Below are 57,065 nucleotides of genomic sequence, written 5' to 3'. Positions count from 1 at the left end.
CCAGGGAAGCAGCACGTGCACCAGCAGCGGGGCGGGGCGCCCGTCGGCCTGCGCGGCGAAGAAGGCGGGAGCGAGGATGTAGACGAGGGCTCCGGCGGCGCGGGCGGTCGCGCGCGGGGTGAGCCGCGCGATCATCAGCCAGGCGCCGAGGGCGGCAGCGGGGAGCGCGACGAGGTAGAGCAGCACCATCGAGTAGCTGGGCGACCAGAAGGTCAGCGAGCCGAGCACGGCGAGGACGGCGGCGAACGGGTCCGCCGCGCCGATGAACCCCGAGCCGAGGTCGCGCCAGCCGTAGGCCGCGTTGCGCCAGAGCTCGCCGACGGTCGGCGAGAGCGTCAGCAGACCGCCGCCGCTGAGCGCGGGAGCAGCGAGGAGCGGCGTGTAGACCACCAGGCCGGCGAGCGCGGCGACGAGGACGACCCACACTCCCCCGCCCTGGAAGAAGTGCAGCGGATGGCGGTCCCGCCCGGCCTGCACGCGCACGGCGTCGTGGCGCACCGAGCGCAGCTGCCGCACCACGTCCAGCGGGATGCGGAGCGGCGCGATCGCCTTCCAGCCCACGTTCTTCGACGAGCGGAGAACGGTGCGGGCCCGCAGCACCTTCGTCCCCCCGAAGGCGACGACGAGGGCCGCCAGCAGCTCCCCTCCGACCAGCCCGGGCTGCTTGCGCAGCAGGCGCACGACCGCGCGGCCGATCGCCAGCGGGACGAGCGAGAGCCAGTGCAGGAGGAGGAGCGCGACGGGCGCGTAGGCGAGCCGGCGGTGCAGCTGCGCGGTGCGGTGCTGGCGCGCGCGGCGCCGCTCCCCGCTGTCGATGCGGCGGCCGTCGGGGCGCTGGAGCCCGATGCGGGCGGTGGTGACGCGGGCGTCCGGCACGCGGCTGACCCTGTGCCCGGCGAGCCGGGTGCGGATCGAGAAGTCGAGCGCGTCGTCGACGACCGGCAGGCCGGGGTCGAAGCCGCCGAGCTCCTCCCAGAGGGAGTGGCGCACGAGCATGCCGCCGGCGGCGACGGCCAGGACGTCGGGCGTGGAGTCGTGCTGGCCCTGGTCGAGCTCGTCCTCGACGAGGTGGACGGTCGTGCCGTGCTTGGTGATCGACTCGCCGTAGCTGCGGATGTAGCCGGAGCGCGTCCAGTCCATGATCTTGGGACCGGCGACGGCGACGGAGGGGGCGACCTCGACGGCTCCCAGCAGCGCCGCGAGGGCGCCGGGCTCGGGGGCGGAGTCCTGCGCGAGCAGCCACAGCCACTCGTCCTCTCCGGCCGGCGGCTGCATCACGCGGACAGCGCGGGCCACGGCCTGGCCGAAGGGGAGGTGCTCGGCGACCTGCACGAGCTGCGTCGGACCCCAGGACGCGAGGAGCTCGTCGGTCGTGTCCTTCGAGCCTCCGTCGACGAACACCGTCGCGTCGGGCTGACGGGTCTGCGCCCGCAGAGCCGCGAGGGTTCGTTCCAGATAGGCCGCGCCGTTGCGCGCGACGAGGACGGCGGTGACTCGTGGATACATCGCGGACCACCCTAAGCGATGCCGCCGCGCCGCCCGCCTGCGGCTCGCCGCCCCGTCGGTCGGGTCGCGGCGAGGAGGGGACTAGGCCCGGCGGCGCAGCTTCCGGCGCTCGCGCTCGGAGAGGCCGCCCCAGATGCCGAAGCGCTCGTCGTTCTCGAGCGCGTACTCGAGGCACTGCGCCCGGACCTCGCACGAGGTGCAGATCTTCTTGGCGTCGCGGGTCGAGCCGCCCTTCTCGGGGAAGAAGGCCTCGGGATCGGTCTGCGCGCACAGCGAGTCGACCTGCCAGGAGAGCGCGCCCCCCGGCGCCTCGGTCGCGGTGTCGATACCGGGTCGGACCCCGGGCACGCCCAGACGGACCGGATCGACGAACCAGTCCTCGGGGACTCCGGAGTGCTGTTCCGGAAGCGTCATGCCGTCTCCTACCCCGCCTGCGAACCGATGATCGGCGGCCGCTCCTCCCGGAGCCGCTGCCTAGGTAATTACAGCGGTGTCATTCGCTCAGGTCAAGTCGCGGACCATAAACCCTCAACCCGCCGTGGAGGGTTCACGACACACCGGCGTGTCGCGAACGTGAGATCCGATCAGGCCGTCGCGGCGCTCCGTGCGCGCCAGGCGCTCTCCACCATCTCGGCGACGGTGTGCCGCATCTCCCAGCCCAGGTCGCGGGCCGCCGTCTCGCCGGAGGCGACGATGCGGGGCGGATCGCCCGGCCGCCGCGGGGCGACCTCGGGCGTGAAGGCGATGCCGGTGCTGTCGGCGATCGCGCGCATGATCTCCCCGACGGAGGCCCCGGATCCGCTGCCCAGGTTGTAGACCGGGTCGATCGGCTCGCCGGCGGCCAGGCGGCGCGCCGCGGCGACGTGCGCGAGCGCCAGGTCGGCGACGTGGATGTAGTCGCGGACGCAGGTGCCGTCCGGTGTCGGGTAGTCGTCGCCGTTGATCCGGGGCGTGCGGCCGTCCAGCAGCGCCTCGAAGACGAGGGGGAAGAGATTGTGGGGGCTGGTGTCGTAGACGTCCGGGTAGCCGGACCCGACGACGTTGAAGTAGCGCAGGGAGGCGTGCCTGACGCCGTGCGCCCGCCCCGCGTCCGCGAGCAGCCACTCGCCGATCAGCTTCGACTCGCCGTAGGGCGACTCCGGGCTCTTGGGGGTGTCCTCGGTGACGATCTCGACGTCGACCGCGCCGTAGACGGCAGCGCTCGAGGAGAAGACGATCGAGGAGACCCCGGCGCGCTCCATCGCCGCCAGCACGCGCATGGTGCCGGTGACGTTCTGCTCGTAGGTGTGCAGAGGGCGCTGCACCGAGACTCCGGCGTACTTGAACCCGGCGACGTGGACGACGCCCTCGATGTCGTGCTCGGCGAGCACGCGGTCGAGCAGGGCCTCGTCGAGGATCGAGCCCTGGTGGAACGGGACGCCCTCGGGCACGAACGACGCGTGCCCCGAGGAGAGGTCGTCGAGGACGACGGGGTCGATGCCCTGCTCCGAGAACGCGCGCACCACGTGCGCCCCGATGTACCCGGCTCCCCCGGTGACCAGCCATGCCATGTGGATCCTCCTCGGTGCGGGCCCGCGACTCCGCGCGCCGGAAGACACCCTAGCGGCGGGGATCGACGGCGTGGATAGGCCGGATGACGACGGGACGCGATATCCTGCCGCCGTGCTCCGCTCCGTCGCCCTCCTCGCCCTGCCCGGCCTCGCGCCGTTCGAGTTCGGGGTCGTCTGCGAGGTGTTCGGGATCGACCGCGGCGCTGACGGAGGGCCCGCCCTCGACTTCCGGATCGCCACTCCCGATCCGGGCCGCGTCCGGACGAGCCTCGGATTCGACCTGCTGATCGCCGATGGTCTCGACGCGGCCCGGGACGCGGACCTGATCGCCGTCCCCGCCCACGGCCGCGGGCCCGCCGACGAGCGGGTCCTCGACCTCCTCCGCGAGGCTCACGAGCGCGGCGCGTGGATCCTCAGCGTCTGCAGCGGGGCCTTCACCCTGGCGCAGGCGGGCCTGCTCGACGGCCGGCGCGCGACCACCCACTGGATGCACGCCGCGGAGCTCGCCCGGCGCTTCCCCTCCGTCACGGTGGACCCGGAGGTCCTCTACGTGCAGGAGGGGCGCATCGTGACGAGCGCGGGCACCGCGGCCGGCATCGACGCGGCGCTGCACGTGGTGCGCGAGGAGCTGGGCGCGACGGCGGCGAGCGTCGTCGCCCGGCGGATGGTCGTGCCCCCGCAGCGCCACGGCGGGCAGGCGCAGTACCTGCGGACCCCCGTTCCCGGGGCGCGCGCGGACTCGCTGGCCGAGGTCACCGAGTGGATGCTGGAGCACCTCGACGAGGACCTCTCGATCGAGGCGCTGGCCCGTCGCGCCCTGATGGCCCCCCGCACCTTCGCGCGCCGCTTCCGGGCCGACCTCGGCACGACTCCGCTCGCCTGGCTCACCCGCCAGCGCCTCCTCCGGGCGCAGGTGCTGCTGGAGGAGACGGAGCTGACCCTCGAGGCGGTCGCCGCGCGGGTCGGCTTCGGCACGGCCGCGGTGATGCGCCACCACTTCACGCGCGTCCTGCGGACCACGCCGGCGGCCTACCGCCGCACGTTCGCCGCCTGAGCGGCCGGGTCGTTGGAGGGGTCAGACCGTCGCGACGAAGAGCGTGCCCCGTCCGGTGACGGCGAGAGCGCCCTCCGACGGGGTCACGAACACGCTGCCGCCGCGCTCGACGCGGACCGAGCCCTCGGCGCCCTCGAGCGAGAACGAGCCCTCGGTCGCGATCGCGATGGCGGGCCCGTGCAGGGCGACGCGGGCCGGCTCCTCCGACGCCGGCTGCACGACGGCGAGCACGAAGTCGGGGACGTCCGGACGGTAGACGCGCACGCCCGGCCCGGCCTCCTCGGCCGGGAGGTAGGGCACGGGCAGCGGCGAGAACTCGAGCACGCTCACCAGCTCGGGCACGTCGATGTGCTTGGGCGTGAGGCCCCCGCGCAGCACGTTGTCGGAGGCGGCCATCAGCTCCACGCCCGTGCCCGCGAGGTAGGCGTGGATGTTGCCGGCGGGCAGGTAGAGCACCTCGCCGCGGGCGAGGCGGACGCGGTTGAGCAGGAGCGAGAGCACGATGCCGGGGTCGCCCGGGTAGCTCTCGGCCAGGTCCCGGACCGTGGTCGTCTCGAGGCGGTCGTCGCCCGTGGACGCCGCGACGACCGCGGACACCAGCGCGGCGACCTCGGCGCGGTCGCCGTCGGCGAGCAGCCACGACAGGGCGCCGCGGAGGACCTCCGAGGGCTCGCCCTCGAGCGTCCGGGCGAACCGCGCGATCGCGGCCGCCTCCTCCGCCGGGGCGCGCCCGGCCAGCTCGGCGAGCAGCGCCCGGGCGTCCGCCGGCTCGCGGAAGCCGCAGAGCGCGTCGAAGCTCTCGCTGAGCGCGTAGATCAGCTCGGGCTTGTGGAACGGGTCCTTGTAGTTGCGATCGGCGGCGTCCCGCGGGATGCCGGCCTCCTCCTCCTCGACGAACCGGCGCCGGGCCCGCTCGGACGAGGGGTGGGCCTGGAGCGACAGCGGCCCGCCCGCGGCGAGGATCTTGAGCAGGAACGGCAGACGGGGAGCGCCCGAGACCGGATCGACAGACCCCTCCACTCCGGCGAGCGCCGCCTCGGGGTGCTCGCCGATCCACTCGGCGAGCGTGCCGGCGCCGACCGAGGCGGGGTCGAGGATGCGCGCGGGCGAGCCCGGGTGCGCGCCGAGCCAGAGCTCGGCCTCGGGGGCGCCGGAGGGCGCGGTGCCGAGGGCCTCCGAGATGCCGGTGAGCGAGCCCCAGGCGTAGTCGCGGGGGGTGTTGCCGATCGGGATGAACACGGGAGCGCTGGCCTTCCGTCCGAGGGGTGGGTCCGAGCCGCTCAGCCGGACGCGCCGGGGCCGCTCCGCTGCGACGCTAGCAGGATCCACAACGCGGGCCCGGGAGGAGGGCCCGCCTGTTGGTGCTCTCCGCCAGAGGACGCGGCACTCGCAGGCGCGCTTCGTACGCTGGGAGTCGCAGCACTGTCGCCGTCGGAGCGGTCGCCGTGCCGCATCCGACGAGCGAGGGAGCACAGAGCATGGACAGCACGACCTTCGAGACCCTGGGGGCCGACTTCTACGGGTTCGAGGCGGCGCTCACGCCCGCCGAGAAGGAGCTGCTGGTCGGCGTCCGCGCGTTCCTCGAGGAGCAGGTGCGGCCGATCGCCGACGAGTACTGGGAGCGCGCGGAGTTCCCGCGGCAGCTGATCCCCGCGATCCACGCCACCGGCGTCATCGGCCTCTCCTGGCCCGAGACCCGCGCGATCGAGAACTCCGCCGTGTTCCGCGGCTGGGTGGCGCTCGAGCTGGGCCGGGTGGACGCGGGCATCGCGACCTACGTGGGCGTGCAGAACGGCCTGGTGATGGGAACGGTCGGCGTCGCCGGCTCCGAGGAGCAGCGCGCCGAGTGGCTGCCGAAGCTCGCCTCGGGCGAGGTCGTCGGCGCCTTCGGGCTCACCGAGCCGCACTCCGGCTCCGACTCCGCCCAGGGCCTGCGCACCACCGCCCGCCGGGACGGCGACGACTGGATCCTCGACGGCGAGAAGCGCTGGATCGGCAACGCGACCTTCAGCGACGTGACCGTGATCTGGGCGAAGGACGCGGAGGACGGCCAGGTGAAGGGCTTCCTCGTCCCCACCTCGACGCCGGGCTACCGCGCCACCGCCATCGCGCGCAAGCAGAGCCTGCGCACGGTGCAGAACGCCGACATCGTGCTCGAGGGCGTCCGCGTCCCGGAGTCGCTGCGACTGCAGGGCGCGAACTCGTTCCGCGACACCGCGAAGGTGCTCCGGCTCACCCGTGCCGAGGTCGCCTGGCAGGCCATCGGCGTCGCGATCGGCGCCTACGACGCGGCGCTGCGCTACGCGAAGGAGCGCGTGCAGTTCGGCAAGCCGCTCGTCGGGCACCAGCTGGTGCAGGACCTCCTGGTCAAGAGCATCGGCAACATCACGGCCAGCATCGCCCTGGCGACCCGCGTGTCCGAGATGCTCGACGCCGGCGAGCAGCGCGACGAGCACTCCGCCCTCGCGAAGGTCTACGCGACGGCCCGGATGCGCGAGACCGTCGCCTGGTGCCGCGAGGTGATGGGCGGCAACGGCATCGTCCTCGACTACGGCGTCGCCCGCTTCTTCGCCGACGCGGAGGCCCTCTACTCCTACGAGGGCACCCGCGAGATGAACACGCTGATCGTCGGCCGCTCGATCACCGGCACCGCTGCGTTCGTCTGAGCCTCCCGTCCAAGCCGTCTTCCCCGAGGGGACGCCCCGGCCGGGGAGCGAGCGGCGGCGCGCCCGGCACGCCGCCGCGCCGCCCCCGCTCCCTAGACTGGTCGCCATGATCCGACGCGCCGCCCCCGCCGCTCCCCGAGCGCTCGCGGTGGCGGTGCTGGCCGTGCTGCTGGCCGGCCAGTCGCTGCGGAACCTCGCCGGATGGTGGGGCTGGGGCGTCGTCGTCGCGCTGCTCCTGGGCGCCTCGATCGCCGTGCTCGTCCGCGCCCGCCCCCGCCCGCGCTGGGCCCGCACGCCGAAGTCGCTGGTCCTCTTCCTCGGGCTCGCGGTGCTCTCGCTGCTGTGGTCCGCCTATCCGGGAGCGAGCGCGATCGGAGTCACGGCGCAGCTCGCGACGACGCTCGGCGGCGTCGTCCTCGCCGTCACGCTGAGCAGCCGGGAGCTGCTCACGGCTCTCGGACGGGCCCTGCGCCTCTCCGTCGGCCTCTCGCTCCTCTTCGAGCTCGTGATCGCGGTCGTCGTGCGGCAGCCCGTCCTGCCGTTCGGCGTCGAGCCTCCCGCCGACGGACCGACGCCCGATGCCTTCTACTGGTCGCAGGCAGCCCTCTTCACCGGCGAGCCCGTCCAGGGGATCGTCGGCAACCGCAACCTCCTCGGCTTCCTCGCCCTGCTCGGCCTGATCGTGATCGCGATCGAGCTGGCGGCCCACTCGGTCCGGCGCCGCTGGGGAGCGGTCTGGGTCGCCCTGTTCGTCGCGACCCTCCTGCTCACCCGCTCGGCCACCGTCCTGCTCTGCCTCGTCGCCGTCGTCCTCGCGGCCGCGTTCGCGCTCTGGGCTCGCCGGAGGGGCGAGTCCCGCCGCCGTCCCGTCTACCTGACCGCCGCGGGGCTGGCGGTGGCCGCCGTCGCCGGAGGCGCCGCGGGCTGGGGCGCCCTCCTCGGCCTGCTCGGCAAGAGCGAGGACGCCACGGGCCGCCTCGACATCTGGGACTCGGTGATCGCGCTCACGCTGCAGCGCCCGGTCCTCGGCTGGGGCTGGGTCAGCTACTGGGCTCCCTGGGCCGCCCCGTTCGACACCCTCGCCGAGCGCAAGGGCGTGCTCTACCTGCAGGCCCACGAAGCCTGGCTCGACGTCGCCCTCCAGCTCGGAGCGGTCGGCCTCGTCCTCTTCGCGGCGCTCGCCGTCTCGACGCTGTGGCGCTCCTGGTTCCGCGCGGTCGACCGCCCGCGGCGCGACGCGACCTCGACCCTCCCCTACACGGCCGTCAGCCTCGCTCCGCTGCTGATCGTGGTCGCCCTCCTGGCGCAGTCGCTCTTCGAGAGCCGGATCCTGATCGAGGGAGGCTGGCTGCTCCTCGTCCTCTTCGCGGTGCAGACCAAGCGGCCGGCGACCGAGACGCCCGAGGTCCTCGCCGCGACCCCGCTCCCCCTCGCCGACGCCTCCCCGAGGCGATGAGGCCCCGCCGCCCCTCGCTCCCCGCTTCCGTCGCCGACGCGACGGCGTCCCCGCAGTTCGCGGCGGCCCTCGCGCAGACCACTCTCGTCACCGTCCTCTGCGCTCCGGCGGTCCGCGGACTCCTCGGCTGGCCCGGCTACATCGCCGCCGTCGCCACGCTCACCGCCCTCGCCGCGGTCATGCTCGTCCTGCGGCGCGGGCGGCTCGACTGGGAGGGCCTGCTGCCCACGAGCATCCTGGTGTTCCTCGGCTGGATCGCGCTCAGCGTGCTGTGGAGCGACTACACCTGGGCCACGGTCTCGAGCGTCGTCTACCAGTTCGCCCTGGCGTTCCTGGCGATCGCGATCGGCCTCACGCGCGACATCATCCAGATCATCCGCTCGGTCGGCGACGTGCTGCGGGTCGTGCTGATCGCCTCGCTGGCCGTGGAGGTGCTCTCGGGGGTGCTGATCGACCAGCCGCTGCGCTTCCTCGGCGTGGAGGGCCTGCTCGCGGTCGGCGGGCCGATCCAGGGACTCGTCGGCACGCGCAACCAGCTCGGGCTGGTCTGCCTGCTGGCGATCGTGACGTTCTCGGTGGAGCTGATGACCCGCTCCGTCGCCCGCGGGCCGGCCGTCGCCTCGATCGCCCTCGCCGCGGTCACCCTCCTCTTCACGCGCTCCGCCGTGAGCGCGGGCGTGCTCGCCGTGGCCGTCGTCGTCGCCCTCGCTCTGCGCTGGGTGCGCCACGGCGACGGCACCCACCGCCGTCGGCGGCAGCTCACGGTGCTCGGCGTCGCCGCCGCGGCCTCCCTCACCGTGTGGCTCCTGCGCTACCGGGTGATCGAGCTGCTGAACGCGGGCAGCGAGTTCGAGTTCCGGCTGCGGCTCTGGCAGCAGGTCTGGCGCTTCACGGACCTCGCTCCGATCGTCGGCTGGGGCTGGGTGGGCTACTGGCGGCCCGACCTCTACCCCTTCACCGCCATCGACTACCTCTCGGGCCGCCCGCACTCGTCGAGCCTCAACGCGCTCTTCGACGTGGCCCTGCAGGTCGGCGCGGTCGGGGTGGTCGTCTTCGTCGTGCTGATCGGCCTCGCGCTCTGGCGCTCCTGGCTGATCGCCTCCGAGCGCAAGGCGGTCGTGCACGTCTGGCCGGTGCTGGTGCTGACCGTGCTGATGGTCACCGCGCTGGCCGAGAGCTCGATCCTGCTCGACGCCGGCTGGCTGCTCGTGGTGCTCTGCGCGATGCGCGCGGCTCAGGGACTGAGCTGGCGCCGGCTCCTGCACCCGCGGGACTGACCGGACTCCTCAGCGCCCGCGCCGCCGCGCCACCTGGCGGAGCACGGCGAGGTGCTCCTCCCGGCAGCGCTCCCAGCTGAAGGACCGGGCGCGCTCGACGCCGAGCGGGCCGAGCTCGCCTGTCCGCTCGATCGCCTCGAGGATCCCGTCCGCGATCGAGCGCGGCTCGAGCGGATCGACGTAGACCGCGGCGTCCCCGCAGATCTCCGGGAGCGAGCCCGCGTCGGACGCGGCGACCGGGCATCCCGACGCCATCGCCTCGATGGGAGGGAGGCCGAAGCCCTCGTAGAGGCTCGGGAACGCCAGCACCGCGGCTCGGCGGTAGAGGTCGGCGAGCTCCTCCGGAGTGACGTGGCCGCGCCACTCGACGAAGTCCGGCAGCGGGCCGAGGCGGTCCAGATCCCCTCCGGTCAGCACGAGCCGGAGGGCGTGCCCCTGCTCCCGCAGCAGGCGCACCGCCTCGAACAGGCGGGCGTGGTTCTTGTGCGGCCAGGCGCGCGCCGGGTAGAAGACGAAGTCCTCGCGTGTGCCCAGATTCGCGACGAAGCGCCGGGTGTCCACGCCGAGATGCGACACGTGGATCCGCTCCTCCGGGATGCCCAGCAGCTCGACGATCCGCCCCTTGGTGAAGGCGCTGATGGTGATGACCGCGTCGGCGCGGCGAGCGGTCGCCTCGTAGGCGAGCCGGCGGAAGACGCGCTCGACGCGGGGGAAGAGGTGCGGGAGGTCGCGGTGCTGCAGGTCGAACAGCATCTGCACGTGCCCCTGCCGCCGCGACGGCCACGGGAGCGGGACCGTGAACGGGAAGTAGAGCACCGCGTCCCGGCCGAGGCGCCGGCGCAGGCGCGGCGTGCGCAGGAGCGCCTGGAGCATCCCCACGGCCCGGCGGCGGTGGCCCGCCCCGCTGACGACCCCCTCGGCCACGACCTCGGGCACGCCCTCGCTGAAGCCGCGCGCGTTCTCGGGTACGAGCACCTGCACGGCGGGCCCCTCCTCCCCCGGCCGCGGCGCCAGGAGGCGCGTGAGCGCGCGCGCGTAGGTCTCGCCGCCGCCCATCCCGCCCGGGTCGACGGTGAGCACGGCGAGCGTGACGGGGCGGAGTTCCGGCATGGCGTCCAATCGGTCCGAAGCCCGGCCAGGATACCGGCGGGCCGCACCGCTCCCGGCGCCCTGCCGTGCCCGTGGGTAGTATGTGTCCCGCTGTCATCGACCCCGACGAATTGGACCACCACGTGCCCCGCGCTTTGATCACCGGAATCACCGGCCAGGACGGCCTCTACCTCGCCGAGCTCCTCCTCTCGAAGGGCTACGAGGTCTTCGGGCTCGTCCGCGGGCAGAACAACCCCAAGTACGAGCTGGTCCGCCGCACCGTGCCCGAGGTGACCCTGCTCACCGGCGACCTCACCGACGTGTCGAGCCTCGTGCGCGTGCTCGCCGCCGCCCAGCCCGACGAGGTCTACAACCTCGGTGCGATCTCGTTCGTCGCCTACTCGTGGGAGAACGCGTCGCTCACGACCGACGTGACCGGCAAGGGCGTGCTCAACATCCTCGAGGCGACCCGCCTCTACGCCGGCTCCGACATGTCGCGCGTGAAGTTCTACCAGGCCTCCTCCTCCGAGATGTTCGGCAAGGTCCAGCAGGTCCCGCAGAGCGAGGAGACGCTGCTCTGGCCGCGCTCGCCCTACGGCGTGGCCAAGGTCTTCGGCCACTACATGACCATCAACTACCGCGAGTCGTACGGCATGCACGCCTCCTCCGGCATCCTCTTCAACCACGAGTCGCCCCGCCGCGGACCGGAGTTCGTCACACGCAAGATCAGCCTCGCGGTCGCCCGCATCAAGCTCGGCCTCCAGGAGACGCTGGAGCTCGGGAACCTCGACGCGAAGCGCGACTGGGGCTTCGCCGGCGACTACGTCGACGCGATGTGGCGCATGCTGCAGCAGCCCGAGGGCGACGACTACGTGGTCGCGACCGGCGAGACCCACGAGATCCGCGAGTACCTCGACATCGCCTTCAACCACGTCGGCATCGAGGACTGGACTCCGTACGTGACCCAGAACCCCGCGTTCATGCGTCCCGCCGAGGTGGACCTGCTGATCGGCGACCCAGCGAAGGCGCGCGACGTCCTCGGCTGGGAGCCGAAGGTCTCGTTCCCCGAGCTCGTGGCGATGATGGTCGAGAACGACCTCGCCGAGCAGTCCGCGCTGATCAAGTAGTCATGCCTGCCGCTCTCGTCACCGGAGCGAGCGGTCAGGACGGGGGCTACCTCGTCGAGCGCCTGCTCGCCGACGGCTGGGAGGTCTCCGCGCTCGTGCGCGGGACCGACGACGCCGCTCTTCCCGCCGCCGTCCGCCCCTTCGAGGGCGATCTCCGCGACGCCTCCGGCCTCGGCCGTATCGTCGCGGAGGCGCGGCCGGACACGGTCTTCCACCTCGCCGGCCTCTCCTCCGTCGCGCTCTCGTGGAAGGAGCCCGTGCTCACGGCCGAGGTGACCGGCACCGCGGTCGCCGCGCTCCTGGAGGCCTCGCTGGCGCTCCAGGAGTCGGCGGGCCGGGAGGTCCGCTTCGTCCAGGCCTCCTCCTCCGAGATCTTCGGGGCCGCGACCGAGAACCCGCAGACCGAGCGGACCCCGATCCGCCCCGTCTCCCCTTACGGAGCCGCGAAGGCGTTCGCGCACCACCTCGTCGCGGTCTACCGCGGCCGAGGGCTCCACGCCTCGTCCGGCATCCTCTACAACCACGAGTCGCCGCGTCGGCCGCTCGGCTTCGTCACCCGCAAGATCACCGCCGGAGTCGCGGCGATCGCGACGGGCGCCGAGTCGGAGCTCTCGCTCGGCAATCTCGACGCGCGCCGCGACTGGGGCTGGGCTCCCGACTACGTGGACGCCCTCGTGCGCGCCTCGCGCGCCGAGGAGGCGGGCGACTACGTCGTGGCGACCGGAGTCGCGCACTCGGTCCGCGACTTCGTCCGTGCCGCCTTCACCGCGGCCGGCATCGACGACTGGGAGCAGCGGGTCACGATCGACCCGCGGTTCGCGCGCCCCGTGGACGCCCCCGAGATGCGCGGGGACGCCTCCCGGGCCCGCGAGGTGCTCGGCTGGGCGCCCACCGTCGGCTTCGAGGAGATCGTCGCCCGCATGGTCGAGAACGACCTCGAGCTGGCGCGCTCACGCTGACCCGCGACGCCCGCTCCGCGCCGCACCGCCGGGGCGCGGGACCGGGTACGTACAATGATCTGGCTGCCGCCACGGCAGTGCTATGGCTGGGAGACCGATGAGCAGCAGGAAATCGACGATCACGCGCGCGGCCGACCGCGTCGACGCGATCGCGCGGGAGCCGTTCCACCAGAGCGGGACGCAGCCCGGCGAGGGCCGCAAGAGCGGGTTCGTCTCGGCCCTGATCGACATCTTCAAGCACCGCGAGCTCCTCCGGCTGCTGGTCAACCGCGAGCTGAAGGCCCGGTACAAGGACTCCAGCCTCGGCTTCGTGTGGACGCTGATCCGCCCGCTCGTGATGCTGATGATCTACTACGTCGCGATCGGCCAGTTCCTCGGGGCGGCGCGCGGCATCCCCGTGTTCGCGATCTTCGTCTTCTGCGGGCTGACGCTCTGGAACCTCTTCAGCGAGATCGTCGCCACGGGGACGACCTCGATCCTCGCCAACGCGGGCCTGATCAAGAAGGTCTACCTGCCGCGCGAGATCTTCCCGGTCGCCACCATCGGCGCCGCGCTGTTCAACTTCGCCGTGCAGTTCCTCGTCCTGATCGTCGGCGCGATCGCGCTCGGCGCGCTCAACGTCAGCTGGCAGCTCCTCTTCATCCTCCCGGCGCTCGCCGTGACGCTCGTCTACGGTCTCGCCCTCGCTCTCGCACTCTCGGCCCTCAACGTCTACCTGCGCGACATCCAGTTCCTGGTCGAGGTCGGCCTGCTGATCTTCTTCTGGCTCTCCCCCATCACCTATGCGTGGTCGTTCGTGGTGGAGACCGTCCCGAACTGGCTCGAGCAGATCTACCTGCTCAATCCCATGACCAACGCCATGCTCGCCTTCCAGCGCGCCATCTGGGGACCAGGCTCGCGCGAGACCCAGGTCGAGCAGGCCGACGGATCCTTCCGGTCGGTCGCCGGCCAGCCCTGGCCCGCCGACATGGCGCTGCACCTTCTCATCGTCTTCCTGGTCGGGGTGGTGCTGGTGTGGATCGCCCACCGCATCTTCCGCCGCCTCGAGGGCAACTTCGCCCAGGAGATCTGATCGCATGACACTCGAGACAGAGGTCGCCCTTCCCGACGCGGCGCAGATGCCGACGATCATCCGCGTGCAGAACGCCTCGAAGCGCTTCGTGATCCGCAAGGACAAGAGCCTTAAGGAGCGCGTGGTCAACTTCGGGCGCGGGAAGCAGCACCGCGACGACTTCTGGGCGCTGCGGGACATCGATCTCGACATCCCGCTCGGCTCCACCGTCGGCCTGATCGGCGCGAACGGCTCCGGCAAGAGCACGCTGCTCAAGCTCATCGGCGGGATCATCCAGCCCACCACCGGCACGGTCGAGCGACGAGGCCGGCTGGCCGCGCTGCTCGAGCTCGGCGCGGGCTTCCACCCCGACCTGACCGGCCGCGAAAACGTCTTCCTCAACGGCGCCATCCTCGGCCTCTCCCGCAAGGAACTGGAGGACAAGTTCGACTCGATCGTCGACTTCTCCGAGATCGCCGACTTCATCGACACGCAGGTGAAGTTCTACTCCTCGGGCATGTACGTGCGCCTCGCGTTCGCGATCGCCATCCACACCGACCCGGACCTCCTCCTCGTCGACGAGGTCCTTGCCGTCGGCGACGAGCCCTTCCAGCGCAAGTGCATGGACCGCATCCGCGCCTTCCAGCGCGCGGGGAAGACCATCGTGCTGGTCACCCACTCGCTCGAGCAGGTGGGCGAGCTCTGCGACCGCACCGTCGTGCTCGATCACGGGAACATCATCTACGACGGCGAGACGTCGCGCGGCCTCGAAGTCCTGCGCAACGGATTCGAGTCCTCCCGTCAGGAGCGCGTCGAGCGCGAGACGGCCGAGGCCGTCGCCGAGGCCGAGGAGTCGGGCGAGGAACCCGAGCAGGTCCAGCCCGCCGAGATCGTCGCCGTCGAGCTGGACGGCGGCACGCTGGAGGAGGGCAACCGCATCCTGCGGCCCGGCGAGGACCTCGAGGTCCGGGTGACCCTGAGGCCGCTGACCACCGTCCCGCTCGAGCACTGGTTCCTCGGGATGGGCGTCGACACCCCGCTCGGACAGGTCGTCTTCGGCACTAACACGATGCGCCTGGGCTTCGAGCACCCGCCGCTCACCCGCGAGACCACGGTCGTCTTCCATCTCCCGGACACGCACTTCGGCGGAGGCACCTACGCCGTGCACGCGTCCGCGTCCACTCTCGAGGGCGGCGAGTTCACCCGGGTCCCGGTCGGAGCCCGCTTCACCGTCGAGCGCACCACCAAGCGGGTCGGCCTCGTCGACGTCGGAGCCTCCGCGACGGTCGACGGCGTCACCCTGGCGTGACGGGTGAGCGCGTCCGGCTGCTCGTCGACGCGAGTCCGCTGGCGTCCGAGCGGCTGACAGGGGTGGGCCACGTCCTCCTCGAGACCCTCCGGGCCCTCGTCCAGCCGCACGACCGGGGCGAGGTCGAGGTCGTGCTCTTCGTGCCGGCGTCCGAGACGCGCGCTGTCGGGCGCTTCGGCCTGCCGTTCCGGATCCGGGCGATCCCGCTGCCCCGGCGGCTGGTCGGTCTCCTCACGCGGATCTCGGTCCCGCTGGACCTGATCACCGGCCGCGGGGTCCACTTCTTCCCCAACTACCGCAACTGGGCGGTCACCCGCCGCTCCCGCTCGATCACCTTCGTCCACGACGCGTGCTTCGCGGTCGCCCCTCAGCTCGTGCCCGCCGCGCGCCGCGCCCTCCTCGCCTCGAGGATGCCCGGATGGCTCGCCCGCTCCGATCTCGTCGCCACGGGCACCCCGTCGGCCGCCGCCGAGATCGTCGAGCACCTCGAGGTGGACCCCGGGAAGATCGTCGTGCTGCCGACGACCGTGGACGCGTCCGTCTTCCGGCCCCGCGGAGACGAGGAGGTGGCGGCCGTGCGCACCCGGGTCGGGATCGGTCCCCGCCCCTACGTCCTCTTCGTCGGCGCCCTGGAGCCCCGCAAGAACATCGCCGCGCTCGTGCGCGCCTTCAGCGCAGCCGACCGCCCCGAGGACGCGGTGCTGCTTCTCGTCGGAGCGACCTCCTGGGACGACGAGGACGTGCGCACCGCCGTCGAGCAGGCGGGGAGGGCGGGTGCGGACGTCCGCCTCTCCCCCGTGTTCGTCGAGGACTCCGAGATGCCCGCCCTGATGACCGGTGCCGCCGCGCTCGCCCTCGTGTCCCTGCACGAGGGCTTCGGCCTCCCCGCCCTCGAGGCGGTGGCCTCGGGCACGCCCGTCGTGGTCTCCGACGTGCCCGGCATCCGGGACGCGCTCCGAGGACACGAGTCGTCCGCTCGGTTCGTGCCCCCCGGCGACGAGGAGGCCCTGCGCGAGGCGCTGGAGTCCGCCCTCGTCGCTCCCCGCCGGATCGACCCCGGCGACATCCGGCCATGGACCGACGCCGCGGACGCTCTGGTGCGCGCCGCGCGCGGCCTCGCGGACGTCTGAGGCGCCCCTCCGCGGGAAGGGACGCCTCCGAGCCGTCTAGAGGACCGAGACCCCCGAGGGCGCGACGGCCGTGACGTAGCTCCACAGGTCGTCGGCGTACTCGGTCCAGGTTCGGTTCGTCCGATCGCGGGCCTGGGCCGAGAGGCGCGCGTGCACCTCGTCGTCGGCGACGAGCGAGATCATCGCGTCGCGGATCGAGTGGTCGTCGCGCGGGTCGACGAGCAGGGCCCCACCCTGCGCGGCGATGTCCCGCATGCTGCCGAAGTCCGAGGTGATGACGGGCGTGCCGACGGCCAGGGATTCGGCAACCGGCAGCCCGAAGCCCTCGTTCAGGGACGGGAAGATCGTGCAGCGCGCACTGCGGTAGGCGCTCCAGAGCAGCTCGTCGGTGATCGCGGAGAAGGAGTCGACCGTGCGGCCCTCGTCCTGCAGTGCCCGCATCCGGCCCTGGAACTCCTCGCTGTTCCACGCGTTGCCGCCGATGAACGCGAGGGCGAAGTCGACACCCGAGCGCCAGGCGAGCTCGGCGGCGTGCAGGACGGCCAGGTGGTTCTTGCGCGGCTCGTGGCTGCCGATGCAGACGACGAGGGGCTGGCCGGGAGCGGCCCCCAGCCGGACACGGGTGCTCTCCCGATCCGCCGTCTCGCTGCCCCCCGCGGACGCGGGCAAGGGGACCGCGTCGATCTCCGGGCCCCGGTCGCCCTCGAGCATGCCCCGCCAGCCGCGGAATTCCGTCTCGGACGCGGAGGACACCGTGGCCACGCGGTCCATGTGGGAGACGGCGACCAGGGTCCGGGGGAACTGACCGCTGATGCCGCCGTGCGCCGTCTCCGCCGTCGTCAGCGGGACGCAGTCGTGCCCGATCATCGTGGTGGCGTTCCCGCTGAACTCCGTGAACGCAGCGAGCCTGGCGCTCCGCGCATCCTCGATCGCGAGCTCGGGCAGGACGTAGAGCGACTGCCAGGGCACGACGACCGGCGCGTGCGGATCGAGCCGCGCATCGGGGACGGATCCGAACAGCGCGTTCGTCCGCAGATCGTTGCCCACCTCGCGGAAGCCGGACATCGCGTCGTCCCACACGAGGAGGACGACCTCGTGCCGGCTGTTCCACTCGACGATGGTGTTCCGCACCACGCGCTGGATGCCGGTGGCGAGCCCCGTTCGAGCCGTGTGGTGGACGTCGACGAGGACGGCGTGGCGGGCGATCACGACGGAGCCGGGCGCCCGGACGGCGTCGAGCACGCGCGAGGCCGGGGTCGGCCGCAGCAGCGACTCCAGCAGGGCGGGCACTCCGTCCAGGCGGGCGGTGCGGCGGGCGTCGACGACCTGGTCCCGCACCGGCAGCTCCGCCGTGAGGACCGCCAGCAGGAGCCAGGTGTGCTCGAAGGTCGGCTGCCCCACGGCGTCGGACACCTGGCGCACCAGCACCGGCACCTCGCGGGCGGGGACGGCGGTGGGCTCGAGGGTCTCGAGCAGCAGCGTCAGGCGCTCGAGAGCGGTCGATTCACGCACGGGCGTCCTCCTCGTCCGCAGCCGGCACCGAGGGCACGAGGGCCTCCCAGAGCTCCGCGGAGTAGTCGTTCCAGGTCCGCTTGGGGCGGGCGAGCGCTTCGGCGGTGAGCTCGGCGAGACGCTCGTCGGAGTCGAGAAGCTCGCGCATCGCCGCTGTCAGCTCGTCGTCGTCGTAGGGGTCAACCGTGATGCAGCCGCCGTCGGCGGCGATCTCGGCGAGCGATCCGCGATCGGACGTGATGGAGGGCAGCCCCAGCGCCAGCGCCTCGGCGACGGGCAGGCCGTAGCCCTCGTGGGTCGACGGGAAGACGAAGAAGCGCGCGTTGCGGTAGGAGGACATCAGCACGTCGTCGCCGGCGCCGCGGATCACCTCGACCGCTCGTCCGCGACGCTGCGCCTCGCGGATAAGCACGTCGAAGACCTGCGTGGCCCAGGGATTGCCTCCGCCGATGAAGCGCAGACGGAACCTCCTCCCCTCGCGCCAGAGCATCTCCGCGGCGAACAGGATCGCCAGGTGGTTCTTGCGCGGCTCGTGGCTGCCGACGGAGAGGACCAGGGGGAGGTCGTCCTTCTCCGGGGTCGTCGCTCCCGAGAGCGGGGGCGCCTCCACCGGCAGCGGGACGGCGTGCAGCTCGGGACCCTCGAGACCCTGAGCGGGCAGCGCGGCGTTGAAGCCGGCGAACTCCTCCTCGACGGCCCCGCTGATCGCCGCGACGCGGCTCGCGTGCTTGACGACGGTGAGGTAGTTGACGAAGCGGAGGCTTTCGTGGGGCGGCACCGTGTCGGCGCTCACGACAGGGATGAAGTCGTAGCCGATCATGCTCACGGTGTTCCCGGAGTACTGCGCCAGCGCGGCCAGGGGGTCGCAGATGCCCATCGCCGGGACCTCGGGGACCACGAGGGTCGAGCGGAAGGGGACGATGAACTCGACCCGCTCGGGACGACCCGGATCCCACGGGCGCTTGCTGCTGGTCTCGAAGTCGACGACACGCTCAAGCTCGCCCGCGCCGAGGCGGCGCAGGGACATCGAGCCGTGCTCCCAGGCGGCGAGGATCGGCTCCCGGTCGCGGTGCCAGCGCTTCATGGTCTGGCGGACCACCCGCTGGATGCCGGTCGCGTGGGAGTTGCGGGCGCAGAAGTCTACGTCCACCACGACCTCCCCCGTCACGACCGAGAGGGTCGTCGAGAGATCGTGGAAGCCGGTGGACGCCCGGGTGCCGGCGACCATGAACACCCGCATCGCCTCATGGGGCTGCGCCAGCTGGAGCGAGCGTTTGAACCAGTTGAAGAGGTGCGGCACCGGGTAGACGCCGAGGAAGGCGGTGAGCGAGAGCCAGGTCAGGTCGTCGGAGTCGCGGCGCTGGACGGCCCGGGCGGTCTCGTCGAGGAAGGGGCCGGGGCCCCGGCGGGCCAGGTCGGCCGCGAGCTCCGCGTCCTCGAGGACGAACGGAGCGATCTGCTCGAGGCGCTGGAGGATGAAGGCCCGGCGCTCGTCGCGTCCCACCGTGTCGACGTCGCTCACCGGCCCTGCCCGAAGCGGCGCTGCGCGTACCGGACCGTGTGCCGGACGGCTCCCGGCAGGCCGAGCTGGCCAACGCGGATCTGGAAGGTCCTCGCCGCGCGCAGCGGCCGGGTGACCTTCCACGACAGCGTCGACTCGAAGTCGGCGACGAAGGGCGAGCCGCCGAAGCTCATGTTGGCCGCCCACTCGTCGAGCGGGTCGTTGAGGAGCTCGTCGAGGCGTTCGCGGAGCTCGGCGATGGTCTCGGCGTCGCTCGCGCCCTCGTGGGGTCGCTGGGGAGTGGTGGTCTCGTCAGGCACCCGACCAGTGTAATCGGCCCGTGCGGCCGGGCCGGATGCCCGCCCGGCCGGGTGCGGTGCGCGCTCAGCTCCCCGGGACGAAGAGGAGCCAGCGACCGGAGTCGGAGGCGACCGCGGGGACGGTGGTCCCCGTCGCCGCCTGGACGAAGGGCTGCCAGCTCAGCTGGGACTCGGTGTAGCCGGCCGTGTCGACGTAGACGGCGCACGCGCCGGTCGAGTCCACGGCCGCGTCGAACTCGGCCGGCGAGTCCACGGACGACCATACGTCCCAGCCGTAGGTCCCCGCGACGGACCCGTAGCTCCACTCGAGATCGCCGTCGTCGGTCGAGAGGTAGGGCAGCGCCTCGTCGTAGTCGTCGAGCTCTCCGATCCTCCCGCTGTCCGGGAAGCTCTTGAGCGGCAGCTGCACCACGCCGCAGCCGTCGGGCAGGAGGTCGTCGGCCGCCGTGACGAACTCTCGCATCTCCCTGTCGTCGGTGGGGTTCAGGACGACGAGGCCGGAGACCCCGACGAGCTGATCCGCCACGACGACTCCTGCGACGACGACCCCCAGGATCGCGCGGACGCCGAACCGCGCCGTCACCCTGTCCAGGACGAGGGCCACGGCGGCGAGGGCGAGCAGCAGCAGCACGATCGACAGCCGGGACCAGGCGCGGATCGTCGGGCCCGCGACGAGCGACACCACGACTCCGAGCCCGGTGACCGCGTAGAAGGCCAGCGTCCAGAGGGAGGCGGAGGCGAGCAGGCCCACCCGCGGCTGGTCCACCAGCCTGGCGAGTGCGCCCCGCTTGGGGACGGAGCCGGCGAGGAGGAGGAGCAGACCCGCTCCGAGTAGCAGGATCAGGCCGACCGATCCGATGATCGAGAAGCCCGGCGGCTCCGTGGTCTGGAGGATGCCGGTCTCGCGGGTGTAGTCGGCGAGCAGGTCCTGCGCCCCCGGGACCGCGGACGCCGCCCACGGCAGGACGAGGAGGATGAGCTTCCCCGCGTAGAACTCGGACTCGGACAGCGTCCGGCCCTCGAAGTAGGGGCGGTACCGCTCGCCGTACCCGAGCCCGAGCAGCAGGAGCTCGACGGCGACGAAGCCCCCGAGAGCAAAGACCGGCACCGCGGGCAGCAGCAGCTCGCGCCAGCCGACCCGCGCGAGGAGCCTCCCGACCGTCGCCGCCGCGAAGACCCCGCCGACCACGAGGACGGCGAAGACGTAGTAGTACCCGCCCGTCGAGGCGATCAGCAGCGCGAGGACGACTCCGGGAGCGATCCGGCGGACTCGACGGCTCGCTCTCGTCCGCGCTCGGGACGCCCAGCCGCGGAACGGATCCGTCCTCGGCCCGGCGACCATCAGCAGCAGGACCCCGATTAGGGGGATCGCCCAGTAGTTAGCCAGGAAGGCGTGACCGGAGTAGATCCGGATGAAGTGGTACGGCGCGAGGCTGAACGCCGTGGCGAAGAGCGCAGCGCCCCAGGGGCGCACGGTGAGAGCGCGGAAGAAGGCGTAGCCGGTGACCGCCACGCCGGCGAAGGTGAGCAGGTAGAACACGTTGAGCAGCAGGACGCCGTCGCGCACCACCAGGCCGAGCAGCGAGACGACGACCGCGGCGGAGAGGTCGAACTGGGCGCTGAAGAAGGCGTTCATCCCGTCGGGGAAGCCCAGCGCGTCGTTGGTCGCGAACGGGAAGACCTGGGTGGCGCTCGTGAACAGGGTGTAGTGCAGGATCTGGTCGTCCCCGCCGACCTGCCAGCGGGCGGTGAGGTCCGCAGGGCTGATGTGCAGGGCGAGGACGGCCGCCACCGTGCTGATGACGGCCGCCGCCACGGCCCAGGCCGTCTCGCGCAGCAGGGCGCCCCGTCGACGGGGACGGGCTCCGAGGTCAGTAGCCATGGATCCCGCGCTCCCTCTCGAGGCTTGTGTCGATGATCTCGTCGAGGCGCTGCTCGCCCGGGGTCCCGGCGTAGTCGTAGACGAGGACCGATCCGCAGGCGGTGATGCTCGCAGGCTCGCCGAGCGTGACCTGGGCGAAGTCCGGCCACTGCGTGTCCCGATCGATGAGGACGAAGCTGAAGTGTCTCTCGAAGCGGGTCAGATCGCTCATCCAGACCTGAATGCTGAAGTCGGTGTTGATCTGCTCGACGTCCAGGCCCGCGTAGAGGGAGAGCGGCCTGGTGGTCCAGAACGAGCCGACGCCGGCGATGTCGCGCCCGCCGACCCAGTCCGTCACGCACTGCGACTCCGGCTGCTGGAGCACACCGGCGCGGAGGGTCGACGACACGGTCCGGATGCCGAAGACCGCGAGCAGGACCACGGCGGTCCCGGCGGCGACCGCCGAGACGATCGACGCGGCGCGCCCGAGCCCGGGCAGGACCCGGGGAAGCGCGAGCACGGCGATCGGGACGAGGCAGGCGAAGACCGCGATCGGCATCAGGTACCGCGAGACGATGCTCCCCGAGACGATCTGCACCGTGAGGAGGACCAGCGCCTGGCCCAGGACGAGGACGCAGAGGAACCACGCCCGTGCCGGCCGTCGCTCGTCGCCGGTGCCCGGCTCGCGGGGACCCGTCGCGAGCGCGCGGATCCGCACCCCCACGACCACCAGGGCGGCCGCGAGGAGCAGGCCGATCGTCACCAGCTCGAGGAGCCCGGCCCGCGTCGACATGATGTCGGTCAGCTGGTCGAGCAGAGCGGTGAGCGCGGTGCCGGCCAGCGTCGTCTTGAGGTAGCTGGAGGTGCCGGTCGCGATGAGCGAGGACAGCGGGAGGCGCGCGAGGTAGCCGATGGCGGTTCCGGCGATCACGAGCGCGCCGATTCCGAGCACGCGGCGTCCGGCGAGCTGCGCCGTCAGCCAGAGCGAGCCCAGCGCGAGCACGGCCGGCGCTGTGAAGTGCAGCATCAGCAGCGGATCCGACAGCGTCGTCGCCGCGAGGAGCAGGACCATCGCGAGCCCGCTCCACACGGGCAGGCGACCTCCGGGCCTGAGCAGGTTCAGGGTGAGGGCGGCGCAGACGGCCGCGACGAGGACGGACCCTCCGTAGTAGGTCGTGAGGAGGAAGGTCGTCGCGAGGGCGCCCTCGTTGACCAGCGCCCTGGTCTCCGTCAGGCAGAGGGCCAGGAGGAGCAGGATCGACAGCACCGCGGCCGTCCGCCGCAGCCAGGCGGGCTGGTGCGCGAGGACGAGACCGCTGATCCAGCGCGCCGTCGCGTAGAGGAGGACGACGTTGAGCACTCCGTTGAGCAGCAGTGCCGCGGCCGCGTCCCCGACCAGCGACGCCAGCGCGTAGAGAGGGAGCTCCGGGAACAGGAACAGCTGGCTCGTCATGACCCACTGGTGGGGTCCTCCGCTGCCCAGCGACCTGAGGATCAGCGGCAGGGCGAGCGAGTCGCCGTCGCGGAGGAAGTACGACTGCCACTCGGTGCCGAGCAGCAACCCGATGGCGGCGAGGGTCGCGGCAGCGACGACGGCTCCCGCGAGGACCTCGGGGAGGAGGGCCCTCGCACGCAGCAGCGTCCGACCACCCCGGCTCACCGGGCTGCGCGGCCGAATCGGAGCGAGAGCACGAGCACCAGGTTCTTGCGGAGGGTGTTCGTGGGGATCTTGGACGTCCCGACCGTGCGGTCCATGAAGACGATGGGGATCTCGCGGACCGTGCGGGCGAGGTTCAGCGCCCGGTACTTGAGCACGATCTGGAAGCCGTAGCCCGAGGCGGACACCCGTGTGAAGTCGATCCTGCGGAGCAGATCCGAGGAAAAGAGGTTGAAGCCGCCCGTGTAGTCCGTGAGCCCCGACCCGAGGAAGAACCTCGTGTAGAGGTTGCCCCCGCGGCTGAGGAACTTGCGGTCGAGGGTCCAGTCGGGAGTGCTCCCGCCGGGGATGTAGCGGGACGCGACGACGAAGTCGGCTCCTTCCCGCGCCGCCTGCAGGAATTCGTCGATGTAGCGCGGGTCGTGCGAGAGGTCCGCGTCCATCTGCAGGACGTAGTCGGGAGCGTCGGGGGCGTCGACGATCCGGCCGAACGCCCAGACGTACGCGGCCCCCAGGCCGTCCTTGCTCGCGCGGCTGAGCACCCGGACGGAGAAGCTCGCGGTCTCGAGCGCCTCGCCCGCGACGCGCGCGGCGTCCGCCGTCCTGTCCGGCGAGCTGTCGTCGACGACGCAGACCTGCACGGAGAAGTCCTGGTTGCGGGTCGCGACGTCCGCGAGCAGGGGGAGCAGAGTCGCAATGTTCTCGACCTCGTTGTAGGTCGGGATCACGATGGTGAGGGAACGCATGTCAAGCCGTTTCGTCGTTCGCGAGTATCGGACCGACGTCCGGGCCCCGTGGCCCTGCGAGTATAACGATGGCCGCTCAGGTGACCGGCGAGCACGCCGGGCGGGGCGGAACGGCTCCGACGCCCGCTCAGGACGTTCCGGAAGGGATTCTCAGAGAGTCGTCACCTACCGCGAGCCCCTGATCGCGCCCTCGCAGGCTAGGGTCGGAAGGCGATCGCAGCCGGTCGCCCGAGATCTCAGGACCGACGCCTCCGCCCTCCTTGCGGCTGTACCGCGGCGAGGACGACACACAGAGGACCTACACGTGAAGAAGCTGCTCGAATCGCAGAAGGTCCGCTTCCTCATCGCGGGCTGCACCAACACGGCGATCGACTTCCTCATCCTCAACACGCTCGTGCTCCTGCTCGGTCTGCCGACCCTCGTCGCCAACGTCTTCTCCGTCCTGGTCGGCATCACGATCTCGTACGCGCTGAACCACTTCTTCGTCTTCCGCCACCCGGGCAGGGTCTCGGTCGCCACGTTCGCGAAGTTCTTCCTCGTCACCGGGTTCAGCTCGCTGGTCCTGCAGTCGGCGATCATCTACGGCTTCGAGGTCTTCTTCGACACCCGCTTCGGCAACTCGCTGCTCTTCCTCCCCAGCTCCGGCGAGAACGCCTTCCTCGCGATCAACATCGCCAAGGCCGTCGCCGTCCTCGTGGGACTGGTGTGGAACTTCTGCATGTACAAGTTCGTCGTCTTCCGCCGTCCGGCGCACGATGCTCTGCCCGCGATCGAGACGGTCTCCCCCGCCGCCGTGGCCGTCAGCACCGAGCCCGTCGACATCGTCCGCTGAGGGCCGCAGGCTCCCGGGCCCCGCTCGAGCCGCGTGCTAGCCTCGTCGAGTTCTTCCGACGGGGCACTCCTCCCGTCGACGCCGCACCACCCGGAGGCTCCCATCGCACGCTCGACGTTGCCCATCGCGGTCATCGTCGTCACCCACTTCTCGGGTGAGGTCCTCCGCGCGTGCCTCGAGTCCGTGCCGGAGGCGACGGAGCACGACGTGCGCATCGTGGTGGTCGACAACCTGACCACGGACGACTCCGTCCGCAGCGTCGTCGAGCGCCTGCCCCACGTCGAGTTCCACGAGACCGGGCAGAACCTCGGCTACGGCCGGGCCGTCAACTACGCGGTCGACCGCCTCGGGCCCGAAGTGGAGTGGATCCTGGTGACCAACCCGGACACGGTCTTCCTCCCCGGCTCGATCGACGCCCTCTACGCCGCCGCGACGGCGGACGACCGGATCGGCTCGATCGGGCCGCGGATCCTCGACTCCGACGGCACGATCTACCCCTCCGCCCGCGCTCTGCCCTCGCTCGGCACGGGCGTCGGGCACGCCGTCTTCGCCCACGTCTGGCCCGGCAACCCGTGGTCGGCGACCTACCGGCGCTCGCGCGCGGTCGAGACCCTCCGCCACGGCCGGATGGAGGCGGGCTGGCTCTCCGGCGCCTGCGTGATGGTGCGCCGCACGGCCTTCGAGGAGATCGGCGGGTTCGACGACCGCTACTTCATGTACTTCGAGGACGTCCAGCTGGGCGACTCGCTCGGACAGCGCGGGTGGACCAACGTCTACCTCGCCGACGCGGTCGTCTCCCACCTCGGCGGGCACTCCACCCGCCTGGCCTCGGCGCGGATGCTCGCGGTCCACCACCGCAGCGCCTACCTCTACCTCGCGCAGAAGTACGGGGCCTGGTACCAGGCGCCGATCCGTGCGGCGGTGCGCGCCGGGCTGGGCGCCCGGGTCGCGCTGATGCGCCTGCGCTCGAAGAGCTGATCCGCTCCGGTCGGGCGTGCCGCCTGGCCGGCGCCGGGCGGCCCGTCCGCCGGATCGGCGGTCAGGACGCGGAGTCGAGCTCCGTGTAGAAGGCCCGCGCCTCGTCCCAGGTCGGCAGCAGGCCCTGCGCCTCGGCCTCGGCCAGCGTCGGTGCGTCGGTGTCCTTCGGTGAGAGGAGCAGCTCGCCGGCCTCCTTCGGGAAGCGCAGGCCGATCTGCTCGTCGAGCGGGTCGATCCCCTTCTCCCGCGCCGGGTCGAAGGTGGCGCTCACGAGGTACGAGACCACGGCGCCCTCGGTCAGCGCCACGAAGGCGTGCGCGACGCCCTCGGCGATGTAGACGGAGCGGCGGTCGACGTCGTCGAGCAGGATCGACTCCCAGCGCCCGAAGGTCGGCGACCCGACGCGCACGTCGATCACGTAGTCGAGGACCGCGCCGGAGAAGCACGAGACGTACTTGGCCTGCGACGGCGGGATCTGCGCGAAGTGGATGCCGCGGACGGTGCCGCGCCGCGAGACGGAGGTGTTGCCCTGCCGCAGCGAGAGCGGGTGCCCGACCTTCTCGGCCAGGCGGTCGAAGCGGTAGAACTCGTAGAAGACCCCGCGATCGTCGGGGAACTGGCGCGGAGTCACTTCGTAGACGTCGGGGATGTCGAGCTCTCGGATCTGCACGGTCGCCAGTGTAACGACGGCGTGTCACAGGCCCGCGACGCCTCTCTGCGCCACCCGGCGGCGTGCCGGAGCGCCGACCGTCGGCCGACGGACCGCTCGGGCATGATGAGGAGGTGACCTTCCTCATCACGGGCGCCTCCGGCATGCTCGGCACCGACCTGCGCGCGGCCCTCGGCTCCCGCCCCAGCACCGCCCTCGGCCGCTCCGACCTCGACGTGACCGACCTCGACGCCGTGCGCGCCGCCGTCGCGGGACACGACGCCGTGGTGAACTGCGCCGCGTACACCTGCGTCGACAACGCCGAGACCGACGAGGAGGAGGCGCACCGCGTCAACGCCGTCGGAGCGCGCAACCTCGCCCTCGCCACCGCCGAGACGGGAGCCGCACTCGTGCAGGTCTCCACCGACTACGTCTTCGACGGCTCCGCGACGACCCCCTACTCCGAGGACCACCCCCGGAACCCGATCTCGGCCTACGGCCGCACGAAGGCCGAGGGCGAGCGCCTGGTGCTCGAGGCCAACCCGGAGCGCGGGTACGTCGTCCGCACGGCCTGGCTCTACGGCGAGCACGGCGGCAACTTCGCTAAGACGATGGTGCGACTGGCGGGCGCGCACGAGACGCTGACCGTGGTCGACGACCAGCACGGCCAGCCCACCTGGACCGCCGACCTCGCCGCGCGCCTGATCGAGCTGGTCGACGCGGAGGCCCCGGCCGGCGTCTACCACGGCACCAGCTCCGGCGAGACGACCTGGCTCGGCTTCGCCCGTGCCGTCTTCGCCAAGGCGGGCCTGGATCCCGAGCGCCTGCGCCCGACCGACAGCGGCTCGTTCGTCCGCCCCGCTCCGCGTCCGGCCTACTCGGTCCTCGGCCATGACGGCTGGAGCCGGGCGGGCCTGCCGCCGCTGCGCTCCTGGCAGGACGCCCTCGCCGCCGCACCCCTCGAGGCGGTGACCCCGTGACCACCACCCTCCGCGTCGTCGTCGACCAGATGCTCGCCCGCGTGCCCGGCGGCATCGGCCGCTACACCGAGGAGCTCACCCGCGAGCTGATCGCGACGGCTCCCCGCGACTGCGAGGTGGAGGCCGTCGTCTCCGCCCACCCGCCCGAGAAGGAGGAGGAGCTGCGCCTGCGCCTGCCCGGCCTCGCGCGCATCCACCGGCTGCCGCTCGGGCGCCGCGAGCTCTCGCGCGCCTGGCAGTACGGGATCGCCATCCCGGCCGGCGGCGGCATGATCCACGCCCCGAGCCTCTTCGCCCCGTTGCGCAGCCACGACGGGAGCGAGGGCGAGCAGATCGCCGTCACGATCCACGACACGGTGCCGTGGACGCATCCCGAGACCCTCACCCCGCACGGCGCGAAATGGCACCGGGCGATGGCCAAGCGCGCCCGCAAGCACGCGGACGCCGTCGTCGTCCCCACCCACGCCGTCGCCCACCAGCTCTCCCAGCTGATGGACTTCGGCGATCGACTGCGCGTGATCGGCGGAGCCGTCGGCTCCGGCCTGGTCGTCCCGGAGGACGCCGACGAGCGCGCCACGGCGCTGGGCCTCCCCCCGGAGTACGTGCTGAGCGTCGGCACGCTGGAGCCGCGCAAGGGCCTGGTCTCGCTGATCGCGGCCTTCGGAGGAGCGTCCGCGCCGGCGATCCCGCTGCTCCTGGTCGGCCCGACCGGCTGGGGCGACCTGGACGTGGCCTCCGTCGCCGACGAGCAGGGCCTCGACGAGACGCGCGTGCGCGCCCTGGGAGTCCTCAGCGACGCCGACCTCGCCGTCGTCCTCTCCCGGGCCACCCTCTTCGTCTACCCGAGCATCGCCGAGGGCTTCGGCCTGCCCGTGCTCGAGGCGATGCACTTCGGAGTGCCGGTGGTGCACTCCGACGACCCCGCGCTGATGGAGGTCGCCGCGGACGCCGGCGTCGCCGTCGAGCGCGGCGACGCGAAGGACTACCCGGACCGCCTCGCCCTCGCCATGAGCAGCGTGCTCGCCGACACCGGTCTGCGCGAGCGGATGTCGGTGGCCGGCCGCGACCGCTCCCGCGCCTTCAGCTGGCGCGACTCCGCGGAGCGCGTCTGGGCGCTGCACGCCGACCTCTGAGGCGTGCGGCACCCGGCCGTCTACGGCGCGGAGTCGCCCGACAGTCCGGCACTCACCAGCGAGTGCACGACGTCGTAGTCCGGGTCCTCCGGGTCGACGGCCGGCGGGACCAGCTCGATCGGATCCACTGGCTGCGACTTCGTCTTGAGCCCCAGCTGCACGAAGTAGCCGAGCATCCCCTGCGGGACGTCCGTCTTGATGACCTGGGACCCGGCGGACGCGACGTCCTGGAACTTGGCGAGGACGTTGCCCGGCTCGAACTGGGCGAGCAGCGCCTCCTGCACCTGCCGCTGGCGCGCCATCCGGTCGTAGTCGCTCGTGGTGTAGCGAGACCGGGCGTAGGCGAGGGCCTGCTCGCCGTTGAAGTGCCAGTGCCCGGGATCGATCCACTGGTTGACGCCCTGCATCACGCCGTCGGAGTCGGGCAGCCCGCCCAGGGGCAGCGGCTCGTCGGCCACGTAGTCGATGTCGATGCCGCCGAGCGCATCGATCAGCTGGGCGAAGCCCTCCATGTCGATCAGCGCGTAGTACTGGATCCTCAGATCGAGGATGCCCTCGACCGCGTCGCGCATCGCCTCGATGCCGGGCTCGCTGCCGTGGTCGACGGCGTCGGGGTAGAGCTCCGGGTGCTTCAGCTCGACCTCGGTGTAGACCGAGTTGAGCTTGCAGACGTCGACGGCGCAGTTGTCGGTGTCGTAGCCGTCGGGATAGAGCTCGTGCATCGGGCTGGTCTCGGGGAACGGGAAGTCGACGAACTCGCGCGAGACGCCGATGATCGAGGCCTTGCCGCTCGACGCGTCGATGCTGACCACCGAGATGCTGTCGGGGCGCAGACCGTCGCGGTCCTCCCCCGCGTCGCCGCCGAGGAGCATCACGTTGTAGCGGCCGTCGATCGGCTGCTCGATCGCTCCACCGCCGAAGATCGACGACAGCGTCCCCCGGGTCACGCCGAGCAGGTAGGTGCCGTAGGCGGTGGTGCCGACCGAGACCGCCATCAGCGCGATCGTCGCGAACGCGAGCACGCCGCGCATCCGCGGGCGCACCCGGACGACGCGGATCAGGCGGAGGGTGTCGAGCGTCAGCACGGCCCAGACCACCCCGTAGACGACGAGCGCGGCCTGGAGCGCGAGCATCGAGAGGTCGAAGGTCGCGAGCGTGTAGAGGCCGGTCGGGAAGACGAAGTAGAGGAGCACCGCGACCAGGAGGGCGACCCAGAGCCCGAGGGTGAAGCCGAGCCCCAGGCGCCCGAGCCGGCGGTTGCCCGCGAGGACCTGAGCGGACCCGGGCACCAGCAGGTTGACGATCAGCAGCCACCACGCCCGCCGCGTCATGAAGGCGCGGGAGGCGACGTCCGGGTGCCGCAGCGGCAGGGCGACGGCCGTCACAGGCCCGCCACCAGGGCGTCGTTCTTCGCGGCGACCTGCACCTCGAGGTCGGCGGCGAAGGCGTCGAGCGCTGCGGAGAGGGCGTCGTCCGCGGTCGCGAGGATCTTCACCGCGAGCAGTCCGGCGTTCCGCGCTCCGCCGATGGAGACGGTGGCGACGGGGACGCCCGCGGGCATCTGCACGATCGAGAGGAGGGAGTCGAGCCCGTCGAGTCGGGCGAGCGGGACCGGCACTCCGACGACGGGGAGCGAGGTCACGGCGGCGAGCATGCCGGGGAGGTGGGCGGCTCCGCCCGCCCCGGCGATGACGACCTTCAGGCCGCGGCCGCGGGCCTCGCGGCCGTACGCGATCATCGCCTCCGGGGTGCGGTGCGCGGAGACGACCCGGACCTCGTGCGCCAGGCCGAACTCGGCGAGGACGGTGGACGCCGCCTGCATGACGGACCAGTCCGAGTCCGACCCCATCACGACGCCGACGAGCGGCGCGGGCCCGTTCACGAGCGCGTCCGCGCTCACGAGAAGGCTCCGGCAGGGGTCGGGGAGGTCGGCAGGCTCGTCACGGCGACCATCGTACGGGTCAGTCCGTGAGAACGGCCGCCGCCGCGCGAGCCTCGTAGACCACGAGGTCGAGGTCGTCGCCGGTGGCGTTCACGTGCCCGACCTTGCGGCCCGGTCGCGGCTCCTTGCCGTAGTTGTGCACCTTCACGCCCGGGTGATCGGCGAGCACCCGCGGGTAGCGGTCGGTCAGCGACTCCCCCACCGGGCCGCCGAGCACGTTGACCATCACGGTCCACGGATCCCGGCAGCCCGTCGCGCCGAGCGGCAGGTCGAGGACCGCGCGCAGGTGCTGCTCGAACTGCGACGTGGTCGATCCGTCCATCGTCCAGTGGCCGCTGTTGTGCGGGCGCATGGCCAGCTCGTTGACCAGGATCCGGTCGTCCGTCGTCTCGAACAGCTCGACGGCCAGGACGCCGGTGACCCCCAGTCTGTCGGCGATCGTCTGCGCGATCTCGGCCGCGGCGGCTGCGAGCCGGCCGGCGGACGCGGGGGCCGGAGCGATCACCTCGGCGCAGACGCCGTCGCGCTGCACCGACTCCACCACCGGCCAGAGGATGCTCTCGCCGGAGGGACGCCGGGCGACGAGCTGCGCGAGCTCGCGGCGGAAGCCCACCAGCTCCTCGACCAGGAGCGAGCCGCCCCGGCCGTCCTCGGCGAGGGCGGTGAACCAGTCGTCCGCCTCGTGGGCGCCGCGCACTACGCGAACGCCCTTGCCGTCGTAGCCGCCGCGCGCGGTCTTCACCACGGCGCTGCCGCCGTGCTCGGCCAGGAACGCCCCCAGCTCCTCGGCGGAGGAGACCTCGGCCCACTCGGGCACGGGCACGCCGAGCTCGGTCAGGCGGCGCCGCATCATCAGCTTGTCCTGGGCGAACAGCAGGGCGTCGGGGCCGGGGTGCACGGCGACGCCGCGGGCGACGAGCTCGCGGAGGATCGGCTGGGGAACGTGCTCGTGGTCGAACGTGACCACGTCCACGGTCTCGGCGAAGGCGAGCACGGTCGCCTCGTCGCGGTAGTCGCCGACCCGTGTCGCGGCGAGCCCCGCCGGGGCGCCCTCGCTCTCGGCGAGCACGGCGATCTCGATGCCGAGCTCCACCGCCGCGGGGATCATCATCCGGGCGAGCTGGCCGCCCCCGATCACGCCGACGCGCATGGCGCTCCTCCGTCTCCGCCCGCTGGCGCGGGGCGGCTCCATGCTACCGAGGCCCCGACGCGCTCACGCGGGCGGCGGCCACTCCGGCTCGAGAGCGGGAGCCGCGCCGATCGCCTCCCGCAGCAGGTCGGCCGTGAGCTCCGGATCCGGCAGGTCCCGCAGCACGAACACCTCGGCTCCCGCCTGCAGGATCCGGACGTCCCCGCACCGGGCGAGGCGCTGGCCGAGGGAGCGCTCGACCACGACCTCCATCCTCCGATCGAAGACCACCTCGGCCCGCCGGATCGACGCCACGCCCCGGCGCGCGCTGAGGCCGGAGGCGGTGACGCGGTAGCGCACGCTCGCCCAGCCCGCGATCCCGGGAGCGCAGAGGAGCAGCACCAGAAGTGCGGTGCCGAGCCCGATGATCCAGCGCTGCAGGGCGAGCTCGAACTGCGCGGCGAAGTAGAAGCCCGTCCAGGTGAGCAGGAGGAGGCCGACGACCGGTGCGACCGCCCGGCGGGCGCGCGGGGTCAGCCGCGCCAGCTCGCGGTCGGCGGGGTCGGTCCCGGCCATCAGGAGCGCAGATGCGTGACGTCGCCGGCCGTGAACGAGCGCAGCGCGCCGCCCTGCTCGAGCAGGAGCGAGCCGTCCGGGGCGAGTGCGGCGGCGGTCCCCTCCTCCTGCGTGCCGTCGGGCAGCTCGAGCCGGACGCGCGTTCCGAGGGTGCCGCAAGAGGCGCGGACGGCGGCGGCCGCTCCGGAGGCCTCGGCGTCGCCCTGGGCTAGCAGCGGAGCCAGCAGCCCCTGGAATTCGGTCAGGAACGCGGCGAGCACCTCGTCGGCGCTCGTCGTCCGTGCTCCGGCGAGGGCGAGCGAGGTGGCGGTCGGGACCGGCAGCTCCGCCTCCGTCAGCAGCAGGTTCACACCGGTGCCGACGACGACCCGCCCGTCCGGCAGGCGCTCGGCGAGGATCCCCGCGACCTTCCGGCCGTCGATCAGGACGTCGTTGGGCCACTTGACGGCGACGTCCCCGTCGACGAGGGGTGCGAGGGCCCGGGCGAGAGCGGCGCCGGCCACGAGCGGCAGCCAGCCGGAGGCCTCGGCGCCGAGGGCGGAGGCGTCGACCAGAGTCGAGGCCGCGAGCGTGCGGCCCGCGGGCGCCTGCCAGACGCGCCCCAGCCGGCCGCGCCCGGCGCGCTGGTCGCCGGTGGCGACGACGGAGAGGTGCGGCCACGCGGCGGGGTCGGCGGCCGCCCGCTCGCGGAGCTCGTCGTTCGTCGACCCCGCCGACTCGAGCGCGAGGACGCGGGGGGAGACGGCGGAGGAGAGCGGGAGGAGCATGCCGCCACGGTAGCGGCGGCTCCCGCGAGGCCGCTCCGAGCGCCGCGCGCGACGGCCCGCCCTTGTCCGGATCCTCCCGTCGGGAGCGGCCCTCCCTGTGCGAGTGCGACAAGAGGAGGCGTCCGCCCCGCCGGTAGGGTGAGCGGGTGACCGCGAACACCGAACGTCCCGCGCCCGATCTGTACACGACCGCGGGGAAGATCGCGGACCTCAGGAACCGCTACCACGAGGCCGTCACGGCCAGTGGCGAGGCGGCGATCGAGAAGCAGCACGCCAAGGGCAAGATGACCGCACGGGAGCGGATCGACACCCTCCTCGACCCGGGCTCGTTCGTCGAGCTGGACGAGTTCGTGCGCCACCGCACCCACGCCTTCGGCATGGAGAAGAAGCGCCCCTACGGCGACGCCGTCGTCACCGGGACCGGCACCATCCACGGCCGCCAGGTCGCCGTGTACTCGCAGGACTTCACGATCTTCGGCGGCTCGCTCGGCGAGGTGGCCGGCGAGAAGATCATCAAGGTGATGGACCTCGCCCTGAAGACCGGCGTCCCGATCATCGGCATCCTCGACTCCGGCGGAGCACGGATCCAGGAGGGCGTGGTCGCCCTCGGCAAGTACGGCGAGATCTTCCGCCGCAACACCGCGGCGAGCGGCGTGATCCCCCAGATCTCGATCATCTGCGGCCCGGCCGCGGGAGGCGCGGTCTACTCCCCCGCCCTGACCGACTTCGTGATCATGGTCGACAAGACCAGCCAGATGTTCGTCACCGGGCCCGACGTGATCAAGACCGTCACCGGCGAGGACGTCGGCATGGAGGAGCTCGGCGGTGCGCTGACCCACAACAAGATCTCGGGCGTCTCGCACTACCTCGCGAGCGACGAGAACGACGCGCTCGACTACGCGCGGACGCTTCTCTCCTTCCTCCCGGACAACAACCTGTCGCCTGTCCCCGTCTTCGAGACCGAGGTCGACCTCGAGACGACCGACGCGGACCGCTTCCTCGACACAGTCATCCCGGACAGCCCGAACCAGCCGTACGACATGCGCGGCGTCATCGAGCACATCGTCGACGAGGGCGACTTCCTCGAGGTGCAGCCGCTGTTCGCGCCGAACATCGTGATCGGCTTCGGCCGCGTCGAGGGCCGCTCCGTCGGCATCATCGCGAACCAGCCGAGCGCCATGGCGGGCACGCTGAACATCGAGGCGGGCGAGAAGGCGTCCCGCTTCGTCCGCTTCTGCGACGCGTTCTCGCTGCCGATCCTGACCCTGGTCGACGTCCCGGGCTACCTGCCCGGCACCGACCAGGAGTGGACCGGCGTCATCCGCCGCGGCGCGAAGCTGCTCTACGCCTACGCCGAGGCGACCGTGCCGCTGGTCACGGTCATCCTGCGCAAGGCGTACGGCGGCGCGTACATCGTGATGGGGTCCAAGCAGCTGGGAGCCGACATCAACCTCGCGTGGCCGACCGCCGAGATCGCCGTCATGGGCGGCCAGGGCGCGGTGAACATCCTCTACCGCAACGAGATCCGCAAGGCGGAGGAGGCCGGCGAGGACGTCGCAGCTGTCCGGACGCGCCTGGCGAACGAGTACACCTACAACGTCGCGAGCCCGTTCCTCGCGGCCGAGCGCGGCGAGCTCGACGGCGTGATCGAGCCCTCGGCGACGCGTGTCTCCGTCATCAAGGCGCTGCGTGCGCTGCGCACCAAGCGCGCCAACCTGCCCGCGAAGAAGCACGGCAACATCCCGCTCTGACCCGGCTCGCTCGGACGCCGCGGCAGGAGACGGGAGACCGTCCGTGCCGCGGCGTTCCGCTGCGCCCACCTCCTCACGGGGCGGAGGGGCGGAACGATCAGTCGGAGGAGCCGGGCCCGGTCCGTCGGGCAGCGGACTCCGCGGGAGCATCGGGCCGCACGACGGGAGCGTCCGGCTCCGCGGCCGGAGCATCCGGCTTCCCTGTCGCGGAATCGGGCTTCGCTTCCCGGGCATCCGCCTTCGCCGCCGGAGCACCCGCTTTGACCGCAGGAGCACCCGCCTTCACCCCAGGACCGTCCGGCTCGGCTGTCGGAGCACCCGCCTTCGCCGCAGGAGCGCCTGCCCTGGCGGCCGGAGCATCCGGCTTCGCCGCGGACGCCTCGGACGGCTTCTCCTCCGGCTTCGCCCCGACCACCCGCGCGAACGCCAGCGCCTGCGCGGCGGAGAGGTCGGGCAGATAGGCGCGACCCAGCGCGGCTCCGATCCGGGGCAGCTGCAGCGCGTCGGCGTAGGTCATCCAGAGGCCCGCGTAGCGCGGGTGGAACTTGGCCTTGAAGCGGAACAGCGACGTGAAGCCGTAGGCCGGCTCGAGCGTCCGCGAGAGGAACTCGAGCAGGCGCGAGAGGACCGTCGGCTCCGGAGGCTCCTCCCCCTCCTCGACCGGTGCGGTGGCGAGCGGTGCGCCCGAGAGCGAGAGGAACTCGGCGCCCTCCTCCTTGACGCGCAGCGCCGCGGAGGCGATGAGGAACTCCATGATGCCGGGCATCGAGTCGTCGGAGCGGCGCATGAAGTCGAGGGTCCAGCCGACCACGCGCCCCTCCCGATGCACGGGCAGCCAGCTCGTCACCCCCTGCAGCACGCCGTCCGGTCCGACCGCGAGCAGGAGGGCGACGTCGGGATCGCGGACCTCGTCGATCCCACCGAGGGTGAAGCCCATCTCGGGCAGCGCCTTCTCGGCGACCCAGCGCTCCGACAGGTCGACGATCTGGTTGGCCATGCCGAGGGAGAGCTCGGGCCAGCTGGTCCACTGCGCCTCGATGCCCAGCTTGATGCCGCGCGTGAGCGGGTAGCGCACCTTCTGCCACCGCTTGCCGGTGAGCTCGAAGGAGGAGAGCTCGATGATCGTCTCCTCGCCGACCGAGAGGCGCGACCAGCCGAGCCGGTCGAAGACGGGGAGCAGCTCGTCGTGGATGCTGTAGAAGACGGGCGTCCAGCTGCGCTCGTCGCAGAAACGCACGAACTCGGCCACGACGTCCTCCCGCCGCTCCGGAGCGCAGGCCGGGTCGGAGAGGGTGATCGCCACGCCGCCGATCACCCGGTAGGCGACTCCGCCGGTCCCGTCGGCCGAGATCCAGTGCGCGTTGCCCTCCCAGGTCCCCTGGTGGCCGAGGCTGCCGGCGCCGTGCAGGGACAGGAGCGCGCGGTACCGCGCCTCGTCGCCGCGGTTCCGCTGCACGTCGGTGGCCCGGAGCAGAGCGACCACCGCCACGACGACCACGAGCCAGAACACCGGGCCGACCCACTCGAAGACGATCCGCGCAACGGGCTCCCGCGGCACGGCGAGCAGTCCGGCGCCGCCGAGGAAGCTCACCGGGACGAAGCGCAGCAGCCCGTCCAGGAGGAGCCTCCCGAGGCCCAGGAGCGGCTCGAAGCTCGTGCGCACGCCGGCCGAGAGCGCCAGGTAGCCGCCGAGGGACACGACGAAGGCGATGGCGACGACCCGCATCCAGAGCCTCGCGGCGGCACGGGGCGCGCGGATGCGGAAGTGCCTCCTCCCGATCACGAGCATCGCCACGACGGCCAGCGGCACCAGCACCGTCGTCGCCACCCAGAGCAGGTACTCGGCGTAGTACAGGAACTCGGGGTGACGGGCGGCGCGCTGGAGGGAGAAGACCTCCAGGATCGCGATCGCGATGTTCACCCCGACCGCCAGCAGCAGGCCCAGGCGGCGCCCGGAGCGCAGGCCGTAGGCGGCGACGAGCAGGAGGAGGAGCGGGACGAACGTCAGCAGGATCGGCCCGGGGGCGACCAGGCTCAGCTTCACGTGGTGCGCGCAGTGCCGGAGGGCGCGGCTGCACGGGTCCTCGAGGTCCGTCGTCCCCGTGAAGGCGCTCTGCAGCAGTCGGCCGAGGAACGAGAACGGACCGTAGCCCGAGTCCGAGAGGACGGCGACGAGCGGACCGATGGCGGTGACGACGACGACCGCCGCCAGCAGCCCCCGGGACTCGCGGTGCGAGCTCGGGGCCGGACGCTGCGGACGCAGTCCCGACGCTCCCCGCGCGAGCACCGCGCCGAGCACGAGCCCCGCGCCGCCCGCGAGGAGCCGGTACGCGTCGGCGGAGTCGCCCGCGTAGAGCACGAACATCAGCACGACGGCGAAGACGGTCACCCGGAGCCGGCGACGCCACAGAGCGCCCATGAAGGCGGTCGAGGCGATGAGGGCGCCGACCGCGCCGATCAGCGGGTCGAAGGTGTGGTCGCCGACGGTGTCGCCCGCCCACCACTCGCCGGCGAGAGCGCCGATCGACTGCACGGAGGACCCGACGACGATCCCGACGGCGCCGGTCACGAGGAAGGCGAGGAGGGTGCGGGCCGAGCCGAGGCGGCGCTCCGCGGCGAGGAGCATCGGGAGCACCAGCATGACGTCCAGGAGCAGCTGCAGCGGGTCCGCCGCGATCAGGAGGGCGGTCACGGCCGTCCACGGACGGCCGTCGAGGGTCGTCATCGGGCCCGCCGCCCACCAGGCCGTCGTCTCGGCTCCCGCGGGGGCGACGAGCGTCCCCGTGATCGCGCTCGCGGCCAGGAGGACCAGGACGACCGAGACGGCCGCCGGCGACCTCCGGACCAGCAGACGCAGGGGGCGCAGCGCCGCGGCACCGCTCCTCGGGAACCACGTCGGCATGCGGGGACGCTCCTGTTCGCAACGGACGGACGACGCTCCGGCGGCATCCGGCGTCAGCATAGCCATGCCCCGCCGACCGGCGCCGTGAACGGCATGCGATAGCGTCGCGGGATGACCGCCTCCGACTCCGCACCCGCCGTCGTCATCTCCACCCCCGGCCTCGACGCCGCCGAGATCGCCGCCGTCACGGCCGTCGTCACCGCACTGACCTCTCGCACCGAGGCCGAGCCGGAGACCCCGCAGGAGCTCAGCGGGGGCTGGAACGACCGCGCCGCGGCGGTCCGCGGGCCGCTGCGGCCGGCACCGGGAGCGTGGCGCTCCTTCTCCGGCTGAGCGGATTCGCAGACGCAGCCCGTCGGGGAACGAGCGATCCGCGACGCGGAACGTGAAATTTGTCCCCCGATTAGTCCCCTAAAGTGCTGACTATGCGCCTCCTGGCGGAGCGAGCACACTAGTGGACGTACGGTGCTCCTCCTTCGGAAGGGGCACCGCCAATCACTCGCCGACCAGGGTAAGCAGGCGGGTGTGTTGGGGGCGAGTGAGGGTAATATTCGGGTTGTTACCCTCACTCGGGGTTTGACGGCGGGCCGGGCCCCCTCTTCGGAGGAGTGGACGGCCCGCCGCACTCCGTTAACGGGCTTTCGTCCTGACGCGCTCTGCGCTTGACGGGCTCTGCCCATGACGGCTCTGCTCACGCTCGTGCCGCGCCGTGCCGCGCCGCGCCGCGCCGCGCCGACGATCGGTCCGCTCCGAGAGACCGGGCGCGCCGAGACTTGAGCCGTGCTGAGAGCCGGAGCGTACCGCCCGCGGCACCGATCCGACATCCGCACGCCCTCCGGGGGGGGTCGCCGCCGGTCGCTGCGCAGGCGGACGGCCGCGCCGTCCCGCGCGCTCTCCGCCGCTCAGACGTCCCGTCCGCCGACGCCGTCGCGCCGGATCTCGACCCAGGCGTCGACCTCGTCCCCCGCGTCGTCGGAGCCGAGGGCGCCCGCGCTGCCGTCGCCGGCCGTCCGCAGGCCCACGACCGTGACGGCTGACGCCGAGTCGGCCGACGCGGTGCGCACCACCACGCGGTCGACCTCCTCGCGGATCCCGCTCAGAGCCTGGGCGAGCTCCCCCAGCACCCGTCGGCTCTCGCCCTCGGAGGTGCGGTCGAGGCCGCCGTCGTCGAGCACCGAGACGGTCACCCCCCGCCGCCGCGCGTTGAGCACGAGACGCCGCACCTCGTCGTCCAGCAGCCGCCGGCCGCGGATCTCGTCGCGCACGGCCGCCTCGAGCAGCCGGCACTCGCGCCGCTCCTCGTCGGTGAGGCCCGGTCCCGGCTCGGCGATGCGCAGCAGCATGTCGGCGGCGAGGGCGCGCGTCTGCTCCAGCCGGACCTCGCGCTCCGTGAGGTGCGCCTCCTCCGCGGCCCGCCACGACGCGGCCGCGCGCTCGGCCGCCTCGAGCACGCGCGCCTCGGAGCCCGCGCGCCCGAGCTCGACGATGAGCAGCTGCGCGATCGCGACCCAGGCGATCCCCCCGACGACGCCGAGAGTGGCCAGCGCGGCCGGGCCGGCCCAGAACACGGTGTGCACGATCAGGAAGCCGACGCCGACCCAGGCGCAGGCCGCGCGCCGGCGGGCGCACACGATCGTCATGAGGGTGCCGACCGCGGCGATGTACCAGGTGGAGTAGCCGTTGGAGGCACCCGGATCGAGCGAGGGCGCGACCAGCAGCGGCAGAGCGACGGCGACCGCGGTCATCCCGACCGCGACGGGCAGGGCGAGCCGGGTCGTCGCTCCCGGCCAGAGGGCGACGACGGTCGCCGCGACGTACAGCGCGACCGCGACGAGGTCGGCCGGCGTGGCCGGGGAGATGCGGAAGGAGAAGAAGGCGAGCACCACGTGGTAGAGCGAGAAGCCGGCGCCGAGCGCCTGGAGCAGGGGGCGCGGGTAGGCGATCACGGCCCTCCTCCCGCGTCCGCCCGCCAGGAGAGGACGACACGGGTGCCCTCGCCCGGAGTCGAGTCGACCCGCGCCGATCCCCGCGCGTTGTGCACCCGCTCGAGGATGGAGAGCCGGATGCCCAGCCGCTCGCGCGGGACGTCGGCGAGCCGGAAGCCGCGGCCGTCGTCCTCCACCACGACCTCCACCGCGCCGTCGCCCAGCAGCCCGTGCACGGCGCGGTGGACGCTGCCGCTCGGACCCGCGTGCTGGACGCTGTTGGCGAGCGCCTGCCAGACCGCGCCGAGCAGCGCCTCGGCCACCGGGCGCGGCAGCGTCGTCGCGCGCGGATCCACTCCCTCGGCCGTCGCGACCGCGATCTCGGTCCCGAAGGTGGACGCCGCGTGGGCGAGCTGGCGCTGCAGGAGCTCGAGCGGGACCAGCCCCTCGGGCGCCTCCGGCTCGTGGTCGGGCAGCAGCACGGCGAGGGTGCGCTGCGCCATCGAGGAGACCAGCGCACGCTCGGCCGGCGACTCGGCGGAGGCGGCGGAGAGCAGCGTCGCGAGCACGTTGTCGTGCACCAGGGCGTCGACCTCGACCCGCTCCACCTCGCCGGCGTGCTGGCGCATCGCCGCCTCGTACTGCTCCATGGCCGTCGTCTGCGCACGGTCGATCTCGTCGGCCGACTGCCGGAGCACGGTGATCAGTACCAGCATCACGAAGCCGACGATGCCCACGTAGGCGGCGTCGAGGATCGCGCGGGTCGGCTCCGCCCCGCCGCCGGAGGGGAGGACGCGCAGCAGCCCGAACAGCACGGTCGTCACCGACACGTACGCGATCGCGATCCGGAGGGGAGCCGCGATCGTGCAGAAGGCGGTGCCGATGGTCAGCAGGTACCAGATCCACGGGGTCTCGCGGTCCGCGCCCCCGGTGGCGACGGCGGCCGGCCAGGTCAGGAGGGCGACGAGGACACCGACCGCGACCAGGACCGCCGTGATCCGCGTGCCCCGCCGCAGCACGGCGGTGACCACGGCGGCGGTGAGCGATCCGAAGACCAGCACCAGCACCGGCCAGGCCACCTCGGGGCGCAGCAGGGGCAGCTGGGCGAGGATCGGCGGGACGGTCTGCACGCCGAAGCCGAAGCCGAAGAACGACACGACCGTGCTGATGATCCGGTCGATCCGCTCGCGCCCGGCGTTGCGGCGGGCGATCGGCGCCTCAGCGCCCGCCATCGCCGTCGTCCGGGTCGATGCCCGGCAGGATGCCGTCCTCCACCGCGCGCCGCAGCAGATCGACCTTCGTCGGGGCGGGACGGCCGATCTCGACGTACTTGTCGCGGATCCGGTCGAGGTACTCCTTCGCCGTCGACACCGAGATCTGCAGCCGCTCGGCCACCAGCTTCAGCGGCAGCCCCGAGGCGTAGAGGTGCAGGACGTCGCGCTCGCGACGGCCGAGCACGGCCCGCGCGAAGTCGTCGTCGGCGTCGATGGCCGAGGCCCACTCCAGATTGTTGAGGACCTCGCCGCGGGCGACCGTGCGGATGGCGGCGACGACCGTCGACATGGGCGAGGACTTCGGGATGACGCCGGCCGCTCCCGCGGCGAGCGCCTCCCGCACGGCCACGACGCGGTCCGCGATGCTGTGGACGAGGACGGCGGAGCCGCGCACCTGCCCCCACTTGACGTTGCTGGTGATGCTCGAGCCGTCGTTCAGGGACAGGTCGAGGACGAGCACCTCGATCTCGGCGCCGCCGATCGTGCTCTCGAGGGCCTGGACGGTCTCGGCGGCGGCGACCACCTGCATCCCCGCGCTCTCGACGGCGGCGGCCACGCCCAGGCGCACCGACTCGTGGTCGTCCACGATCGCCACGCGCACGCGCGGGGCCTCGGCTGCGTCGACGTGGGGCTCCATCCCGCCCATGGTACGCAGACGCGGGCCCGCGGTCAGTCCTCTCGGCGGACCAGTCGCGCAACGGCCTCCACGTGGGAGGTGTGCGGGAAGAGGTCGAAGCCCTCGAGGCACTCCAGCTCGTAGCCCGCCCCGGTCAGGGCGCCCACGTCGCGGGCGAGCGCGACCGGGTCGCAGGCGACGTAGACGAGCTGCGCCGGCCGCAGCTCCGCCAGAGCGTCGGTGACCGCTCGGCCGGCGCCCGAGCGCGGCGGGTCGAGGACCACGGTCGCCGCGCGCCACCGCGCCCGCTCGCGCGCATCGGCCTGGGCGACGACGTCGCGGAGGTAGCGGTCGACGCGGGCGGTCACCGCGCGGGCGCCGACCTGGTCGGCCAGGTTCTCGAGCGCGTGCTCGGTGGCGCGGGAGTCACTCTCGACGCTGGTCACGCGCACTCCGGCGCCGAGGCGGTCGGCCAGCGCCGCGGCGAGCAGGCCGACCCCTCCGTAGAGGTCGTGGTTGGCGGCCGACGGGTCCGCCGCATCCGCGTCGACGGCGGCCTGCACGGCCTCGAAGAGCGCGGCGGCGGCTCCGCGGTGCACCTGCCAGAAGCCGGTGCGGTCGACCCGGAAGGTGCGGTCGGCGACGAACTCGCTCACCACCGTGCGGTCGCGGCGGGCGCGCTTGTCGGAGGGGTCGTGCACGAGCACCGCGGCCCCCTCGGACCCGGCCGCGTCGACGAGGTCGACCACCGAGCCGGGAGCGAGGCGCTCGCCGAGCGGTGCGGCCAAGGAGGAGTCGGCGGTCGCGAGGGGCAGCGACTCCACGGTGACGACGTGGTGGCTGCGTGCCGCGTAGGGGCCGACCCGTCCGTCGTCGTCGACGTGGAGGCGGTTCCGCGTGCGCCAGCCGAGGCCGCCGGACGCGTCGTCCCCGCCGATCGGCGAGACCTCCACCTCGACCTCGCGACGGGCGAAGCGGGAGAAGGAGTCGACGAGCACGAGGCGCTTCAGCTCGCGCTGGTAGGCCAGGTCGGCGTGGCCGAGCTCGGCGCCGCCGACGCGCTCCCCCGGGCGGCGGTCGAGGGCGGCCTCGGGCCAGACGTGCTCCACCCGGTGCTCGGACGCCTCGAGCACCTCGAGCGCCTCGGCACGCCAGAAGCTGTCGTGCCGGACCTCGCTGATCCGCGCCCGCACGCGCTCGCCGGGGAGGACGTCCGGGACGAAGACGACGCGGCCCTCGTGCCGGGCGACGAACACGCCGCCGTGGGCGACGTTGCTAATGTCGAGCTCGATCTCGGTCCCGAGTGCGTCGTCGGCCCCGTCGGGGCGGGCGGATGCTCGGGACGGGGTCTGTGCCATCCGTCGAGCATCCCACAGCGTGGGCCCGGCCGCAGGGAGCCCTCGTGCGCCTCTACCTCGCCTCCACCTCCCCCGCGCGCCTCGCGCTGCTGCGGGCCTCCGGGATCGAGCCCGTCGTCGTCCCCTCCGAGGTGGACGAGCCCGCGGCCGTCGCCCGGGCCGAGCAGGAGCGGGGCGCGGCGCTGGACGCGGACGCCACCGTCTCGCTGCTCGCCCGCGCCAAGGCGCACGCCGTCCTGCGCCCGGACATCGACGGTCTGGTGCTCGGCGGCGACTCCGCGTTCGTCCTCGACGGCGTCGTCCACGGCAAGCCGCACGAGCCGGAGCGGGCCCGGGAGCGCTGGCGCGCCCAGCGCGGTGGCACCGGCCGCCTCCACTCCGGCCACTGGCTCGTCGACCACCGTGGCGGGAGGATCGTCGCCGAGGCCGGAGCGGTCACCTCCGCCGCCGTCACGTTCGCCGACGACATCGACGACGCCGAGATCGACGCCTACGTCGCCACCGGCGAGCCCCTCGAGGTGGCCGGCGCCTTCACCATCGACGGCCGCGGCGCCGGCTTCATCACCGCGATCGAGGGCGACCCCTCAACGGTGATCGGGATGTCGGTGCCGACCCTCCGCACTCTGGTGCGGAGCCTCGGCGTCGACTGGACCGCGCTCTGGAACCGCTGAGGCCCGTCCCGCCCTTGTGAGGAACCGACGAAGGCCCTCCGCTTCTTTGTGGTGAGCCGCGCCGGGCCGGGCGGAGCCGCCCCCTAGGGTTGGGGACCATGCCGAAGATTACGAAGGTGCTCGTCGCCAACCGGGGCGAGATCGCCGTCCGAGTCATCCGCGCCGCCCGCGACAGCGGGATCGCCTCCGTGGCCGTCTACGCCGACCAGGACCGCGACGCCGTGCACAGCCGCCTCGCCGACGAGGCCTACGCCCTCGGCGGGACGACCAGCGCCGAGACCTACCTCGTCATCGACAAGCTGCTCTCGGTGGCCCGCCGCTCCGGTGCCGACGCCGTGCACCCCGGCTACGGCTTCCTCGCCGAGAACGCCGACTTCGCCCGCGCCGTCATCGACGCCGGCCTGATCTGGATCGGCCCCGGCCCCGAGGCCATCGAGCGCCTCGGCGACAAGGTCTCGGCCCGCCACGTCGCCGAGAAGGTCGGCGCGCCGCTCGCCCCGGGAACCCTCAACCCCGTCTCCGGCGCCGCCGAGGTGCTCGAGTTCGTGGACCAGTACGGCCTCCCCGTCGCGATCAAGGCGGCCTTCGGCGGCGGCGGTCGCGGCCTCAAGGTCGCCCGCGAGCGCGACGAGGTCGAGGAGCTGTTCGCCTCGGCCACGCGCGAGGCCGTCGCCGCCTTCGGCCGCGGCGAGTGCTTCGTCGAGAAGTACCTCGACCAGCCGCGCCACGTCGAGACCCAGTGCCTGGCCGACGCGCACGGCAACGTCGTCGTGGTCTCCACCCGCGACTGCTCCCTCCAGCGCCGCCACCAGAAGCTCGTCGAGGAGGCGCCCGCGCCGTTCCTGACGGACGCGCAGAACACCGAGCTCTACCGCGCCTCGAAGGCGATCCTGCAGGAGGTCGGCTACCTCGGCGCCGGGACCTGCGAGTTCCTGATCGGCAAGGACGGCACGGTGTCCTTCCTCGAGGTGAACACCCGCCTCCAGGTCGAGCACCCCGTGTCGGAGGAGATCACCGGCATCGACCTCGTGCGCGAGCAGTTCCGCCTCGCCGAGGGCGGCGTGCTCGACTACGACGACCCGGCGCCCCGCGGCCATTCCTTCGAGTTCCGCATCAACGGCGAGGACGCGGGCCGCGGCTTCCTCCCCGCTCCGGGCCCGGTGCACGTCTTCAAGGCCCCCGGCGGACCCGGCGTCCGCGTCGACTCCGGCGTCGTCGCCGGCGACGTGATCTCCGGCTCCTTCGACTCGCTCCTCGCGAAGCTGATCGTCACCGGCGACAGCCGCGAGCAGGCGCTGGAGCGCTCGCGCCGCGCCCTCGCCGAGTTCGAGGTCACCGGACTGCCGACCGTCCTCCCCTTCCACCGTGCGATCGTCGAGGACCCGGCCTTCGCCCCCGAGGGCGGCGCGCCCTTCACGATCTACACCCGCTGGATCGAGACCGAGTTCGAGAACACGATCCCGGCCTGGGGCGGCGAGCCCGGAGCGACCGACGAGCCGGCGGCCCGCCGGAACGTGGTCGTCGAGGTCGACGGGCGCCGCGTCGAGGTCACTCTCCCCGGCGACCTGGTCGGCTCGGGACCCGCCCGCGGGGCCGCTGCCGCCTCCCCGAAGCGCCGCGGCTCCTCCTCCGTCAGCACCGTCACGGGCGACTCCGTCGCCTCGCCCATGCAGGCCACCATCGTCAAGGTCGCCGTCGCCGAGGGCGACACGGTCGTCACCGGCGACCTGGTCGTCGTCCTCGAGGCGATGAAGATGGAGCAGCCGCTCACCGCCCACAAGGACGGCGTCGTGAAGGGCCTCGACGCGACGGCCGGAGCGACCGTCCCCGCGGGACACGTGCTCCTCCAGATCGTCTGAGCCCGTTCCGGGCCGCTCCCCGCGCGGCCCGGCGCGGTCGGCTCCTCGACGTGAGGGGTACCGCAGAGCGGGTCTCGTCGCGCTGCCGTCAATCGCTTCGCACGCGATTCCCGGTCGCGCGCTCTGCCGATGAAGGGCCGCACCCCGCGCGGCCCGGCGGAGGGGCGCGTCAGGTGACGATGTGCATGGCGCGCGCGGCGTCCGAGATCGAGCCGGTGAGGCTCGGGTAGACGGTGAAGGCCCGCGCGACCTGGTCGACGGTCAGGCGGTGCTCCACGGCGAGGGCGAGCGGGAAGATCAGCTCGCTCGCCTTCGGAGCGACGATGACGCCTCCGATGACGGTGCCGGAGCCGGTGCGCGCGAACAGCTTGACGAAGCCGTCGCGGATGCCCATCATCTTCGCCCGCGGGTTCGCGGCGAGCGGGAGCTTGTAGATCTCGCCCTGCGCGATGCCCTCCTCGATCTCGCGCTGGCTCCACCCGACGGTCGCGATCTCGGGCTGCGTGAAGATGTTCGCCGCGACGTTGCGCACCTCGGTCGGGTTCACGGCGTCGCCCATCGCGTGGAACACGCCGGTGCGGCCCTGCATGGCGGCGACGGAGGCGAGCGGGAGGAACGTGGTGCAGTCCCCGGCCGCGTAGATCGAGGGGACGCTGGTGCGGGCGACGCGGTTGACGCGGATGTGCCCCGACTCCGTCAGCTGCACCCCCGCGTCCTCGAGGCCGATGCCCGCCGTGTTCGGCACGGAGCCGACGGCCATCAGGCAGTGCGAGCCCTCGACGACACGTCCGTCCGAGAGCACGGCCTGCACGCCCTTCTCGGTCCGCTCGACGCGGTCGGCGCGCGACTTCGAGAGCACGACCATGCCGTTGCGCTTGAAGACGTTCTCGATCACGGCGGCCGCGTCGGCGTCCTCGCCGGGCAGCACCTGGTCGCGGGAGGAGATGAGGGTCACGCGGGCGCCGAGCGCACGGTAGGCGGAGGCGAACTCCGCGCCGGTCACGCCGGAGCCCACCACGATCAGGTGCTCGGGGACGGACTTGAGGTTGTAGAGCTGGGTCCAGCTGAGGATGCGCTCGCCGTCGGGAGCCGCGGTCGGGAGCACACGGGGGCTGGCGCCCACCGAGACCACGATCGTGTCCGCCTCGATGCGGTCGAAGTCCATGCCCTCGCCGCCGGCCGCCGTGGAGACGATCAAGGCGTTCGAGCCGTCCAGGCGCCCGTCCCCCTGGACGATGCGCACGCCGTGGTGCACCAGGTTCGCGCGCATGTCCTCGGACTGCTGGCGCGCGAGCCCGAGCAGGCGCTTGTTCACCGTCGCCAGGTTGACCGCCACGTCCGGGCGCACCGGCTTGTTCTGCTCCGAGCGGGTGAAGAACTGCACGCCCAGGTCGGCGGCCTCGCCGATGGCGTTGGTGGCCTCCGCCGTCGCGATGAGCGACTTCGACGGGACGACGTCGGTGATGACGGCCGAGCCGCCCACTCCGACCCGCTCGACCAGGGTGACCTCAGCGCCGAGCTGCGCTCCCGCGATGGCGGCTTCGTAGCCGCCCGGCCCCCCTCCGAGTACAGCGATCCTCTGCGCGCGCTCGAACTCGTAAGCCATGCTTCCCATTGTCCTCTCTCACTGAGTGTTCGCCCAATCGCGGGGTGTCGGATCGGCCGCGGGAGTCGCCCTCCGCCGCCGCGCAGCCCGTCGGTAGGGTGGGAGGATGTCCGACCAGACGCTTCACCCCCTCGACGCCCCCGACGCCGATCCCTTCGAGATCGCGGCCCGCGCGGCCGCTCAGATCGCCGAGGCGACAGGGGTCGAGAAGCACGACATCGCCCTCACCCTCGGCAGCGGCTGGGGCAAGGCCGCCGACGCGATCGGCGAGACGACCGCGACGGTGGAGGCCACCGAGATCCTCGGCTTCTCCAAGCCGGCCGTGCACGGGCACGGCGGCACCCTGCGCTCCGTCCTGCTCCCCACCGGCAGGCGCGCGCTGATCATCGGCGCCCGCACCCACTACTACGAGGGCTACGGCGTGCGCCGCGTCGCGCACAGCGTCCGCACCGCCGCCGCGACGGGCGCGACGGTGATGATCCTCACCAACGGCGCGGGCGGCATCAAGGAGCACTGGACGCCCGGGACCCCCGTGCTGATCAGCGACCACATCAACCTCACCGCCGACTCGCCGCTCGAGGGCGCGACCTTCGTCGACCTCACCGACCTCTACTCCTCGCGCCTGCGCGACCTCGCCCGGGGGACGCGTCCTGAGCTGGACGAGGGCGTGTACGTGCAGTTCCGCGGGCCGCACTACGAGAGCCCGGCCGAGGTGCAGATGGCGAGGATCATCGGCGGCCACATCGTCGGCATGTCGACCGCCCTCGAGGCCATCGCCGCGCGCGAGGCGGGCATGGAGGTGCTGGGCATGTCGCTCATCACGAACCTCGCCGCCGGCATCCAGAAGACCCCCCTCAGCCACGAGGAGGTGCTCGAGGCCGGCCGCGACGCCGAGGACGACCTCGCCCGCCTGCTCGCCGGGATCACGGGCGCCCTGTGAGCGCCGACGTCCGGGAGCTCGCCGAGGCCTGGCTCGCCCAGGACCCCGACCCGGAGACGCGGGAGGAGCTGGTCGGCCTGCTGACCGCCTCCGACTCGGGCGACGCCTCCGCCCGCGCCGAGCTCGAGGACCGCTTCGGCGCCCGCCTGGCGTTCGGCACCGCGGGCCTGCGCGGCGCCATCGCGGCGGGATCCAACCGGATGAACCGCGTGCTGGTCTCGCAGGCCGCCGTCGGCCTGGCCGACTTCCTGCTGGCGCAGGGCGTCCAGCGGCCCGTGGTCGTGATCGGCTACGACGGCCGGAAGAACTCGCGCGTCTTCGCGGAGGACTCCGCCGCGCTGATGGCGGGCGCCGGCGTGGACGCGGTGCTGCTGCCCCGGCTCCTGCCCACCCCCGTGCTGGCCTTCGCCGTGCGCCACCTCGGCGCCGACGCCGGAGTGATGGTCACGGCGAGCCACAACCCGCCGCAGGACAACGGCTACAAGGTGTACCTCGGCGGCGCCGACGAGGGCTCGCAGATCGTGCCGCCGGTCGACTCCGAGATCGCCGAGCGGATCCTCGCGGTCGCGCGGGACCGGCGCGTTCCGGAGCTGCCGCGCGGCGAGTACCGGCTCGCGGACGAGTCCGTGGTCGCCGCCTACATCGAGGCGACGGCCGCCGTCGGCCGCCAGTCCGCTCCGCTGCGCATCGTCTACACGGCGATGCACGGGGTCGGCTGGGAGACGGCGCACCGGGTGCTCTCCGCGGCGGGATTCGACGAGCCGGCCGTCGTGGTCGAGCAGATCGAGCCCGACGCGGCGTTCCCCACGGTCGCGTTCCCGAACCCGGAGGAGGCGGGCGCCCTCGACCTCGCTTTCTCGACCGCGCGCTCCGGTCGCGCGCAGCTGATCGTGGCGAACGACCCGGACGCCGACCGCTTCGCCGCCGCCGTGCCCGACGCCTCCGCGCCGGAGGGCTTCCGGCGCCTCACCGGCAACGAGGTGGGAGCGCTCCTCGGCTGGCGCGCCGCCGAGCAGGCCCGCCGCGAGGGCCGCACCGGAGGAGCGCTCGCCTGCTCGATCGTGTCCTCCCCCGCCCTCGGTGCCCTGGCGGCCGACTACGGCCTCGACTTCGCCGAGACGCTCACGGGCTTCAAGTGGATCTCGCGCGTCCCCGACCTCGTCTTCGGCTACGAGGAGGCGCTCGGCTACCTGGTGAACCCCGGGACGGTCCGCGACAAGGACGGCGTCTCGGCCGCGCTCGCCTTCCTCTCCCTCGCGAGCGCGCTCGCCGCCGAGGAGCGCACGATCGACGACGAGCTGGAGTCGTTCGCCGAGCGGTTCGGGCTCTTCGGATCGGAGCAGATCTCGCTCCGCGTCACCGACCTCTCCGAGATCGGCCGGATCATGGCCGGACTGCGCGCGACGCCTCCGACCGCGATCGGCGGGCTCGCCGTCGAGCGGAGCGAGGACCTGCTCGCCGAGGGCGGCGCGCTGCCCCCGACCGACGCGCTCCGCTTCTCCCTGAACGGTGCCCGTCTCATCGCGCGCCCGAGCGGCACGGAGCCGAAGGTCAAGCTCTACCTCGACGCCTGGTCGCACGACTCCGACGCCGACGCCCGCCGGTCGGCTGTCTCGTCCCGCCTCGCCGCCCTGCGCACCGGCGCCGCGGAGCTCCTCGCGTAGGTCCCCCTCCGGTCAGCGGGGCGCGCGGACACCGATCCGCTCGCCCCGCTTCCAGAGCCACTCCACCGGACCGAGCTCGAACCGGCGCAGCCACAGGTGCGCCGCGAGCACGACGACCGCCGCGATGAGCAGGAACGCTCCGACGGTCGCCGGGACGCGCCACTGCGCGGCGGTCACCGCCAGCCCGAGTCCCCAGCCGTAGAAGAGGGCGCCGCCGAGCAGGTTCTGCAGGAGGTAGGCGCTCAGGGCGACCCGGCCGACCTCCCGCGCCCGGCGTGCCGCCCAGCCCTCGGCGCCCCGGCGGAGGCAGGCCTCGGCGAGGGCCGCGAGCAGGCCGAGCCCGACCAGGGGCGCGACGAGGTAGCGCTCGGCGAGCAGACCGGCGGCGCTCCCCCCGATGCCCAGCGCGAGGTCGACGGGGAGGGCGAGGGCGCCGAGGACCATCAGGCGGCGGCGGAGTGACGCGCCCTCGGCGGCGAGGACCCCCGCCCGATGGAGGCGCGCGCCGAGGAGGAACATCGCGAGGCTGAGGAGCCCGATGAGCACCGGCTCCGCACGGAAGACGCCCGCGTTCTGCAGCCGGAAGAGGGCGAGGCCGAGGAACGACGCGTCCGCGTAGGGGCTCCGGCCGGTCGGCCCCTGTCCGGCACCGTCCGGGCTCGCCGCCACGAGCGCCACGAGCGCCGAGATCAGGACGACGTGCAGAGCGCCGCAGACGAGGATCACGCGGCGCTGCGTCGTCGGCCGGGTGAGCAGCAGCCAAGCGACGACCGCTCCGGTGACGGCGTATCCCATGAGGACGTCGAACTCCGCGATCAGCACGTAGTTGACCGCGCCGTCCAGGAGGAGGAGCGTCGCGCGCCAGAGGTAGCGGCCCGGCCAGCGCGTCCCGCGCCGGACCGCGGACGCGTGCTGGATCGCGAGGCCCACCCCGAAGGCGAGGGAGAGGAGGGCGAGGAACTTGCCCTGCGCCAGCGCCATCAGCAGGAGCTGCGCAGTCCCGGCGGAGGAGGAGGTCTCCGGCGTCACCGGGACGGAGAGCAGTCCGAGCATCCCCCAGGGGTGGGAGAAGATCCAGATGTTCGTGCCGAGGGTCCCGATGATCGCGACACCGCGGACGACGTCCAGGGTCGCGATGCGGCGGCCGGCTCCGGCACGGGGCGGCAATACGGTCGTATTGGTCATGTCCGAGAGCGTAGCCTGCTCGAGCAGTCGAACGAGAGGGACGCCATGCCGGATCGGCGCGAGAGCAGGAGCGACATCCTCTCGGCGGTCGTCGCCGTCCTCTCGGCCCGCGGGGCGGAGCACCTCAGCATCCGTACCGTCGCGGCCGAGGCCGGCGTCTCAGTGGGGGCCGTCCAGCACCACTTCCCGACGAAGCAGGAGCTGCTGGCCGGCGCGATGGCCCGGGTCGAGGAGCGCTTCCGCGAGCGGATGCGGAGCCGCCTGGAGGCCGAACCCTCGGCCGAGGTGCGGCTGCGCGTCTTCTGCGACGAGATCGCGTGCGTCGCGGACGAGGACGTCCCCGACGCGATCGTGTGGACCGCCTTCGCCTCCCGCGCCGGCACCGATCCGGAGATCCGCGCGATCCACACCGCCGGCTGGTCGCGCACGGAGGACGTCGTCCTGGAGCTGCTGCGCGCCGCGCATCCCGCGGCGTCGTTCGGCGCCGACGACGCCGCGCTTCTCCTCGCGGTCCTCGACGGCATCGCGGTCTCCCGTGCGGCCGAGCGGCCCGCCCGCCTCTCCCCCGCCCGCGCCCGCCGCTTGATCGGCACCGTCCTGGAGCAGCTCGCCGCCCGCTGACCCCCCGAGGTCCGGGCAGCCGTCCGCGCAGGAGGCCGACTCTCGGCACGCCGCTCCGCGGCCACTCGACCAGAAGGGGCGGACGACGGACGCCCTCCCACCGCACGGTAGACACATCGCGCCCTGGAAATGGGAGTCTTGATACGCCGCTCTGCGGCTACTCGACCAGCAGGAGGAGGGAGCGCCCTCTCACCGCAAGGTGGAGGGCGCGTCCGAGAATCGCGTGGCAGCGATTCGAGGCAGCCCGACGGAATACGCTCTGCGGAACGCACCCCGTCGGGAGGCCGACCGCGCTGAGCCGCGCAGGGAGCGGCTCAGAGTCGAGCTCAGCCCAGCGCTCGCTCGATCTTCTCCGTGATCTCGTTCTGGTCGAGGTAGTTGTCGATGACGACGACCTCGGCGAAGGTGCGGCCGATGCGGTCGACGAGCTCGCCGGAGGTGAGGATGACCTGCGCGTCGGCGGCGAGCGCGTCGACGGAGGCCAGGTCGGAGGCGATCACCTCGGCCTCGAGGTCGAGGGTCTCGAGGGCGCGCTCGGCGCCGAGCTTGAGGATGGCGGAGGTGCCGATTCCGGCGCCGCAGAGGGTGACGATCTTCATGCGCTTCTTCCGTGGTGCGGGTGGTGCGGGGTGCTGTCGGTGAGGACGGCGTTGATGCTGCGGAGGGTGCGGGCGGCGGCGAGGGCGCCGACCGCGTCCGGACGGCTGAGCACGTCGGCGAGCCCGGAGACGAAACCGACGTGCCCGTGCGCCTGGGTGGCGGCGATCCCGATGACGACCGAGACCGGATCGTTGGTGCTGTGCCCGAAGGCGACGGGCTCGGCCAGCGTGACGACGGAGAGGCCGTCCGCGAGGACGTCGTTGCCGGGCCGGGCGTGCGCGAGGGCGAGCCCGGGCGCGATGACGATGTACGGCCCGAGCACGTCGACCTGCTCGACCATGCGCCGGGAGTAGGCGGCGTCGACCGCACCGGTCCGCTCGAGAGCACGGCCCGCCTCGAGGACGGCCTCCCGCCAGGATCCGGCGGAGTGGCGGAGGGCCACCGCCTCCTCGGGGAGCGCGTCGAGCGGCACCGTCAGGCCGCCTCGAAGCCGGCGCTGATCGTCTCGACGAGCTCGCGGCGCTCGTCGAGCGGCAGGAAGGCGGCGTGGGCCGCGTTGAGCTGGAAGGCCTCGAAGTCGTCGAGATCGTACCCGAACGCGTCGGACAGGAGGGCGAGCTCGCGGCTGAGGGTCGTCGCGCTCATCAGGCGGTTGTCGGTGTTCACCGTGACGCGGAAGCCCAACTGGTAGAGCAGGTCGAAGGGGTGGTCGGCGAGCTCGGCACCCCACGCCGCGACGGCGCCGGTCTGCAGGTTGGAGGAGGGGCTGAGCTCGAGGGCGATCTCGCGGTCCTTCACCCACTCCGAGAGCTCGCCGAGGGTCACGTAGATCGCGTCGTCGTCCTGGCGCTCGATGCGGATGTCCTCCGCGATCCGGACGCCGTGACCCAGGCGCAGCGCGCGGCCGTCGAGCAGGGCGGAGCGGATGCTGTCGAGGCCGTCCGCCTCCCCCGCGTGCACCGTGGTCGGGAAGTGCGCCGCCGCGAGCAGCTCGAAGGCGGGACGGTGCCTCGAGGCGGGGAAGCCCGCCTCGGCTCCGGCGATGTCGAAGCCGATCGCACCGCGCTCGCGGTGGCGCAGCGCCAGCTCGGCGACCTCGAGCGAGCGGTCCGCGTGCCGCATCGCGGTGATCAGCTGGCCGACGCGGATGCGGTGTCCCTGCGCCGCCGCCTCCTGCACGCCCTGCTGCAGCCCCTCCTGGACCGCCTCGACAGCCGCGTCGAGCGAGAGCCCGGCGCGCTGGTGCTGCTCCGGCGCCCAGCGCACCTCGCCGTGCACGACTCCGTCGGCGGCGAGGTCGAGCACGAACTCGCGGGCCACGCGCTCGAGCGCCGGCGCGGTCTGCATCACGGCGACCGTCGTCTCGAAGGTGGCGATGTAGTCGGTGAGGGAGCCGGAGTCGGCCGTGGCGCGGAACCACTCGGCGAGGGCATCCGGCTCCTCGGCCGGGAGCGGCACGCCCGTCTCGCGGGCGATCTCGAGGACCGACCCTGGCCGCAGCCCCCCGTCGAGGTGGTCGTGCAGCGACACCTTGGGGAGCTCGTCGATGAGGACGCCCTCGCCCGGGAGGAGGTACTCCTCGGTCTGATCGGTCACGGTGCTCCTCGCGGGTCGGCGGTGGTTCGCCGACCACCCTAGAGGGTCGGCGGGAGCGGCTCGCCGGGCGGCGCCTCCTCCGTGCCGGGCGGCGCGGGGCTAGGAGACGCGCTCCGCCACGAGGGGGCCGCCGTCGAGCACCTCGTCGCCGTCGTCGCCGATCCGGTAGGCACCGTCGAGCGCCTCGAGCGCCCGGGCGAAGCGCTCCGGCTCGTCGGCCGACAGCGTGAGCAGGGGCCGGCCCGCGCGGACGCGGTCGCCCGGCTTCGCGTGCAGGTCGATCCCCGCCGCGTGCTGCACCGCGTCGGACTGGCGGGCGCGTCCGGCGCCCAGGCGCCAGGCGGCGATGCCGAACGGCAGCGCCTGCTGCTCCACCAGGACGCCGTCGCGCTCGGCGACCACGACGTGGGTCTCGCGGGCCTCGGGAAGCGCCGCATCCGGATCCCCTCCCTGAGCGCGGATGACCGCGCGCCAGGTGTCCATCGCCGCGCCGCCGTCGAGGGCGCGCTCGACGTCCGCGTCCGGCTGCCCGGCGAGGGCCAGCATCTCGCGGGCCAGGGCCAGCGTCAGCTCCCGGACGTCCGGGGGGCCGCCGCCGGCGAGCACCTCGACCGACTCCCGCACCTCGTTCGCGTTGCCGATGGCCAGACCGAGCGGCACGTTCATGTTGGTCAGCAGCGCGGTGGTCCGCACCCCCGCGTCGTTGCCGAGGTCGACCATCGCCCGCGCCAGCTCCCGCGAGCGCTCGATGTCGACCATGAACGCCCCGGAGCCGAACTTCACGTCGAGCACCAGGGCGTCGGTCCCCTCGGCGATCTTCTTCGACATGATCGAGGACGCGATCAGCGGGATCGCCTCGACGGTCCCGGTGATGTCCCGGAGCGCGTAGAGCTTCTTGTCGGCCGGGGCCAAGCCCGAGCCCGCGGCGCAGATCACGCCGCCGACCGTCCGCAGCTGCTCCAGCATCTCCTCGTTGCCGAGGTCGGCCCGCCAGCCCGGGATCGACTCCAGCTTGTCGAGCGTTCCGCCCGTGTGGCCGAGCCCGCGTCCCGAGAGCTGGGGCACCGCCACGCCGAAGGAGGCGACCAGCGGCATCAGCGGCAGCGTGATCTTGTCGCCGACCCCGCCCGTGGAGTGCTTGTCGACCGTGCGCTTGCCGAGTCCGTCGAAGCGCATGCGCTCGCCGCTGGCGATCATCGCCAGGGTGAGGTCGCGGATCTCGTCGCGCTCCATCCCGTTCAGCAGGACCGCCATCGCGAAGGCCGCCATCTGCTCGTCGGCGACGTAGCCGCGGGTGTAGGCGTCGATCAGCCAGTCGATCTGCGCGGTCGAGAGCGTGCCGCGGTCGCGCTTGGTGCGGATGATGTCGACGGCGTCGAAGTCCTCGACGGGGGTGGTGCGGGTCATGCGGAGTCCTCGGTTCGGGAGTGGGAGCGGTGACGGCGGCCCTAGGAGGCGGCGTAGGCCTCGAGCGTGCGCGGGCCGAAGGCGTCGGGGATGACCTCGTCGATCGTCTTCACGCCCGACACGGTCTGGAGGAGCATGCCCTCGGCCGAGTGCTCGAAGAGCAGCTGGCGGCAGCGCCCGCAGGGCATCAGGACGCCGCCCTTCCCGTCGACGCAGGTGAAGGCGACGAGCCGGCCGCCGCCCGTCATGTGCAGAGAGGACACCAGCGCGCACTCGGCGCAGAGCGTGAGCCCGTAGGAGGCGTTCTCGACGTTGCAGCCCGAGATCGTCCGGCCGTCGTCCACGAGCGCGGCGACCCCGACGGGGAACTTCGAGTACGGGACGTAGGCGTGGCTCATGGCCTCCAGGGCGGCCTCGCGCAGCGCCTCCCAGTCGATGTCGGTCACGACGGCTCCTCTCAGGACTTCAGGTACGGCTTGCCGGCGGCGGCCGGTCCGCGGGACTGGCCGACGAGACCGGCCACCGCGAAGATCGTCACGACGTACGGCAGCATCAGCATGAACTCGCTGGGCACGGGCGAGCCGATGACGCCGAGCACGTTCTGCAGGTTGGTCGCGAAGCCGAACAGGAGCGACGCGAGCGTCGCCTTGATCGGGTCCCAGCGGCCGAAGATGACGGCGGCCAGGGCGATGAAGCCCGCGCCCGCGGTCATCTCCTTGCCGAACGCGCCGACCGCGTCGAGCGTGTAGTACGCGCCGCCGACTCCGGCGATCGCACCGGCGAGGGAGACGTTCCAGAAGCGCGTGCGGGCGACATCGATGCCCACGGTGTCCGCGGCCTGCGGGTGCTCGCCCACGGCGCGCAGGCGGAGGCCCCACTTGGTCTTGAACAGGCCCCACCACACCGCGAAGATCGCGAAGTACATCAGGTAGACGATCACCGTCTGGTTGAACAGGACGGCGCCCACGATCGGCACCTGGCTGAGCACCGGGATCGGGAGGCGGTCGAACTTCACCGGCGAGTTGAACGTCGACGCGTCGGCGGAGAGGACCTGGGAGTAGAGGAAGCTCGTCAGGCCGGTCACCAGCACGTTCAGCACGACTCCGACGATCACCTGGTCGACCAGGTACTTGATCGCGAAGGCGGCCAGCACGAACGACACCAGGACGCTCGCCACCATCGCCGCGAGCAGGCCGAGCACTGGCTGGCGGGTGAGGGAGCCGACCATCGCCGCGGTGAAGGCGCCGGCGAGCAGCTGCCCCTCGATCGCGACGTTGACGACTCCGACCCGCTCGGAGATGACGCCGCCGAGCGAGCCGAAGATCAGCGGAGTGGCGAGCCCGACGGTCCCGAGCAGCAGCCCCGAGACGGGCAGCGCGGCACCGGCCGACGCCCAGACGAGGAACCCGATCAGGAAGACCAGGGCGAAGACCGCCGAGAGCCAGAGCGGGATCCGGCGGCCGGCGCGGGTGAGCGCGGCCGACGCGACGGCCAGGGCGACCAGGAGGATCGCGACGACCACGCCCGTCCCCCGCGTCGGGAACGGGATGTCCGGCAGCGCGAAGAAGTCGGTCCCCGCGGCGAGGCGGAACGAGCTCGTCCCGTCGCGGCCGAGGGCCACGAAGAGGACGACGGCGAGCAGCGCGAAGACGCCGAACGCGATCGGCGCCTTCCAGCTGCGGATCACGACGCGCTCGGGGGCGGTGGCGACGGCGGTGCTCATGCGGACACCTCCGAGGTGCGGCGGGTGCGGCGCTTCGGGGCGGCCCCGGGCGTCGGGAGGCGGAAGATCGCGCGCACCAGCGGCGGTGCGGCGATGAAGAGGACGATCAGCGACTGGACGACGAGGACCACGTCGATCGGCACGCCCTCGGCGGCCTGCATCGAGTAGCCGCCCGCCTTGAAGGCGCCGAAGAGGATGCCGGCGAAGAACACGCCCCAGGGTCGGGAGCGGCCCAGCAGCGCGACCGTGATCGCGTCGAAGCCGATGCCCGCGTCGATCCCGGAGGTGAATCCGGTCGTGACCGTCCCCATCACCTGGGCGCTGCCGGCGAGGCCGAGCAGGCCGCCGGAGAGCAGCATCGCGTACACGTAGCTGTTCTTCACGTCGATGCCCGCGACCCGTGCCGCGTGCGGGTTCTCCCCCACCGCGCGGAACTTGAAGCCGATCGTCGAGCGGTTCAGGAGCCACCAGACGAACACAGTCGCGAGGACCGCGAAGACGAAGCCGAGCGTGAGCGAGTATCCGGGGCCGAGGAGCGCCGGGAAGACCGCGGTCTCTTTCATCCCGGGCGACTTCGGGTTGTTCGAGCCGGGCGCCTGCAGGGCGCCGG

Annotated in this window: 51 protein-coding genes (2 of these 51 running past the window's edge); 20 read left to right on the top strand and 31 right to left on the bottom strand. The window is 72.8% G+C overall.

All coding sequences use genetic code 11. From position 1 onward, the window contains the following. The 3 genes from C5B98_RS00830 to galE form a co-directional block, all read right to left on the bottom strand. Positions 1–1,506, bottom strand: the 5' portion of a protein-coding gene (locus tag C5B98_RS00830; RefSeq protein WP_104327131.1) for a glycosyltransferase family 2 protein. The gene continues 1,362 nt to the left of window position 1, outside the view; the window shows 1,506 of its 2,868 coding nt (coding positions 1–1,506); its start codon is at positions 1,504–1,506; its stop codon lies off the left edge, out of view. A gap of 81 nt (positions 1,507–1,587) precedes the next feature. Next, positions 1,588–1,920: a WhiB family transcriptional regulator gene (locus C5B98_RS00825; protein ID WP_104224145.1), complete on the bottom strand. Its 333-nt coding sequence runs from the start codon at positions 1,918–1,920 to the stop codon at positions 1,588–1,590. 170 nt (positions 1,921–2,090) lie between these two features. Further along, on the bottom strand, positions 2,091–3,056 hold the full coding sequence (gene galE / locus C5B98_RS00820) for a UDP-glucose 4-epimerase GalE (protein ID WP_104255247.1): 966 nt from the start codon (positions 3,054–3,056) through the stop codon (positions 2,091–2,093). Between the two features lie 112 nt (positions 3,057–3,168). On the opposite strand from galE, the gene C5B98_RS00815 reads away from it, so the two are divergent. Then, positions 3,169–4,110 carry a GlxA family transcriptional regulator gene (locus tag C5B98_RS00815; protein ID WP_104327130.1) on the top strand — a complete coding sequence of 314 codons (942 nt, stop codon included), beginning with the start codon at positions 3,169–3,171 and terminating at the stop codon, positions 4,108–4,110. Positions 4,111–4,131: 21 nt separating this feature from the next. Here the strand turns inward: C5B98_RS00815 and manA are convergent, their stop codons facing one another. After that, on the bottom strand, positions 4,132–5,349 hold the full coding sequence (gene manA / locus C5B98_RS00810; protein WP_104327129.1) for a mannose-6-phosphate isomerase, class I: 1,218 nt from the start codon (positions 5,347–5,349) through the stop codon (positions 4,132–4,134). A gap of 239 nt (positions 5,350–5,588) precedes the next feature. On the opposite strand from manA, the gene C5B98_RS00805 reads away from it, so the two are divergent. The 3 genes from C5B98_RS00805 (at position 5,589) to C5B98_RS00795 (ending at position 9,509) form a co-directional block, all read left to right on the top strand. Continuing rightward, positions 5,589–6,776: an acyl-CoA dehydrogenase family protein gene (locus C5B98_RS00805; protein ID WP_104327128.1), complete on the top strand. Its 1,188-nt coding sequence runs from the start codon at positions 5,589–5,591 to the stop codon at positions 6,774–6,776. Positions 6,777–6,882: 106 nt separating this feature from the next. Then, the gene (locus tag C5B98_RS00800) at positions 6,883–8,232 is read left to right on the top strand and encodes an O-antigen ligase (protein ID WP_104327127.1); all 1,350 of its coding nucleotides are present in this window, start codon (positions 6,883–6,885) and stop codon (positions 8,230–8,232) included. After that, a complete protein-coding gene (locus tag C5B98_RS00795) occupies positions 8,229–9,509 on the top strand; it encodes an O-antigen ligase family protein (protein ID WP_104327126.1) in 1,281 nt (426 codons plus the stop codon). Before C5B98_RS00800 ends, C5B98_RS00795 begins: the two co-directional genes overlap by 4 nt. A 9-nt stretch (positions 9,510–9,518) precedes the next feature. On the opposite strand, the gene C5B98_RS00790 is transcribed toward C5B98_RS00795, so the two are convergent. After that, positions 9,519–10,619, bottom strand: coding sequence for a glycosyltransferase family 1 protein (locus C5B98_RS00790; RefSeq protein WP_104223147.1), 1,101 nt, complete (start codon positions 10,617–10,619; stop codon positions 9,519–9,521). A 122-nt stretch (positions 10,620–10,741) separates the two neighbouring features. Here C5B98_RS00790 and C5B98_RS00785 point away from each other — a divergent pair, with 122 nt between their 5' ends. From C5B98_RS00785 to C5B98_RS00765, 5 genes are all read left to right on the top strand, one after another. Then, positions 10,742–11,725: a GDP-mannose 4,6-dehydratase gene (locus tag C5B98_RS00785; protein WP_104275317.1), complete on the top strand. Its 984-nt coding sequence runs from the start codon at positions 10,742–10,744 to the stop codon at positions 11,723–11,725. Between the two features lie 2 nt (positions 11,726–11,727). Then, a complete protein-coding gene (locus C5B98_RS00780; protein WP_104317598.1) occupies positions 11,728–12,684 on the top strand; it encodes a GDP-mannose 4,6-dehydratase in 957 nt (318 codons plus the stop codon). A gap of 97 nt (positions 12,685–12,781) precedes the next feature. Beyond that, positions 12,782–13,756 (top strand): ABC transporter permease, encoded by a 975-nt coding sequence (locus C5B98_RS00775; protein WP_104317597.1) that lies wholly within the window; start codon positions 12,782–12,784, stop codon positions 13,754–13,756. A 4-nt stretch (positions 13,757–13,760) separates the two neighbouring features. After that, complete coding sequence (locus C5B98_RS00770) at positions 13,761–15,044, top strand: ABC transporter ATP-binding protein (RefSeq protein ID WP_258063401.1); 1,284 nt, start codon at positions 13,761–13,763, stop codon at positions 15,042–15,044. After that, positions 15,041–16,174 (top strand): glycosyltransferase family 1 protein, encoded by a 1,134-nt coding sequence (locus tag C5B98_RS00765; protein WP_104327125.1) that lies wholly within the window; start codon positions 15,041–15,043, stop codon positions 16,172–16,174. The genes C5B98_RS00770 and C5B98_RS00765 overlap by 4 nt, the downstream gene beginning before the upstream one ends. Before the next feature lie 36 nt (positions 16,175–16,210). Here the strand turns inward: C5B98_RS00765 and C5B98_RS00760 are convergent, their stop codons facing one another. The 6 genes from C5B98_RS00760 to C5B98_RS00735 all read right to left on the bottom strand — a co-directional run bounded on the left by C5B98_RS00760 (position 16,211) and on the right by C5B98_RS00735 (position 23,771). Beyond that, positions 16,211–17,686 carry a glycosyltransferase family 1 protein gene (locus C5B98_RS00760; protein ID WP_104309091.1) on the bottom strand — a complete coding sequence of 492 codons (1,476 nt, stop codon included), beginning with the start codon at positions 17,684–17,686 and terminating at the stop codon, positions 16,211–16,213. Next, positions 17,679–19,208, bottom strand: coding sequence for a glycosyltransferase family 1 protein (locus C5B98_RS00755; RefSeq protein ID WP_104317596.1), 1,530 nt, complete (start codon positions 19,206–19,208; stop codon positions 17,679–17,681). The genes C5B98_RS00760 and C5B98_RS00755 overlap by 8 nt, the downstream gene beginning before the upstream one ends. Beyond that, positions 19,205–19,507 (bottom strand): hypothetical protein, encoded by a 303-nt coding sequence (locus C5B98_RS00750; RefSeq protein ID WP_104266828.1) that lies wholly within the window; start codon positions 19,505–19,507, stop codon positions 19,205–19,207. Before C5B98_RS00750 ends, C5B98_RS00755 begins: the two co-directional genes overlap by 4 nt. A 64-nt stretch (positions 19,508–19,571) precedes the next feature. Beyond that, a complete protein-coding gene (locus tag C5B98_RS00745) occupies positions 19,572–21,389 on the bottom strand; it encodes a hypothetical protein (RefSeq protein ID WP_146076847.1) in 1,818 nt (605 codons plus the stop codon). Beyond that, positions 21,379–23,028: a hypothetical protein gene (locus tag C5B98_RS00740; RefSeq protein WP_104266830.1), complete on the bottom strand. Its 1,650-nt coding sequence runs from the start codon at positions 23,026–23,028 to the stop codon at positions 21,379–21,381. The genes C5B98_RS00745 and C5B98_RS00740 overlap by 11 nt, the downstream gene beginning before the upstream one ends. Continuing rightward, complete coding sequence (locus tag C5B98_RS00735; RefSeq protein WP_104327124.1) at positions 23,025–23,771, bottom strand: polyprenol monophosphomannose synthase; 747 nt, start codon at positions 23,769–23,771, stop codon at positions 23,025–23,027. Before C5B98_RS00735 ends, C5B98_RS00740 begins: the two co-directional genes overlap by 4 nt. A 304-nt stretch (positions 23,772–24,075) precedes the next feature. Between C5B98_RS00735 and C5B98_RS00730 the strand changes: the two genes are divergently transcribed. Together C5B98_RS00730 and C5B98_RS00725 are read left to right on the top strand one after the other, a co-directional pair. Continuing rightward, the gene (locus C5B98_RS00730; protein WP_104266832.1) at positions 24,076–24,603 is read left to right on the top strand and encodes a GtrA family protein; all 528 of its coding nucleotides are present in this window, start codon (positions 24,076–24,078) and stop codon (positions 24,601–24,603) included. A 117-nt stretch (positions 24,604–24,720) separates the two neighbouring features. After that, on the top strand, positions 24,721–25,581 hold the full coding sequence (locus tag C5B98_RS00725) for a glycosyltransferase family 2 protein (RefSeq protein WP_258063399.1): 861 nt from the start codon (positions 24,721–24,723) through the stop codon (positions 25,579–25,581). 61 nt (positions 25,582–25,642) lie between these two features. Here the strand turns inward: C5B98_RS00725 and C5B98_RS00720 are convergent, their stop codons facing one another. Further along, positions 25,643–26,251 (bottom strand): dTDP-4-dehydrorhamnose 3,5-epimerase family protein, encoded by a 609-nt coding sequence (locus C5B98_RS00720; protein ID WP_104327123.1) that lies wholly within the window; start codon positions 26,249–26,251, stop codon positions 25,643–25,645. A gap of 113 nt (positions 26,252–26,364) precedes the next feature. Here C5B98_RS00720 and rfbD point away from each other — a divergent pair, with 113 nt between their 5' ends. Then, on the top strand, positions 26,365–27,210 hold the full coding sequence (rfbD, locus tag C5B98_RS00715) for a dTDP-4-dehydrorhamnose reductase (RefSeq protein WP_104327122.1): 846 nt from the start codon (positions 26,365–26,367) through the stop codon (positions 27,208–27,210). After that, positions 27,207–28,343 (top strand): glycosyltransferase family 1 protein, encoded by a 1,137-nt coding sequence (locus tag C5B98_RS00710; protein WP_244229467.1) that lies wholly within the window; start codon positions 27,207–27,209, stop codon positions 28,341–28,343. Before rfbD ends, C5B98_RS00710 begins: the two co-directional genes overlap by 4 nt. A 20-nt stretch (positions 28,344–28,363) precedes the next feature. Here the strand turns inward: C5B98_RS00710 and C5B98_RS00705 are convergent, their stop codons facing one another. The 5 genes from C5B98_RS00705 to C5B98_RS00685 all read right to left on the bottom strand — a co-directional run bounded on the left by C5B98_RS00705 (position 28,364) and on the right by C5B98_RS00685 (position 32,757). Then, positions 28,364–29,728, bottom strand: a complete 1,365-nt coding sequence (locus C5B98_RS00705; protein ID WP_258062765.1) for an LCP family protein — start codon at positions 29,726–29,728, stop codon at positions 28,364–28,366. Further along, positions 29,725–30,192, bottom strand: coding sequence for a 5-(carboxyamino)imidazole ribonucleotide mutase (gene purE, locus C5B98_RS00700; RefSeq protein WP_104327172.1), 468 nt, complete (start codon positions 30,190–30,192; stop codon positions 29,725–29,727). The genes C5B98_RS00705 and purE overlap by 4 nt, the downstream gene beginning before the upstream one ends. A 112-nt stretch (positions 30,193–30,304) precedes the next feature. Then, a complete protein-coding gene (locus tag C5B98_RS00695; protein WP_104327121.1) occupies positions 30,305–31,435 on the bottom strand; it encodes a 5-(carboxyamino)imidazole ribonucleotide synthase in 1,131 nt (376 codons plus the stop codon). 63 nt (positions 31,436–31,498) lie between these two features. Then, positions 31,499–31,990 carry a PH domain-containing protein gene (locus C5B98_RS00690; RefSeq protein WP_104327120.1) on the bottom strand — a complete coding sequence of 164 codons (492 nt, stop codon included), beginning with the start codon at positions 31,988–31,990 and terminating at the stop codon, positions 31,499–31,501. After that, positions 31,990–32,757, bottom strand: a complete 768-nt coding sequence (locus C5B98_RS00685; protein ID WP_104260501.1) for a biotin--[acetyl-CoA-carboxylase] ligase — start codon at positions 32,755–32,757, stop codon at positions 31,990–31,992. Before C5B98_RS00685 ends, C5B98_RS00690 begins: the two co-directional genes overlap by 1 nt. 146 nt (positions 32,758–32,903) lie before the next feature. Between C5B98_RS00685 and C5B98_RS00680 the strand changes: the two genes are divergently transcribed. After that, a complete protein-coding gene (locus C5B98_RS00680; protein WP_104327119.1) occupies positions 32,904–34,508 on the top strand; it encodes an acyl-CoA carboxylase subunit beta in 1,605 nt (534 codons plus the stop codon). 97 nt (positions 34,509–34,605) lie between these two features. Here the strand turns inward: C5B98_RS00680 and C5B98_RS00675 are convergent, their stop codons facing one another. Then, positions 34,606–37,410: a rhomboid family intramembrane serine protease gene (locus tag C5B98_RS00675; RefSeq protein ID WP_181065416.1), complete on the bottom strand. Its 2,805-nt coding sequence runs from the start codon at positions 37,408–37,410 to the stop codon at positions 34,606–34,608. A gap of 111 nt (positions 37,411–37,521) precedes the next feature. On the opposite strand from C5B98_RS00675, the gene C5B98_RS00670 reads away from it, so the two are divergent. Then, positions 37,522–37,743: an acyl-CoA carboxylase subunit epsilon gene (locus C5B98_RS00670; RefSeq protein ID WP_104223166.1), complete on the top strand. Its 222-nt coding sequence runs from the start codon at positions 37,522–37,524 to the stop codon at positions 37,741–37,743. A 569-nt stretch (positions 37,744–38,312) separates the two neighbouring features. On the opposite strand, the gene C5B98_RS00665 is transcribed toward C5B98_RS00670, so the two are convergent. Genes C5B98_RS00665 through C5B98_RS00650 form a run of 4 tightly spaced genes read right to left on the bottom strand, consistent with a single transcriptional unit; the run spans position 38,313 to position 42,583 of the window. Further along, positions 38,313–39,356: a hypothetical protein gene (locus tag C5B98_RS00665; protein ID WP_104327117.1), complete on the bottom strand. Its 1,044-nt coding sequence runs from the start codon at positions 39,354–39,356 to the stop codon at positions 38,313–38,315. After that, a complete protein-coding gene (locus tag C5B98_RS00660) occupies positions 39,353–40,567 on the bottom strand; it encodes a sensor histidine kinase (RefSeq protein ID WP_104327116.1) in 1,215 nt (404 codons plus the stop codon). Before C5B98_RS00660 ends, C5B98_RS00665 begins: the two co-directional genes overlap by 4 nt. Then, the gene (locus tag C5B98_RS00655; RefSeq protein WP_104223169.1) at positions 40,554–41,255 is read right to left on the bottom strand and encodes a response regulator transcription factor; all 702 of its coding nucleotides are present in this window, start codon (positions 41,253–41,255) and stop codon (positions 40,554–40,556) included. The genes C5B98_RS00660 and C5B98_RS00655 overlap by 14 nt, the downstream gene beginning before the upstream one ends. Before the next feature lie 23 nt (positions 41,256–41,278). Continuing rightward, positions 41,279–42,583, bottom strand: a complete 1,305-nt coding sequence (locus tag C5B98_RS00650) for a class I SAM-dependent RNA methyltransferase (protein ID WP_146076846.1) — start codon at positions 42,581–42,583, stop codon at positions 41,279–41,281. A gap of 44 nt (positions 42,584–42,627) precedes the next feature. Here C5B98_RS00650 and C5B98_RS00645 point away from each other — a divergent pair, with 44 nt between their 5' ends. Together C5B98_RS00645 and C5B98_RS00640 are read left to right on the top strand one after the other, a co-directional pair. Beyond that, a complete protein-coding gene (locus tag C5B98_RS00645; protein WP_258063397.1) occupies positions 42,628–43,254 on the top strand; it encodes a nucleoside triphosphate pyrophosphatase in 627 nt (208 codons plus the stop codon). 98 nt (positions 43,255–43,352) lie between these two features. Further along, complete coding sequence (locus C5B98_RS00640; RefSeq protein ID WP_104327114.1) at positions 43,353–45,113, top strand: biotin carboxylase N-terminal domain-containing protein; 1,761 nt, start codon at positions 43,353–43,355, stop codon at positions 45,111–45,113. 169 nt (positions 45,114–45,282) lie between these two features. Here the strand turns inward: C5B98_RS00640 and C5B98_RS00635 are convergent, their stop codons facing one another. Then, positions 45,283–46,719, bottom strand: coding sequence for an NAD(P)H-quinone dehydrogenase (locus C5B98_RS00635; RefSeq protein ID WP_104223171.1), 1,437 nt, complete (start codon positions 46,717–46,719; stop codon positions 45,283–45,285). A gap of 106 nt (positions 46,720–46,825) precedes the next feature. Between C5B98_RS00635 and C5B98_RS00630 the strand changes: the two genes are divergently transcribed. Both C5B98_RS00630 and C5B98_RS00625 read left to right on the top strand, forming a co-directional pair. After that, positions 46,826–47,659, top strand: a complete 834-nt coding sequence (locus C5B98_RS00630) for a purine-nucleoside phosphorylase (protein ID WP_104232831.1) — start codon at positions 46,826–46,828, stop codon at positions 47,657–47,659. Then, a complete protein-coding gene (locus C5B98_RS00625) occupies positions 47,656–49,323 on the top strand; it encodes a phospho-sugar mutase (protein ID WP_104327113.1) in 1,668 nt (555 codons plus the stop codon). The genes C5B98_RS00630 and C5B98_RS00625 overlap by 4 nt, the downstream gene beginning before the upstream one ends. 12 nt (positions 49,324–49,335) lie before the next feature. On the opposite strand, the gene C5B98_RS00620 is transcribed toward C5B98_RS00625, so the two are convergent. Next, the gene (locus C5B98_RS00620; protein WP_104319053.1) at positions 49,336–50,508 is read right to left on the bottom strand and encodes a DUF418 domain-containing protein; all 1,173 of its coding nucleotides are present in this window, start codon (positions 50,506–50,508) and stop codon (positions 49,336–49,338) included. Between the two features lie 45 nt (positions 50,509–50,553). On the opposite strand from C5B98_RS00620, the gene C5B98_RS00615 reads away from it, so the two are divergent. Continuing rightward, positions 50,554–51,129 (top strand): TetR/AcrR family transcriptional regulator, encoded by a 576-nt coding sequence (locus tag C5B98_RS00615; protein WP_104327112.1) that lies wholly within the window; start codon positions 50,554–50,556, stop codon positions 51,127–51,129. 326 nt (positions 51,130–51,455) lie between these two features. On the opposite strand, the gene C5B98_RS00610 is transcribed toward C5B98_RS00615, so the two are convergent. The 7 genes from C5B98_RS00610 to C5B98_RS00580 form a co-directional block, all read right to left on the bottom strand. Then, positions 51,456–51,728 carry a PTS sugar transporter subunit IIB gene (locus tag C5B98_RS00610; protein WP_104226416.1) on the bottom strand — a complete coding sequence of 91 codons (273 nt, stop codon included), beginning with the start codon at positions 51,726–51,728 and terminating at the stop codon, positions 51,456–51,458. After that, positions 51,725–52,201, bottom strand: a complete 477-nt coding sequence (locus C5B98_RS00605) for a PTS sugar transporter subunit IIA (protein ID WP_104223177.1) — start codon at positions 52,199–52,201, stop codon at positions 51,725–51,727. The genes C5B98_RS00610 and C5B98_RS00605 overlap by 4 nt, the downstream gene beginning before the upstream one ends. 2 nt (positions 52,202–52,203) lie before the next feature. Continuing rightward, a complete protein-coding gene (locus tag C5B98_RS00600; protein WP_104327111.1) occupies positions 52,204–53,325 on the bottom strand; it encodes an adenosine deaminase in 1,122 nt (373 codons plus the stop codon). A 99-nt stretch (positions 53,326–53,424) separates the two neighbouring features. Continuing rightward, positions 53,425–54,732 (bottom strand): thymidine phosphorylase, encoded by a 1,308-nt coding sequence (locus C5B98_RS00595; protein ID WP_104324248.1) that lies wholly within the window; start codon positions 54,730–54,732, stop codon positions 53,425–53,427. A gap of 41 nt (positions 54,733–54,773) precedes the next feature. After that, positions 54,774–55,178 carry a cytidine deaminase gene (locus C5B98_RS00590; RefSeq protein ID WP_104223180.1) on the bottom strand — a complete coding sequence of 135 codons (405 nt, stop codon included), beginning with the start codon at positions 55,176–55,178 and terminating at the stop codon, positions 54,774–54,776. 11 nt (positions 55,179–55,189) lie between these two features. Then, on the bottom strand, positions 55,190–56,455 hold the full coding sequence (locus tag C5B98_RS00585; RefSeq protein WP_104327110.1) for an ABC transporter permease: 1,266 nt from the start codon (positions 56,453–56,455) through the stop codon (positions 55,190–55,192). Next, positions 56,452–57,065 carry the 3' end of an ABC transporter permease gene (locus tag C5B98_RS00580; RefSeq protein ID WP_219812597.1) on the bottom strand. Its footprint extends 697 nt past the window's final position, so the window shows 614 of its 1,311 coding nt (coding positions 698–1,311); its start codon lies off the right edge, out of view; the stop codon is at positions 56,452–56,454. The genes C5B98_RS00585 and C5B98_RS00580 overlap by 4 nt, the downstream gene beginning before the upstream one ends.

Source organism: Rathayibacter sp. AY1A5 (genome assembly GCF_002930875.1).
Lineage (GTDB): Bacteria > Actinomycetota > Actinomycetes > Actinomycetales > Microbacteriaceae > Rathayibacter.
Note: the sequence above shows the minus strand (reverse complement) of the source record. Positions and strands in the feature narration are given on the sequence as shown.

Coding starts and splice junctions, on each gene's coding strand:
- C5B98_RS00690 (WP_104327120.1), bottom strand. CDS start 31,990: ATGGCCGGGACCGACCCCGCCGACCGCGAGCTGGCGCGGCTGACCCCG.
- C5B98_RS00610 (WP_104226416.1), bottom strand. CDS start 51,728: ATGAAGATCGTCACCCTCTGCGGCGCCGGAATCGGCACCTCCGCCATC.
- C5B98_RS00595 (WP_104324248.1), bottom strand. CDS start 54,732: ATGACCCGCACCACCCCCGTCGAGGACTTCGACGCCGTCGACATCATC.
- C5B98_RS00795 (WP_104327126.1), top strand. CDS start 8,229: ATGAGGCCCCGCCGCCCCTCGCTCCCCGCTTCCGTCGCCGACGCGACG.
- C5B98_RS00685 (WP_104260501.1), bottom strand. CDS start 32,757: ATGCTCCTCCCGCTCTCCTCCGCCGTCTCCCCCCGCGTCCTCGCGCTC.
- C5B98_RS00745 (WP_146076847.1), bottom strand. CDS start 21,389: ATGGCTACTGACCTCGGAGCCCGTCCCCGTCGACGGGGCGCCCTGCTG.
- C5B98_RS00775 (WP_104317597.1), top strand. CDS start 12,782: ATGAGCAGCAGGAAATCGACGATCACGCGCGCGGCCGACCGCGTCGAC.
- purE (WP_104327172.1), bottom strand. CDS start 30,192: ATGGGGTCGGACTCGGACTGGTCCGTCATGCAGGCGGCGTCCACCGTC.
- C5B98_RS00620 (WP_104319053.1), bottom strand. CDS start 50,508: ATGACCAATACGACCGTATTGCCGCCCCGTGCCGGAGCCGGCCGCCGC.
- C5B98_RS00660 (WP_104327116.1), bottom strand. CDS start 40,567: ATGGCGGGCGCTGAGGCGCCGATCGCCCGCCGCAACGCCGGGCGCGAG.
- C5B98_RS00780 (WP_104317598.1), top strand. CDS start 11,728: ATGCCTGCCGCTCTCGTCACCGGAGCGAGCGGTCAGGACGGGGGCTAC.
- galE (WP_104255247.1), bottom strand. CDS start 3,056: ATGGCATGGCTGGTCACCGGGGGAGCCGGGTACATCGGGGCGCACGTG.
- C5B98_RS00790 (WP_104223147.1), bottom strand. CDS start 10,619: ATGCCGGAACTCCGCCCCGTCACGCTCGCCGTGCTCACCGTCGACCCG.
- C5B98_RS00825 (WP_104224145.1), bottom strand. CDS start 1,920: ATGACGCTTCCGGAACAGCACTCCGGAGTCCCCGAGGACTGGTTCGTC.
- C5B98_RS00650 (WP_146076846.1), bottom strand. CDS start 42,583: ATGGCACAGACCCCGTCCCGAGCATCCGCCCGCCCCGACGGGGCCGAC.
- C5B98_RS00675 (WP_181065416.1), bottom strand. CDS start 37,410: ATGCCGACGTGGTTCCCGAGGAGCGGTGCCGCGGCGCTGCGCCCCCTG.
- C5B98_RS00770 (WP_258063401.1), top strand. CDS start 13,761: ATGACACTCGAGACAGAGGTCGCCCTTCCCGACGCGGCGCAGATGCCG.
- C5B98_RS00670 (WP_104223166.1), top strand. CDS start 37,522: ATGACCGCCTCCGACTCCGCACCCGCCGTCGTCATCTCCACCCCCGGC.
- C5B98_RS00635 (WP_104223171.1), bottom strand. CDS start 46,719: ATGGCTTACGAGTTCGAGCGCGCGCAGAGGATCGCTGTACTCGGAGGG.
- C5B98_RS00735 (WP_104327124.1), bottom strand. CDS start 23,771: ATGCGTTCCCTCACCATCGTGATCCCGACCTACAACGAGGTCGAGAAC.
- C5B98_RS00640 (WP_104327114.1), top strand. CDS start 43,353: ATGCCGAAGATTACGAAGGTGCTCGTCGCCAACCGGGGCGAGATCGCC.
- C5B98_RS00585 (WP_104327110.1), bottom strand. CDS start 56,455: ATGAGCACCGCCGTCGCCACCGCCCCCGAGCGCGTCGTGATCCGCAGC.
- C5B98_RS00800 (WP_104327127.1), top strand. CDS start 6,883: ATGATCCGACGCGCCGCCCCCGCCGCTCCCCGAGCGCTCGCGGTGGCG.
- C5B98_RS00655 (WP_104223169.1), bottom strand. CDS start 41,255: ATGGGCGGGATGGAGCCCCACGTCGACGCAGCCGAGGCCCCGCGCGTG.
- C5B98_RS00695 (WP_104327121.1), bottom strand. CDS start 31,435: ATGCGCGTCGGCGTGATCGGGGGCGGCCAGCTCGCCCGGATGATGATC.
- C5B98_RS00805 (WP_104327128.1), top strand. CDS start 5,589: ATGGACAGCACGACCTTCGAGACCCTGGGGGCCGACTTCTACGGGTTC.
- C5B98_RS00630 (WP_104232831.1), top strand. CDS start 46,826: ATGTCCGACCAGACGCTTCACCCCCTCGACGCCCCCGACGCCGATCCC.
- C5B98_RS00615 (WP_104327112.1), top strand. CDS start 50,554: ATGCCGGATCGGCGCGAGAGCAGGAGCGACATCCTCTCGGCGGTCGTC.